Consider the following 55,751-nt stretch of genomic DNA (forward strand, 5'->3'; position numbering starts at 1 on the left):
ACCCTAAGGCGCCACCAACATATCCCTTCCATCCAGATATAATTTTCAAAGAACAAACCCGACCACGCCCCAGTTCCCCAGAACGCCTCAGGCTTCAAACCCTGTCGAAGGAGGACGAAGCTTCTATCAGGTCCGAAACCCTCAAGCAACCCCGCACCCCGTCGGTGAACCGGCTTCTAGACCCACCAACCCACACCGTCAACCACCAAATTTCAACCCGATGACAGCGGTTCGACGTCCACACTGTTCAATGAAATCAAAAGATTGACCTAGAGAGACCGCCAATTCCCATCATACGACCGGGATTTTTCCCAGCCGCATGCAGCCCATGCACATTTGCGATAGCTTCAGGGGAAGCCATGCGGAAGGCGCAGAAACCTAGCCGTTCCAGCCCTTGAACCAGTCGATGAAGCGCGGAATCCCCACGTCCAACGGCGTGGTCGGCGTGAAGCCGGTCAGCGCATGGATCGCCGAAATATCAGCGAAGGTGTCGGTCACATCCGCCGCCGGCCGCGGCCGGTCCTCGATCACCGCGCGCGTCCCGAGGCCTTCCTCGAGCAAAGCGACCAGCTTGCTCACGCTTTCGCTGCGGTTGTTGCCGATGTTCAGCACCCGCGGCGCATCGCCCGGCGGCGGCCGGTCCAGCACGCCCACGATCCCGGCCACGATGTCGTCCACATAGGTGAAGTCGCGCCGCAGACGCCCGCCGTCATAGACGGTGATCGGCTGCCCCGCCTGGATCGCCCGGGCGAAGGAGAAATAGGCCATGTCCGGCCGCCCCCAGGGTCCGTAGACGGTGAAGAAGCGCAAGCCGGTCTGCGGCAGGCCGTAGAGATGGCTATAGGAATGGCTCATCAGCTCGTCCGCCCGCTTGGTCGCGCCATAGAGCGAGACCGGCAGATCCACCCGATCCTCCTCGGCGAAGGGCATCTTCGTATTCCCGCCATAAACGGAGGAGGAGCTGGCATAGACGAAATGCTTGAGGCCGGCGCGATGCCGCGCCGCTTCCAGCATCACGACATGGCCCATGAGATTGGCGGTAACATAGGCGTAAGGGTCGATCATCGAGAAGCGCACGCCCGCTTGCGCCGCGAGATGGACGATGCGGTCGATGCCGGGTTCGGCCGCCATCAATCCCTCCACCGCCACGCGAGCGGCGATGCTGAGCTTCTGAAAGCGAAAGCCCGGCCGCCCCTCAAGCCGCGCCAGCCGCGCCTCCTTCAGCGCCGGGTCGTAATACGCGTTGATCTCGTCAACGCCGAGGACCTCTTCCCCGCGCGCCAGCAGCGCCTCACAGAGGTGGTAGCCGATGAAGCCGGCGGCGCCGGTGACGAGAACAGTCATGGGTCGAAACTCCTGGCCGGAAGGGGCGCCGCATGCACGACCCCTCGTCTTTAGGAAAAGGTTACGGCCGTTTTGTGAAGCCCCTGCGGCGCTATTGCGCGACCCACCCGCCGTCGATGGAGAGCGGCGCGCCGGTGATGGTGGCCGCCCCCTCCGAGCAGAGGAAGACGGCGAGCGCGCCGATCTGCGCCGGGGTGGTGAACTGCTGCAGGGGCTGCTTCTCGCTCACCAGGGCAATCTTCTCCTGCTCGAAGCTGGTGCCGTTCTTCTCCGCCCGGTCGTGCAACTGTTTCTCCACCAGCGGCGTCAGCACCCAGCCGGGGCAGATGGCGTTACAGGTGACGCCGCTATTGGCGAGTTCGATGCACGCTACCTTGGTAAGCCCGACGATCCCGTGCTTGGCCGCGACATAGGCCGCCTTCTGACCGCTCGCGACCAGGCCATGGGCAGAGGCGATGTTGATGATGCGCCCCCAGCCGCGGGCCTTCATGCCGGGTGCCGCTGCCTTGATGCCGTGAAAGGCCGAGGAGAGATTAATCGCGATGATCGCGTCCCATTTGTCCTCGGGGAAATCGACGATCTCGGCGACGAACTGGATACCGGCATTGTTGACCAGGATATCAACGTGGCCGAAGGCGGCCTCGGCCTCCGCCACCATCTGGCGCACGCCTGCAGCGGTGCTCAGATCCGCCCCCGAATAGCCCGCCTTGATCCCGAAATCGGCTTCCAGCGCCAGACGCTCGCGCTCGATCTCCTCCACCTTGCCGAAGCCGTTGAGCATGATACCGGCGCCGGCCTCGGCCATCGCCCGGGCGATGCCGAGGCCTATTCCGCTGGTCGATCCCGTGACCAGCGCCACTTTCCCTGCCAGGCTCATGCCGCGCGTCCTTTCCTGTCGATGCGCGGGAAAGCTTGAACAGGGCGCGGCCCCTGTCCAGTGATGTTTGCAGCTGTCCGATCGGGAGAGACTTCATGGATGCAACACCCCCTGCCCCATCCTCGCGCCCCCAGCGCACCGCCCTCATCCTGCAAGGCGGCGGGGCCCTCGGCGCCTATCAGGGCGGCGTCTTCCAGGCCATGGACGAGGCCGGATACAGGCCCGACTGGATCTGCGGCGTCTCCATCGGCGCCATCAACTCGGCAATTCTCGCGGGCAACGCCCCCGGCGACCGGCTGCGCAAGCTGCGCGCCTTCTGGGAGACGATCACGCCTGAGCGGCTGGCCCTGCCCCTGCCGCAGGGGGACATGCCGCGCGCCTGGGCGAATACCGCCGCCGCCATGGGCGCGGCGCTCCTCGGCCAGCCCGGCTTCTTCGAACCCGCATGGCCCGGCCCCTTTCTCAGCCTGCCCGGCGCACCCCAGGCCACCGCCTTTTACGACACCATGCCGCTCGAAAAGACGCTGCGGGACTTCGTGGATTTCGAACGGCTGAACGGCGGCGAGACGCGCTGCGCCGTCGGCGCCGTCAACGTCGCCACCGGCAACTTCACCTACTTCGACAATCGGCACATGCGGCTCGGCCCAGAGCACATCATGGCGAGCGGCGCCCTGCCGCCCGGCTTCCCCATGATCCGCATCGGCACGGAGCATTACTGGGACGGCGCGCTGGTCTCGAACACGCCGCTCGCCCATCTCCTGATGAACATCGAAAGCTGCAGCGCGCTCGTCTTCCAGGTCGATCTCTTCAGCGCCCGCGGGCCGGTGCCGCGCACGCTGCGCGAAGTGGGCCTGCGGCAGAAAGAGATCGCCTATTCCAGCCGCACCCGCCTGTTGACGGACGTCTTCCAGCGGGAATTCGCGCTCAAAAACCGGCTGCGCACGGTGCTGGACCGGATGCCGGAGGATCGCCTGACGGAGGAAGACCGTGCCGAACGCGCGCGGCTGCACGACCTGCCGCGCCTCTCCATCCTCGAACTCATCTATGAACACGCCCCCTATGAGGGCGAGTCGCGGGATTACGACTTCAGCCGCCGCTCGATGGAGGATCACTGGGCGCGAGGCTACGCGCAGACCTGCCAGACCCTGGCGCAGGCGGACTGGCTGAAAATGCCGGAGGAGGCCGGGCTCGTCAGCCGCGACATCGACCGCGACCTGGGCTGAAGGCGGTCTTACTCCGCCCTCACCGCTCTTGCTCCGGCACGGCGCTCCCTTCTATCTTCCCCCGCATGCACGGGAACAAGACATGAACGATCTCTTCGGCGCCGGCGCGGCCGAGGCCGCCTATTCGGCCAAGGACATCGAGGTTCTCGAAGGGCTGGAACCCGTCCGTCGCCGGCCGGGCATGTATATCGGCGGCACGGACGAGAACGCCTTCCACCATCTCGCGGCCGAAATCCTCGACAATTCGATGGACGAGTCGGTGGCCGGCCATGCGAGCTTCATCGAGATGACGCTCGCCCCCGGCAATGTGCTGACCATCCGGGACAATGGGCGTGGCATCCCGGTCGATCCGCACCCGAAGTTCCGCGACAAGAGCGCGCTCGAGGTCATCCTCACCACGCTGCATTCCGGCGGCAAATTCGCCGGCAAGGCCTATGCGACCTCCGGCGGCCTGCACGGCGTCGGCAGCTCCGTCGTGAACGCGCTCTCCGATCTCTTCGAGGTCGAGGTCGCCCGCGAGAAGCGGCTGTGGAAGCAGTCCTATGTCCAAGGCAAGCCGACGACGACGCTGATCGACGGCGGCGCCGTGCACAACCGCCGCGGCACCACCGTGCGCTTCCGCCCCGATCCCGCGATCTTCGGCCCGAGCCTCACCTTCAGCCCGGCGCGGCTCTACAAGCTGTGCCGCTCCAAGGCCTATCTCTTCCGCGGCGTGGAAATCCGCTGGAGCTGCGATCCCTCCCTCATCCCCGCCGGCTCCGACGTGCCAAGCGAGGCGGTACTGCACTTCCCGGGCGGCCTGCAGGACAGTCTGGAGGAGGAGATCGGCGACGCGACGCGCGTGCTGCCGACGCCCTGGTCGGGCGAGGCTGCCTTCCCCAACGAGGCGGGGCGGGTCGAATGGTCCGCGCTCTGGGTGGAAGGCGGCGGCGGCTTCCTGCACAGCTACTGCAACACCGTGCCGACGCCGCTCGGCGGCACGCATGAGGCGGGGCTGCGCTCCGCCTTGCTGAAAGGCTTACGCGCCTGGGGCGAGCATCGCGGCAACAAGCGCGCGGCGCAGCTCACCGCCGAAGACGTTCTGACGCCCATTGCCGCGAAACTCTCGGTCTTCATCCGCGAGCCGCAATTCCAGGGTCAGACCAAGGAGAAACTGACCAATCCAGATGCGACGCGCCTGGTGGAAGCTGCGCTGCGCGACCGCTTCGATCATTTCCTGGCCGGCGACCCGACCTCGGCCGACAACCTCCTCGCCTTCGCCATCGAACGCGCCGAAGAGCGCATCCGCAGGCGTGAGGAGAAGGACACGCCGCGTAAATCCGCGACGCGCCGCCTGCGCCTGCCCGGCAAGCTGACCGACTGCACGCGGGAGAATGCGGCCGAGACGGAAATCTTCCTCGTCGAAGGCGACAGCGCCGGCGGCTCGGCGAAACAGGCGCGCAACCGTGAAACCCAGGCCGTGCTGCCGCTGCGCGGCAAGATCCTCAACGTCGCCTCCGCCTCCGCCGACAAGCTGCGGCAGAACCAGGAGTTGAAGGACCTCATCGAGGCCATCGGTACCGGCGTCGGGGACAAGTTCGACATCCGCCGCCTGCGCTACGGCCGCATCATCATCATGACGGATGCCGATGTGGACGGCGCGCATATCGCGAGCCTGCTGATGACCTTCTTCTACCGCGAACTGCCGGAGCTAGTGCGCCAAGGCCATATCTACCTCGCCCAGCCGCCGCTCTATCGGCTGACACAGGGCGCGAAATCGGTCTACGCCATGAACGATCAGGAGAAGGACCGGCTGGCCAAATCCGCCTTCAAAGGCAACGGCAAGGTCGAGGTCAGCCGCTTCAAGGGCTTGGGCGAAATGCCGCCGGCAACGCTCAAGGAGACCACGATGGACCCGAAGAAGCGGACGCTCATCAAGGTGATGGCGCCGCCGGAATCCCGCGCCGAGACCAATACGATGGTGGAAAGCCTGATGGGCCGCAGGCCAGAACTGCGCTTTCAATTCATCCAGGAACGCGCCCGTAGCGTGACGGACGCGGATCTCGACGTCTGACCCTCCTCTCTCGTGAAGGAATGACGATGCGCGGTGCCATCCTCTCCGCCCTGCTACTGGCGGCCGGCATCGCCCGGCCGGCCCTCGCTGCCCCGGCCGTCGCGGTCGGGCCGGACTACGACACCACGCATGTGTATGTGGCCCCGGCCGCGGTGGATGCCTTCGTCCATAGCTTCACGACGACCTTCGGCGGCCACTCGACGCCGCAGGCGCTCGTCACCGTCACGCCGACACCGAGCCAGACCTCGTCCCAGCTGCTGATCACGCCTTATGGGCTCGTCTCGCTCTTCAGCTTCCGCACGCCCGTCCCCTATCCCTTCGGTGCAGAGCGGACGGGCTATCTGGTGCGCGACATGGATGCGGCGGTTGCCGCCGCCCGAACTGCCGGGGCCGATGTCATCGTCGCCCCCTTCCGGGACGCGATCGGCCGGGATGCGATCATCGCCTGGCCGGGCGGTGTCACCATGCAGCTCTATTGGCACTTCAAGGCCTCCATCAACCCGCCTCTGGCGGTGGTGCCGGAGAACCGCCTCTACGTCTCGCCGGATGCGGCCGATGCCTTCGTCAAGGATTTCCTCAGTTTCGCGGGCGGGCGTGTGGTTTCGGATGAAGCCGCGGCACCGGGTGCTGCCCTCAGCCGCGACGCGCCTTTCCGGCGCATCCGGCTCGAGACCGGCTTCGGGCCCCTGCTCCTGATGGTCACGAACGGGCAACTGCCCTTCCCCTACGGCCGCGAAACGACGGGTTATGGCGTGCCGGATCTGGCGGCCACGCTGGCCCGCGCCACGGCGAGCGGTGCCACCCTGCTAATCCCGCCGCATGCGGACGGCACCCGCTCCTCCGCCATGGTCGCCTTCCCGGGCGGCTACATCGCCGAAATCCACAGCGCGCCTTGAGGCCATCCTTAGGGCGAAGGAGCCAATGACCCGGCCTCCGGAGAAATCCTTTCCGGTGAAAGTCCGGTCCCCTGATGGTATAAGGGACCACTGCGATGGTCAGGAGCATGATGTGGACGGAGACCAGAACAAGGTAAGCCTCGCCACCGCCAAGGCCCATCTCAGCGCCTTGATTGAGCGTGCTGCAGCGGGAGAGCCCGTCACGATCACCCGTCGCGGTGAGGCTGTGGCTCAGCTTACGGCGGTTGGACGGCAACGGCAGCCCGTCTCCCTTGCTGCCTTGCGCGCGGTGACGGCGGGCATGCCGCCACAAATTGAACCGGCTGACGCTTTCGTTCGTCGCATGCGCGGCAACGACCGTTATTGACCCTCTATCTCGATACCTCGCTCCTCGTGGCGGCGCTGGTATCCGAGGCTGCGACGGATCGCGTCCAATTGTGGCTGGCCGATCAGGATCCGGCCAGCTTGGCAGTCAGCGACTGGGTCACCACTGAATTTTCTTCCGCCTTGTCCATCAAGCTGCGAACCGGGCAATTGCAGCTTACCCATCGCGCCGAAGCTCTGTCTCTGTTCCGGCAATTAGCCAGAGACAGCTTCGCGATCATTCCCATCTCTCGGCGACACTTCGAGCTTGCAGCCGAATTCGCCAACCAATCCGATCTTGGTCTTCGTGCCGGAGACGCCTTGCATCTCGCGATATGCGTGGACCAAGGCGCAACCCTCTGCACCTTGGACAAGCCGCTAAGCGCCGCCTGCTCAGCCGTCGGCCTTCGGACCCTGCTGCTCTGACGGCGGCTCCATCCGGTAGCGGAAGTCGCAATGGCTGGCGCCCTGCATCAGCGTCTGGGTGCGGGTGAGCTTCAGATCCGGGTGGTAGCCTTCGCAGAAGGCGGCATCTCGGTTGCAGGACAGCAGATGCCGATGGCGCCGAGGCCCATGGCCCGATAGGTCTCGGCATAGCGGCAGCGGCGGACGTTGTAGTGAAACTCGGTCTCCGTCGCCCGCAGCACCTCGATCTCGAGCGCGTCGTCCTGCGTCCAGAGATGCTGCAACGCCTGGAAGGTCTTGAGGCTGGTACCGCCGGGCGTGCGCGCCGCGAAATCTTCGGCTGCGGCGATGGCGGCGCGGCGGATGGCACGGTCGAGAATGCCCTGCGCTGCCGCCTCGCCGATGGTCGCGACCATTTCGGCGTAGAGAGGTGCGATCACCCCCGCTTCGATGCGGCGGCGGGCCAGGATGCCGAGATCGTCCGACACTGTCTGAGGGGTCTCGCTCGCCGTCTCAGCCATTTCCACGCTCCTCGAAGATCAGCGGCAGGGAGGCGGCGTGCCGCCCGCGCAGGTCGTCTCCATCCCGCCCGGCAGAACGTAGCGGCCATCGGCGCGGATGCCTGGCGCCGGTTTGGGCTTTGGCTTCGCGTAATGATGGTAGCTCTTGCGCGTCGTGCCGTGGTGCTTCGTGCTGGAATGGGTGGTGCCATGCGCGCTGTGCGTCTTGCCACCATGGCTCGTGCCCGCATGCGTCGTCGTGGAATGCTTCGAGGTCGAACCATGCGCTTTGGACGTGGTCTTGCCCGCCGCGTGCGAGGAACCGTGGTGATAGGTCTTGTGCTGGGATGCGGCGTCAGCGCCACCGGCAAGGCCCCCCGCCATCAGGGTGGTGGCCATCAGAAGACGAAAGATCCGCATCACGCCGTCAGCCGCTCCAGTTTCGCCCAGATCGCCCGTCCCTGCTCGATCACGCCCAGCATGCCGCCCTCCGCTACCGCCGCATCGCCCGCGGCCAGGGTGATCCGTTTCATGTCGTCTCGCACAGTCACCGCCTCCAGCGCATAGAGAAGGGCAAGGTCGCCCTGGCGAAGGTGGATATCTGCCTCCACCCGCCCCGGCACCAGCCGAGCCGCCCGCCGGTCGACCATGACGTTGAGGTCCCGCGTGGGCCCATCGACCAGCTTGCAGTCCACCGCTGCCTCGCCGGGAAACTCGATATCCTCCAGAGGTCCCAGCCGTCGAGGGGGCGCGCCCGCGAAAGTCAGATCAATCCCGGTGCCGCTGAGCAAGGTCAGCCGCCGGTCGATGCTGGGAAAGGCGGAAAAAGGGCCGTCCTGCGCGATCTCGGCCAAGCTGAAGCGCCAATGCCAGTCCGCCGCCGGGCCGCCTGGAAAGAGGCCACGGGCAATCTCCCAGGTCGTGCCGCCGCCGTTGCGCCAGGCCATGGGCTGGAAGCCGGCGGCCGGGACGATGCGCCAGCCGCTCACGCAGCGATCCGGCGGAGCGCCGCGGTGAAGGCATTCCGCGCGGCTTCCTCACGCGGGTGGAAGCCGCCGCGCACCCGCCAGATGCCGCCCACCATCACGTCCCGCACCGGCAGGGCCGCGCCGGTGAAGATCGCCGAATCGAGAATGTCGTCGGCCTCGGCATCCGGCTGGCCGAAGCGCGCGCGGTCCAGCACCACCAGATCGGCCCGGAAGCCTTCAGCGATGACGCCGATCGGTTGGCCCAACGCGGCCGCGCCACCGGCGACCACCGACCGGAACAGGCTGGCGCCCACCGATCCCGCCTCGTCTTCCGCCAGGGACAGGCAGCGCCGGCCATGCACCAGACGCTGGCCGTATTCCAGCAGCCGCATCTCCTCCCAGGGGTTGAGGGTGACGTTGCTGTCCGAGCCAATGCCGAAACGCCCGCCCGAGGTCATGAACTCCGGCAGCGGAAAGACGCCGTCGCCGAGATTGGCCTCGGTGATCGGGCATAGGCCGGCGACCGCGCCGCTCGCCGCGATATCGGCGATCTCGTCCGGCACGACATGGGTTGCGTGGATGAGGCACCAGGAGGGGCCGACCGGCGCCTCTGCCATCAGCAGCTCCACCGGCCGCGCGCCGGTCGCGGCCAGGCAGTCCTCCACCTCCCGCTCCTGCTCGGCGACGTGGATGTGGATCGTCGTGTCTTCCGGCAGGGCGGAGGCGATGTGGCGCACCACCTCCACCGGCACGGCCCGCAGCGAATGCGGCGCGATGCCGGCGCGCAGGCTGGTCGTGTCCCGCCCATGCCAGCGCAGGCTTTCGAGGATGCGGATCAGCCGCTCTTCATCCATGGCGAAACGCCGCTGCGCCGGTTCCAGCGCCGCATCGTCGAACCCGGCGCGCATGTAGAGCACGGGCAGAACGGTCAGGCTGATGCCCGTTTCGGCCGCCGACTGCATGAGGCGGACGGACATTTCGGCCGGGTCGTCATAGGGCGTGCCGTCCGGCGCGTTGTGCAGATAGTGGAACTCGCCGACGCTGGTGTAGCCCGCCTTCAGCATCTCGATGAAGAGGTGGGCGGAGATCGCTGAAAGATCCTCCGGCCCCACGCCATGCGCGGCGCGATACATGGTCTCACGCCAGGTCCAGAAACTGTCGGCCGGGTCGCGGCGCTTTTCAGCCAGGCCCGCCATGGCGCGCTGGAAGGCATGGGAATGGACATTGGCGATGCCCGGCACCACGGGGCCGGCCAGCCGCTCCACCCGATCGCCCGCGATCTCGGCATTCGGGGTGACGGCGCCGATGGTGCCGTCCTCGGCGATGTCGATACGGACGTCTTCGGCCCAGCCCGAGGGCAGCAGGGCGGCGGGGGCAAGCAGGCTGGGCATGGGCAATCTCCCTGGGGCGCGCGGCGCGATGCTTGTTCCTAGAAGATTCGCCCGCGCCACGCACGGGGGCGCGGCGCCGCAAACGCCCTCCAAGCCGAGGGTTAAGCGAGTTTAATCTCAGCGCCGTTGCTCAGGGCCTGAACCGGAAGGTGAAGCGGCGCGGTGTGCCTAGGAGCGGCGAAGCCCTGCGCGCCTCACACCTCGCGAATGACCCACAGCTTGTGCATCGGCGCCCGCACCTCCCAGGTGCCCTTGAAGCCCGGTTCGATCACGAAGGAATCGCCGGGGCCGGCCGTGATGGTTGTTCCGTCATCGCCGGTGACGATGCACTGTCCGGACAGCACGCGGACATATTCCCATTCCGTATAGGCGATGCGCCAGCAGCCGACCGTCGCCTCCCACTCCCCCGCATACTGCTTCGTCGCCGCATCCTCATACAGCACCTGGGTGCGCGTCTCGGGTGCGCCGGAGACGATCTTGTCGGCGGCGACGGGCTCCCACGGCGCATCGGCGGTGGCGGCAAGCTTGGTGATCAGGGGCATGGCGGAACCTCGGATGGAACTCTCCCGCTTGTATCCGCGGCCGAGCCTGCCGTCACCGGGCAAGCCCCGCGACGAAGAGCGTGAGGACGGCGCGGGCATGAGCCTCGTCGCGCGGCAGCCGCCCGTCGAGCATGAGGGTCGCCATGCCATGGACGATGGACCAGGCCGCGGTGGTGGCGGCCAGGGCCTCGGCCGGCGGCGCCAGCCGTGCGACGCGCCGGGCCAGCACGCCATAGGCCGTGTCGTCCGTCGCCTTGGGCGCATAGGTCTCGGTGACAGGGGAGGAGAACATGAGCCGGAAGAGCGCCGGGTTCTCGAAAGCGAAACGGAGATAGCCGAGGCCCTGGCGGATCAGCGCCTCGCCATCCGTCTCGGCGGCATCGGCCGAGCGCAGCAGGTCCTGAAGGTGCGCGAAGCCCTGCTGCTTCACCGCATGCAGCAGCGCCGCCTTGTCGGCGAAGTGGCGGTAGGGGGCCATGGCGGAGACCCCGGCGGCGCGGGCGACGGCGCGCAGCGTCACCTCCTCGCCCGCTTCGGCCAGCATACGCATGGCCTCCTCCACCAGGCGGGCATGAAGATCGGTCTTCGTCATTTCTGTTTACATCGTAAGCATTTGCGTCTATGTTTACGATGTAAATGGAGAACACCGATGACGCAATCCCGCCGCACCGTCGACCTCTCGCCCTACCCCGACCTCGTGATGATCTTGCTCGGCTTTCGTCTGCGCGGCCCGCGGGCGATCGGCACCTTCTTCCACCTCAGCCGCGGCTTCACGGAGATCGCCCGCCATCCGCCCGAAGGGCTGCTCGCCTCCGAGAACTTTCTCTTCGGATGGAACCATCTCGGCATCCGCCAATACTGGCGGGACATGGAATCCCTCACCCACTTCACCCGCAGCAGCCCGCATGCCGGCTGGTGGGGCCGCTATGCCAAGGATCATGGCGGCGCCGGCTTCTGGCACGAGGTCTACTGCGCGCGCGGTGGGGTGGAGGCGCTCTACCTCGGCATGCCGGAGGAAGGCTTCGGCCTCGGCCGCTTCGCACCGGCAGCCGCGCCGCACGGCCCGCTCAAATCGAGTGCGGGGCGCATCGCGGCCGACCGGACGCAGCGCGCCGAACGGCTGGACGTTCCAGCGGTGTGACGACAAAACCGTTTTTTGGCCGTTACGTCGTGCGGGCGTAGCGGCGCGTTGATCGCGCACTAGTTTTACGTTTCACCGCAAATGTTCAGCGTTTTGGCACCCTCCCCCGCGTTGCCTTGACGAACATCACGGAAACGTGAACATAGCCTTACCGGCCCGTATTGAACGCTGCCGGACGCTAGAGTACAGCGGAAGTCAATAATCAGAGCAATTGGGAGGGTGACCTTGCCGAACCAGGCATATGCGAGGGCAGCACGGCCGGCCGCAGGCGGGCACATGCGCAGCGGCGGGGCAAAGGCACGATGAGCCTCCTGCAGCTGTCGAACATCGGCAAGTCGTATGGCGCCGTCCAGGCGCTGAGCCATGTCAATTTTACCGTCGCCCCGGGTGAGATCGTCGGTCTCATGGGCGACAATGGCGCCGGCAAGTCGACCCTCGTGAAGATCATCGCCGGCGTCTTCCCGCCGAGCGAAGGCACCATCCATTTCGCTGACCAGCCGGTGCACTTCCATGCCCCCGTCGATGCGCGCAACGTCGGCATCGAAGTGGTCCATCAGGATCTCGCGCTCGCCGACAATCTTTCAGCCGCCGCCAATATCTTTCTCGGCCGCGAAGTGCATCGCAGCATCGGCCCCTTCCGCTTTCTCGACCATGCGGCGATGGAAAAGCGCTCGGCCGAACTCTTCCGCGAGTTGAAGAGCGAAACCCGCCCGGCCGAACTGGTGCGCCGCATGTCGGGTGGCCAGCGCCAAGCCGTCGCCATCGCGCGCACCCGCCTCGCGGATGCCAAGCTCATCCTGATGGACGAGCCGACGGCCGCGATCAGCGTGCGGCAGATCGCCGAAGTGCTCGCCCTCATCGGGCGTCTGCGCGACCAGGGCATTGCCGTCATCCTCATCAGCCACCGCATGCCGGACGTGTTCGAGATTTGCGATCGCGTCGTCGTCATGCGCCGTGGCCGCGTCGTCGCGAACAAGTCCATCGCCTCCACCTCTCCGCAGGAAGTGACGGGCCTCATCACCGGCGCCGTGGAGATGGCCTGACGATGCCGCGCCCCTGCCTCTTTTTGCTGAACCCGTCAGCCCGTCCTTCGGAAGGTTCCGCCTGTCATGAGTGACTTTGCCAACGTCACGCGCGTGCCCTGGCATTCGCGCGGATTCCTGGCGAGCCAGACCGCCTATGTCAGCCTCGCGCTCGCTCTTCTCATTCTCATCATCGCCCTGATTGCGCCGGCCTTCCTGACCTTCGGCAACCTCTCGAACGTTCTGACGAACTTCTCCTACGTCGGCATCGTGTCGCTGGGCTCGACGCTCGTCATCATCACCGCCGGCATCGACCTGTCGGTGGGCTCCACCATGGGCCTGTCGGCAATCGTCACCGCCCTGCTCTTCCAGGCGCTCGGCACCACCGGCCTTGCCCATGTGCCCGGCGCGGTCATGGCAGTCTCCGTCATCGGCGGCATGATCATCGGCGGCTTCATTGGCCTGATCAACGGCCTGCTCATCGCGCGCGTCGGCCTCACGCCCTTCGTCACCACGCTCGGCATGCTCAGCATCGTGCGCGGCCTCTGCTACGCCATCACGGCGGGCCAGGGCGTCAACATCAACGGTGCGGACAGCGATCTTTTCTTCCGGCTGACGGATGGCACGGTGCTCGGCCTGCCCGTGCCGCTGATCTATCTCGTCCTGCTCGCGCTTCTGATGTCCTTGATGCTGCATCACACGGCGCGCGGCCGCCACGTCTTCGCGATCGGCGGCAACGAGCGGGCAGCAGCATTGACCGGCGTGCCGGTGATGCCGATCAAGGTCGGTGTCTACGTCATCTCGGGGCTGACGGCCGCTTTCGCCGGCATTCTCATCGCCGGCTGGCTGGGCTCGGTACCGGCCAATCTCGCGGACGGCTACGAACTCCGCATCATCGCCGCCTCGGTCATCGGCGGCGCCAACCTTCTCGGCGGTGTCGGCGGCCCGCTCGGCGCGATCGTCGGCTCGGCACTGATCGAGGTCATCCGCAACGGCCTCGTTCTCGCTCACGTCAACACCTATTGGCAAGGCACCTTCGTCGGCGCGATCATCATCGCCGCCGTCTTCGTCGACCGCCTGAGAAGCCGACGCCTCGGCCAATAATTCTGTCGTAATAATAAACGGGGAATACCAAGATGAAGACATGGCTCTGCTCCACGGCTCTTTGCGCCGCCGTGGCCCTTTCCGGCGTGGCGTTCTCCGGCATTGCGCCGGCGCACGCCGCCGACAAGACCTACAACTTCGCGATCGTGCCGAAGTCGCTGAACAACCCGTATTTCGACCTGTCGCGGGATGGGTGCATGGCCGAGGCCAAGAAGCTCGGCAACGTGAAGTGCACCTATATCGGCCCGGTCAACCAGGATGCGGCGGCTGAAGTGCAGACGATCCAGGATCTGATCACCCGCGGCATCGACGGCATCGCGATCTCGGTCGCCGACGCCGGCTCCGTCCAGCGCGTCATCGCGCAGGGCCGCGCTGCGGGCATTCCGATCATCACCTTCGACGCCGATGCGCCGAACTCCAAGCGCCAGGCCTATGTCGGCACCAACAACCTGCAGCTCGGCCAGTATCTCGCCGAGCAGCTGATCAAGGCGCACCCGACGGCCGGCACCTACGCGATGATCTCGGGCGGCCCGGCGGCGGAAAACCTCAACGAGCGCCTCAAGGGCGTGCGTGAGGTTCTGAGCAAGGCCGGCTGGAAGGAAATCAGCGGCTCGCCCACCTTCTGCAATGACGACAGCGCGCTCGGCATTCAGCAGATGGCGGACCTGATCACCGGCAACCCGAACCTCTCGGCGATCGTCGCGGTCGGCGGTTGGCCGCTCTTCACCGAAAACGCCTATGACGCCTTCTACACCAAGCACAAGGACGCCATCGACAGCGGCAAGCTGACGATCGTCTCGGCCGACACGCTGCCGGCCGAACTCAACCTGCTGAAGAAGGGCGAAGTCGCGGCCCTCGTCGGGCAGCAGCCCTACGCCATGGGCGCCAAGGCGATGGACATCCTGCTGCAGCTGAAGCAGGGCAAGACCGTCGATCCGATCCAGTATGTCGGCCTCGACGTCGTGACCAAGGACAATGTCGACCAGTTCATGAAGTAAGCCGGACGCACCGGCTGCATCGCGCCGCCCCGGGGGAAACCCCGTGGGCGGCGTTTTCGTTCTGGGAGGACGGCAGGCGCCGCTCTGGAAATCTGGCTGTCCCCCACCCTATCTTCTTCATCGAACACAAGAGCGGGAGGCGGTGCCATGGCCACCGGCTGGGCCCCGGACGGGGCGGTGCAGGAGCAGATCGACGACACGGTGACGGATGCGGTGGCACGCGCTCGCGCCCGGATGCCGCGCGGTGAGAGCGAACCCTTCTGCGCCGAATGCGGCGAGCCCATCCCTGAGGCGCGGCGCCGCGCGGTGCCTGGCGTGCGGCTCTGCATCGACTGCCAGCAGGAGCTGGACCGCAAGCCCGTCCCAGGCGGCATGAACCGCCGGGCGAGCAAGGACAGCCTACTGAAGTAATCCGCCTACCTCTTCTGGCGGAACCCCGGGGCGTAATGCTGAAGCCCCGCCCTCGGCAGGATGCCCGATCGGCTCACTGTCGGGACGAGGGGCGCTTCCGCTAGCCTCCTCCTCAAGGCTTCCTATCAGAAAGTCGCGGACCAGACCTGCACGCCCCGGCGATCGGCCGGACGGTGGCAAGCCCGGTGCGCGGCGCGTTGTGTCAGGTGAACCCGCGGCCCCGCTGCCGGGCCAGGATGAAAGACAGCATCATGAGCGTTTGCTTCGCCTATGTGACCGACGAACGAGGCTACGACCTCGCGACCCTGTCGGCGCTGTCGTTGGGCCTCTCGCAGCCCCGGCCCTGCCATATCCGCATCTTCTGCCATAAGTTCATGCCGAAGCCGGGTGGCCGCTTCCAGCGCGCGGCGCAGCGTCTCGGCATCGTCCTGTCCTTCGCGCCCATCGAAGATGCGGCGGCCGAACAGCACCAAACCCACGGCCACGTGACGACGCCAACGCTGCTCAAGCTCCGCGCCGTCGAAAATCTCGTGAGCACGTATGACCGTGTCGTCTTCCTCGACAACGACGTCCTGGTCTTCGAGGATTTGAAGATCGGGGCGATCGACTTCGGCCGCCACCCGATTGCCGCCGTCGCCGACATGGACCTGTCGGAGACCGGCGTGCTGCGCCATGCGGACCCGAGTGAGCCCGCGCATGTCGGCCAGTATTTCAACGCCGGGTTCATGATTTTCGACAAGGCGAACTGGCGGCATGCCTTCCTCGGCGCCTACGAGGCGGCGCTCGACGCCCACGACCATGGCTGCACCTACAAGATCGACTGCACCTCGATCGATCAATGTGCGCTCAACACGGTGTTCGAGGAGAATTGGCTGGAACTGCCGGCGCGCTACAACATGCAGGCGGGCGCCAAGTTCACCCCGAGCTGGAAGACCGCCTCGGTCCGCCACTACTGCGGGCCGCGCAAATACGTGCCGCTGTCGCTCTTCCGCAGCGATCTGCGGGACGTGCGCTACCTCAACACCATCCATCGCCTGCTGGGGCGGCCGACGTCGCGCTTCGGGCTCGTGTACGAAGGCTTCAATGCCCTCAACCGCCTGCGCAAGCACCGCAGCGACCAGCCGATCCGCACCTTGCTGCAGACGCTGGACGAGCGGCTCCACGCCAGACGGGCGGTGCCGCAGGCGCGCCGCGCCCGGGTCCCGGCCATCGCCTCCTGAGGCGGTCGGCCCGGATGGGGTGAGGCGGCGCCCCCGCAGGCGGCCGCCTCACCCGACCTTTTCTCTTCAGCCGAGAATGCCGGGCAGATCGAGCCCCTTTTCGCGCGCGCAGTCGATGGCGATCTCGTAGCCCGCATCGGCGTGGCGCATCACCCCGGTTGCCGGGTCATTCCACAGCACGCGCTTGAGGCGCCGCGCCGCATCCTCGGTGCCGTCGGCGACGATCACCACGCCGGAATGCTGCGAGAAGCCCATGCCCACGCCGCCGCCGTGATGCAGAGACACCCAGGTCGCGCCTGAGGCGGTGTTGAGGAGAGCGTTCAGCAGCGGCCAGTCGGAGACGGCGTCCGAGCCATCCTTCATGGCCTCCGTCTCGCGGTTCGGGCTCGCGACCGAGCCCGAATCGAGATGGTCGCGCCCGATGACGACCGGCGCCTTCAGCTCGCCCTTCGCCACCATCTCGTTGAAGGCGAGGCCGAGGCGATGCCGGTCCCCCAGGCCCACCCAGCAGATGCGCGCAGGCAGGCCCTGGAAGGCGATGCGTTCGCGCGCCATGTCCAGCCAGTTGTGGAGATGCGCGTTGTCCGGCAGTAGTTCCTTCACCTTCTGGTCGGTCTTGTAGATGTCCTCGGGGTCACCAGAGAGCGCCGCCCAGCGGAAGGGGCCGATGCCGCGGCAGAAGAGCGGGCGGATATAGGCCGGCACGAAGCCCGGAAAGTCGAAGGCGTCGGCCACGCCCTCGTCCTTCGCCACCTGGCGGATGTTGTTGCCGTAGTCGAGGACGGGAATGCCCATTTTCCAGAAGTCGAGCATCGCGCGCACATGGGCGGCCATGCTGGCGCGGGAGGCCGCGATCACCGCCTGCGGGTCACGCTCGCGGCGCTCCTCCCATTCCGCGACCGTCCAGCCCATCGGCAGATAGCCGTTCAGCGGATCATGCGCGGAGGTTTGATCGGTCACCGCATCGGGCTTGACGCCGCGGCGCACGAGTTCCGCGAATACCTCGGCGGCATTGCCGAGCAGCCCGACCGAGACCGGCTTGCCCGTGGTCTTGGCGCGTTCGATGATCTCCAGCGCCTCGTCCAGCGTCTTGGCCTGGCAATCGAGGTAGCGGGTGCGCAGCCGCATGTCGATGCGCGTCGCCTGGCATTCCACGGCAAGGCAGGAGAAGCCGGCCATCACGGCGGCCAGCGGCTGCGCGCCGCCCATGCCGCCCAGGCCGCCCGTCAGAATCCAGCGGCCCTTGGCATCGCCATCGTAGTGCTGGCGGGCGACTTCCACGAAGGTTTCGTAGGTGCCCTGCACGATGCCCTGCGTGCCGATATAGATCCAGGAGCCCGCCGTCATCTGGCCGTACATCATGAGCCCTTTGCGGTCGAGCTCATGGAAATGCTGCCAGTTCGCCCAGTGGGGCACCAGGTTTGAGTTGGCAATCAGAACGCGCGGCGCGTCTTTGTGCGTCTGGAACACGCCGACGGGCTTCCCCGACTGCACGAGCAGCGTCTGGTCTTCGTCCAGCGTGCGGAGGGCGGCGACGATGCGGTCGAAGCTCTCCCAGTCGCGCGCGGCGCGACCGATACCGCCATAAACGACCAGCTCTTCCGGCCGCTCGGCGACGCCGGCATCGAGGTTGTTCATGAGCATGCGCAAAGGCGCTTCGGTGAGCCAGGATTTGGCGGAAAGCTCCGTGCCCTGCGGCGCCTGGATCTTGCGGGAATTGTCGAGGCGGGTCATGCGGCGATCTCCAGCGAAGGAAGAACGAAGGCGGCTGCGTCAATCACGGCGCCCGAGCGGATCAGCGCGGTCGCTGCCTCCATGTCGGGCGCGAAATGGCGGTCCTCCTCCAGCATCGGCACCGACGCACGCAGCAGCGCGCGCACCGCTTCCAACGGCTGGCTGGAGGGCATCGGCGCATGGAAGTCACAGCCCTGGGCCGAGGCCAGCAGCTCGATGCCGAGGATGTGGGCGAGGTTCGCCGCCATGCCCGTCAGGCGGCGCGCGCCATGGGCGGCCATGGAGACGTGGTCTTCCTGATTGGCCGATGTCGGGATGCTGTCCACGCTCGCCGGATGCGCCATCTGCTTGTTTTCGGAGACGAGGGCGGCCGCCGTCACCTGCGGGATCATGAAGCCCGAGTTGAGGCCGGGGCGCGGGGTCAGGAAGGCCGGCAGGCCGGACAGCGCCGGGTCGATCAGCATGGCGAGCCGGCGTTCGGCGATGGAGCCGATCTCGCACAGCGCCATGGCGATCATGTCGGCGGCGAAGGCCACGGGCTCGGCGTGGAAATTGCCGCCCGACAGCACTTCCCCCTCTTCCGCGAAGACCAGCGGATTGTCGGAGACGCCATTGGCCTCGGTGCCCAGCGTCACTGCCGCCTGGCGCAACAGGTCCAGCGCGGCCCCCATCACCTGGGGCTGGCAGCGCAGGCAGTACGGGTCCTGCACCCGCTCGTCCCCTTCGACATGGGAGGCGCGGATGACGCTGCCGGCCATCAGGCCGCGCAGCGCGTCGGCGACGTCGATCTGCCCCTTGTGGCGGCGCAGCCGATGAATGCGGGGGTCGAAGGGCGTGTCCGATCCTTTCGCCGCATCGGTGGAGAGCGCACCGGTGACGAGCGCCGATTGCAGCAGGCGCTCGGCCTCGAACAGCCCGGCCAGGGCATAGGCGGTGGAGAACTGCGTGCCGTTGAGCAGCGCCAGACCCTCCTTCGGGCCGAGGGTGACGGGGGCGAGGCCCGCTTGCGCCAGTGCCGCCTCGGCCGGCATCCGCACGCCCCGGTAGACGATCTCGCCGACGCCGATCATCGTCGCCGTCATGTGCGACAGCGGGGCGAGATCGCCCGAGGCGCCGACCGAACCCTGCGCCGGCACGACGGGCACCAGATCCTGCGCCAGCATCGCTTCGAGCAGCGCGACCGTCGCCGGCCGCACGCCGGAGGCGCCTTGCGCCAGGCTCGCGAGCTTCAGCGCCATCATCAGCCGGGCGACGGGTGCCGGCATCGGCTCACCCACGCCGGCGGCATGGGACAGGACGATGTTGCGTTGGAGCTTTTCGAGGTCCGCCGTGTCGATGCGGATGCTGGCCAGCCGGCCGAAGCCGGTATTGATGCCGTAGATCGGCTCGCCCTTTTCGAGAATCTTTTCGACGGCCTCGGCACTCGCGGCGATTGCCGCCGCCGCGCCGGGATCGAGGGCGAGACCCGCCGTCCCTTCCCGATAGATGCGGCGCCAATCGGCGAGCGGTACCGCTCCAGGCTGCAAAACCAGTGTCATGGGCCTGCCCTCGATCTGAATATGTCTAGACATATACGATCCATTCCCTCGACCTGTCGAGAGCTTAAACGACGGTGGGCACGGCCTCCCGGCTGTGGCCGAAGCGGCTCGTGAACCGATGGCGGTCGGCCGGATAGGTCAGCCGCACCTCGGTGATCAAATCGCCGCCCCGCCAGGTCCGGCGGTCGAGCGTCAGGCAGGGCGCGCCGCGGGCGATGCCGAGATGACGGGCGAGGATCGCATCGGCCGCGCGTGCACCGATGACGTGCTCGGCCTCGCTCCAGGCGACGTGCCGCAGCAGCCAGGTCCCAGGCGGAACGGCGGCGAAATCGGCCGCCTCCGCCTCCGGCACGGCGCCGAGGGCGATGCGCCGCTCTTCCAGCGCCAGGGGGTCTCCCTCGCGCTCGTGCAGCGTCGTCAGCAGCAGCATGGGCCCCGCCGCCGAGGGTTCCACCGCCCGGCGCAGCAGCCGATGACGGTAGCTGAGGCCGAGGCGCGCCGATTCCTCGGCGAGGTCCGCGATCTCCATCACCGCGCGTTCGCCGGCCGGCGCCGCCACCACGGTGCCCGCCCGGCGGCGGCGGGTGACGAGGCCTGCGGCCGCCATCGCAGCGATCGCCTTGTTCACCGTCATGCGGGCACAGCCGTAGTCCGCCATCAGGGCATGCTCGGCCGGAATCGGGTGGCCGGGCTTCCATTCCCCCGAGAGGATGCGCGCCTCCAGATCGGCGCGGATGCGGTCCGAGAGGTTCAATCGAGCGCGCCCAGGGATTCCGGCAGCACCTGGCCACCGTCGATCACCAGGGTCTGTCCGGTCACGTAGCCGGCTTCCTCCGTCGCGAAAAAGAGCGCCGCATTGGCGATGTCTTCCACCGAGCCCAGGCGCTTGAGGGGAATGGAGGCGGCCATCTCCGCCATATAGGTCTCGCCCATGGCGATCAGCCCTTCGGTCGCGATATTGCCGGGGAGAACGGCGTTGATGGTGATGCCTTTCGCCGCCAGTTCGATCGCCGCGGTGCGCACGAAGCCGAGTTGGCCCGCCTTGCTCGCCCCGTAATGCGACCAGCCTGGAAAGCCGGTGATCGGCCCGGTGATGGAGGAGGTGACGATGATGCGCCCCCGGCCCGTGCGGCTCAGCGCCGGCAGACAGGCCTGCACCGACAGGAAGGTGCTGCGCAGATTGCTGCCCATCACCCCATCGAACTCGGCGACCGTCATCTCCTCCAACCGGGCGGAGGGGAAGATGCCGGCATTGGCGCAAAGGATGTCGATGCCGCCGAAATGATCATGGGCTGCCGCCGCCATGGCGCGCGCACCCTCTTCGGTGGCGAGGTCAGCCGACACCGAGACGGCACGGCCTCCGGTGACGGCGATGTCCTCGGCAACGAGCTTGGCGGCATGCGCATCGCGCCCGACGACGACCACGTGGCAGCCGGCCTCGGCGAAGCGCTTGGCCATGCCACGGCCGATGCCCTTGCTGCCTCCCGTTACCACGGCAACCCGGCCGGCGAGCGATGCGAACATGCCTCTTCCCTTCATTCCGCTGATGAGGCCGCATCATCCCGACAGCAGGGCGCCGCCGTCAATGTGCCGATGTGAAACGGCTCAGAGCAGCGGCGCGCGATGCACCGGGCGCACCCATTCATGCAGATGCGGCCACAGTGCCTGATCCGGCACCTGGGCGAGGTCCTTCTCCACCCCGCCCACGATCTTGGCGGCAGCCTGCTGGGACAGGCGATGGCGGATGGCGTTCATGCTGTCCGCAGGTGCCACCAGAACGAGATCGTCATACAGCGCCACCTCCTCGTTCAGCTGTGCCGCGACCAGAGCCGGGAGTTTCGCCTTGTCCCGCTCATGCGCGTCATGCGCGGCTCCGGGGTGACCCGCCTCGGGCCGCACCCGGCTGAAGGAATGGAGCGTGTTATCTTCCTGCGTCGGCCGCACGAAGCGAACGCGTTCGCCGTCGGCAATGACGAAGAGCAGCCTGCGATGGAGAGCCATGACCCGAGCCTTTGTCTGGACGATCGTCCCAGGCTGGAGGGCGATGGCCGGTCCCGCATTGATCGGCGTCAAAGCTACAGGGGGTGGCCGGCCGCCCGCCGGCGGCTTAGCCTGCGCCTTCCTCAACGGGAGATCGATCATGACGGCTGAGACCCCTGCCCTGCCTGCCGCCGACGCCCCGCCGCGCACCAAACCCAGCAACTATCCCGAGCCCTTCGCCGCCCTCATGGCGGGGCGCGTCAAGCGGCCGCTCGGCGATCTCTTCGGCCTGAAGACCTTCGGCGTGAACCTCACCCGCCTCGCCCCCGGCAGCCTCTCGGCCCTGCACCACAGCCACTCGCATCAGGACGAATTCATCTACGTTCTGGAAGGACACCCGGTGCTCGTCACCGATGCGGGCGAGACGGAACTCGCCCCCGGCATGGTCGCGGGCTTTCCGGCCGGTGGCACAGCGCATCATCTCGAAAACCGCTCCGCGGCCGATTGTGTCATCCTCGAATTCGGCGATCGCACCATGGGCGACGAGGTGTCCTACCCGGCCGACGATCTCGCGACCGTTGCAGATCCGAACGGCAAGCGGGTTTTCGTTCACAAGGACGGGACGCCCTACTGACGCGGGCGAAACTGCCTATCTCCAAGGTCTCAGTCGCGTGAGGGTAGGAGAGCATGGCCAAGATCGCACCGCGCCGGCGCAAGACCGCGCATCGGGAAACGCCCGCCGGCGCCGGGCGCCCCGTCTGGTCCGGCTCGCTCCGGCTCGCGCTCGTCACCGTACAGGTGCAGCTCTTCTCGGCCATCAAGACCGGCGCCCGCCTCTCCTTCCATCAGATCGACGAGAAGTCCGGCAAGCGCATTCGCTATGAGAAGGTGGCGCCCGGCATCGGCGCCATCGACAGCAGCCGCATCATGAGGGGCTACGAGGTCTCGAAGGGCAACTACATCCTGCTGACCGACGAGGAACTCGACTCCGTCAAGATCGAGGCGCGCCGCACCATCGACCTCGTGCAATTCGTCGATCATTGCGAGGTCGACCCCATTTACTTTGACCGGCCCTATTACGTGCTGCCGGATGGCGAGCTGGCGGAAGAGGGCTATGCCATTCTGCGCGATGCGCTGCGCCGCACCGGCAAGATGGGCCTCGGCCAATTCGTCATGCGGGGGCGCGAATATGTGGCCGCCCTGAAACCCTGCGGCGAGGGGCTGATGCTGGAAACGCTGCGCTTTTCGGACGAAGTGCGGTCGGCCGCTCCGCTCTTCGCCGATATCGGCGACGAGCATGGCGATGCCGAGCTGCTGGACTTGGCCGAGGAGCTGATCGCCCGCAAGACAGCCAAGTTCAAGATCGACACCTTCCACGACCGCTACACGGAATCCCTGCGCGAGTTGATCGAGGCCAAGGCCAAGACCGGCAAGCCGATCGCGGTGGACGAGGAGAAGGCGGAAGGTCAGGCGAGCGGCAAGGTGATCGACCTCGTCGCCGCCCTCAAGCGCAGCCTCGCGGCACAGGAAGGACCTTCGGCCGCTAACGATGCAGCCCCGCGCGGCGCGAAATCCACCTCCCCGGCACGTGGCGGCAAGACCGCGAAGCCTGCCGCCAAACCCGCGCGCACCCGGCGCAAGGCGGGCTGAGCCCCCCTTAGCGAAAGATCGTGTGGTCCAGGTTCTGGATCAGGATTTTCGTGTCGTCCGTCAGCACGATGAGGTCGCCACCCGCGACCACGCCTTCGGCCGCGATCGGGTTGCCCGCATAGCCGCCGAAGGCCAGCACGTCGGTCGCCTTGAGATCGGCAATGATGACGTCTCCGCCAGCATGACCGTTGATAAAGCCGTAGACGTCCGCGCCGCCGCTGCTGCCCTGCACGCTCGCGACCCCGGCGCCCCCGATGAAGGTATCCGCCCCCGTCCCCAGCGCCACGAGATCGGAGCCGGTTCCCGCGAAGATCTGCTGGTCGCCGCTGCCCGTGGTGCCATCGATGGTGGTGGCGCCGCTGCCCGCGACGATCAGCCCATCCTGGCTGCCATTGGTGAGGATGAGGGTGCTTCCGGTGCCACCCACCATGGTGGAGGCGCCGGTGCCACCGACCAGGGTGGTAGCCCCCGACCCGCCATAGAGTTCGCTGGTGGCGGAGCCGCCTTCGAGGAAGGTGGGTGCGCTGCCGGTGCCGCCGAAGAGCGTGCTGTCGCCCGTGCCGCCCAAGACGGAGACCGAGCCGGTCCCACCCACGAAATAGAGATCGGCGGTCGCGCCGGAAACGACGGTCGGGTCGCTGCCTCCGGTCACCGTCACCGCATCGCTGCCGGCCGTGATCGTGTCCGCGCCCAGCACCGAGAGGGATTCGGAGGTCGCGGTGGAGACGTCGACGAAATGCACTCCGTTGTCGATCAAGGTGCCCCCGGCTAGCAAGGTGACCCCGCTGGTCAGACCGCCGGACTGAATGAGCAATTCGCCGCCGCTGCTGACCACCGCACCGGCCGCGGTGCCGCCGGCGGAGACGATCTCGGTGCCATTGGCGGAGATGACCGTCCCCATCGTCGTGCCGCCGGAGGAGACGACGACCTCCCCGGGGACGACGATTTGAGCGCCCTCGCTAAAGGCGATCAGCGTCTGCACCGTGGCGCCCGACAGCAGGCCACCCGCCTGCACCGCCGCTGTGCCACCGGAGACCACCTGGCCCAGCGCCGTGCCGCCCGCCAGGATTTCCTGCCCGCTCGTCTGGATGGTGCCGCCGCTCGCGATGCCGCCGGCGGTCACCGTCATCGTGCCGCGGACATTGGCGCCGAACGCCGTGCCGGCCACCGCCAACGCGCCGAGTTCGGTGCTGCCGGCCGCCATGGCGAGGGTGGCGCCGGCACTCACCACGCCACCCGAGACGATGCTGCCCGAGAGCGCGGAGAGCGCGGCACCCTCGCCCAGCGAGGTGAAGATCGCCTTGCCCCCGGAGGCGACGACGACCGACCCGCCCGAGGCGACGACCGAATTCAAGGCAGCACCTGCGGCGCCGACGGCGAGAAGACCGCCGGACATGACCTCATCTTCGACCGAGAGACCGGAAGAGAGGACGGAGAGCGTGCCACCTGCGCTCACCACGGTGCTGCTCGCAATGCCGGAGCTGGAGACGGTTTCGAGACCGCCGCTGCTCAGCACGGAGGCGGAGGTGCGCCCGCCGGAGAAGACCGTCACCGTGCCGCTGGAAGAGACGATGCTGCCCGAGACCGTGGCCCCGGCCGACACGATCGCGCTACCCCCGGCAAGGACGGTGGTGCCCACCGCCTGGCCGCCGGAGGAGACGACGAGGCTGCCGCCGGAGGAGACCTGGGTTCCCTGCCACAGCCCATTGCCGGCGGAGAGGCTGGCGCTCGCGCCCGACAGGATCTGCGCGCCCTGCTCCGTGCCGCCCGCCGACAGGACCACGCTGCCGCCGGCGCTGAGGCGCGTACCGCTCACGACGCCGCCGGCATAGACATATTGGGTCGCGCCGGAGAGGAGGGTCGTGCCCTGGGCGACGCCGCCCGAGCCCACGTCCTGATAGCCGCCGCTCGAGACCCGGTCGCCGGTTGCAACGCCGCCGGAGGAGAGGAATTCCGTCCCTCCGCTCGAGACCAGGGTGGAGACGGCGGAGGCGCCGTAGACCGTCATCTGGCCGCTATCCTTCAGCGTGGTAGCACTGGCCACGCCGCCGCTGCTGACATAGAGCCGCCCACTCGTCACTGTCGCGCCAAGGCTGGTGCCGGCCACGTCGAGTTCGGGCTTGCCTAGCCCCCCGCCGGAGACGGTGGTGTTCACGGCCGTGCCGCCAGAGCGGACGAGGATTTGGCCGGTATTGGTGACCAGCAGCACGGAGCCGCCGAGCGCGCTCCCATTACTCAGGACACCGCCACTCGACACGAAGACGTCGCCGCGGCTCACCACGATGTCCGAGGCCTGACCGCCGGAGGCGACCGTGAGCACCACGCCCTGGATGGCCACTCCAATGGAACTGCTGATGGTGAGACCGGCCGCGCTGCCATAGACGGTGATGGCGCCGCTGGTGAGCGTGCCGTCGCCCGTGATCAGGCCGCCCTGGCTCACGACCGCGGAGGTGTAGAGCCCGCTGCCGCCGACGATGGTGCCGCCGGACAGCAGCTCCGTGCCGCCGCTGGAGACGATCGTGGCGCTGGCCGTACCGCCGCTATAGACGCGCAGCGTGCCGCCGTTCCTCACCTGGGCATCGGTGGCGGTGCCCGAGCTGAACACCTCCTCCGATCCGCCCTGGCTCACCAGGGTCGAGACGGCGATGCCGCCGGAGCCCATCACTTCGCGGCCGCCATTCGACAGCACGGTGTTGTAGGAGGTGCCGCCGGAGCGGATGAGTTCCAGCCCGCCGGAAGAGACGGTCAGCCCCGTGGTATAGCCGCCGGCAGAGACGATGAGCGTATTGCCGCTGGTCACGCTACCGCCGCTCTGGGACTGGCCGGTGCTGATGATGGTCTCGGTCATGTCCCGTGTTCCTGGCGTGAAGAGAGGCGGTGCGATCAGTGCGATAGAGAGGCTAACGAATTCGTTAGCAGATTGCACTCAATGCAGCGAGGGCCATATCGCTCTCATCGCCTGCCATCAACGTGATGACCGCGCATCGCCGGAGAGTCCCGCCATGGCGCGCAGCGCCGCTTCCCTCGACCGCTACAACGAAAAGCGCCGCTTTTCGGAAACGCCCGAGCCGCCGGGAAAGCGCAGTAGGCGGCGCACGACCCAGGGCCTCAGCTTCGTCGTACAGAAACACGATGCGACGCGGCTGCATTACGATTTCCGGCTGGAGCTGGATGGCGTGCTGCTGAGCTGGGCCGTGACCAAGGGGCCGAGCCTCAACCCCGCCGACAAGCGCCTCGCCGTCCGCACCGAGGATCATCCTCTGGAATATGGCGGGTTCGAGGGCATCATCCCCAAAGGCAATTACGGCGCCGGCACGGTGATGCTGTGGGACCGCGGCACCTGGGAGCCGATCGGCGATCCGCATGAGGAATTGGCGAAGGGCAAGATCGCCTTCAACCTGCATGGCGAGAAGATGCGCGGCCGTTGGGCCTTGGTGCTCATGCGGAAGGCCAGCGAAAAGCGGGAGAACTGGCTGCTCATCAAGGAGCGCGACGACGAGGCGTCCGAAACGCGGGACCTGCCCGACGAAGTGCCGGATAGCGTGGCGAGCGGGCGGGATCTGGCAGCGATCGCCGCGGCCGGCGGCATCTGGCGCAGCGCCCCCCGCGGCGGCGCCGATCCGAAGACGGCGCGGGCCGCCAAGAGCCATCGCTGCCCGGCCTTTATCCCGCCCGAACTCGCGACGCTGGTGGAGGCGCCACCGGCCGGGGAGGACTGGCTCTTCGAAGTGAAGTTCGACGGCTACCGGATCGAGATCGCGGCGAGCGGCGCGGAGGTGCGGACCTATAGCCGCTCCGGCCTCGACTGGACCGAGCGTTTCCCCGGCCTCGTCGCCGCCGCCAAGTCGCTCGATCTCGACGGGGTTCTGATGGATGGCGAAGCGGTGGTGATGGACGCCGAGGGCCGCAGCGACTTCGGACTGTTGCAGCACGCGCTCGAATCCGGCCAGGGCCGCATCGTCTACATGGCCTTCGACCTGCTGCAGGAAGCCGGGCGGGACTGGCGCAAGAAACCGCTTGCCGCGCGCAAGGCGCGGCTCCGGGAAATCCTGGCCCCGGCGGAGCGGGACGGCGTGCTGCATGTGAGCGACCACATCGCTGGGGAAGGCACGGCGCTGCTCGCCATGGCGCAGGAGCGCGGGCTCGAAGGAATCATGGCGAAGCGGGCCGACCGGCCCTATCGCTCCGGCCGCAGCGAGGCATGGCAGAAGATCAAGGTGGCGCAGGCCCAGGAATTCGTCATTCTCGGCTATCGGCCGTCGGACAAGCAGCGCCCTTTCTCCTCGCTGCTCCTCGGTCTGAGGGAGGGCGACGGCTTCCGCTACGTGGGCCGGGTCGGTTCCGGCTTTTCCGAAGAGACGCTGAGCCGTCTGGCGGGCGAGTTCCGCCGCCGCGCCACCAAGCAGCCGGCCGCGGACGCCATCCCGGCGGAGGTGCGGCGCGAGGCGCATTGGGTGAAGCCGGAACTCGTCGCGGAAATCGCCTTTGGCGGCTGGACACGGGAGGGCTTCGTGAGACAGGGGCGATTCATGGGCCTGCGCGAAGACAAGCCGGCACAGGACGTGACGCGGGAGGAGCCGGCCGCGTCAGGCGCGGCGCCGAAGTCTGCCGCCAAATCCCCCAAGGACTCACCCGCGAAATCCAGGGCGAAGCCCAAGCCGGGCGGCGACCCCGCCGCCGATCTCCTCGGCGTCACGCTCACCCACCCGGAGAAGGTGCTATTCCCAGACTGCGGCGTCACGAAGCAGGAACTTGCCGCCTATCTCGCGGCGGCCGCGCCCCGCATCCTCGGTGTCGCCGCGGACCGCTATGTCAGCCTCGTACGATGCCCGGACGGGATCGAGGCGGAAGGCTTCTTCCAGCGCCATCCGAGCCGCGGGATGGACCCGGCCTGGCAACATGCCCGCGTCACCACCACCCATGGATCGGAAGAGTATCTCTACTTCACCGAGGGACGAGCCCTGCCCGCGGCCGCGCAACTCGGCGTGATCGAATTCCACATCTGGGGCAGCGACCGCGCGCATCTCGAACAGCCGGATCGGATCGTCTTCGATCTCGACCCTGACGAGGGCCTGCCCTTCACCACCGTGAAAGACGCCGCTTTCCTTATGCGGGACGTGTTGGAAGCGCTCGGGCTGCGCAGCCTGCCGCTGCTCAGCGGCGGCAAGGGCATTCACGTCGTCGTCCCGATCCGTCCCGAGCATGATTGGCCCGCGATCAAGGCCTTCGCCGGCAATCTGTCCCGCCGCGTCGCGGCCGAAAGGCCGGAGGCTTATGTCGCGACCATGAGCAAGGCGAAGCGCCACGGCCGCGTCTTCATCGACCATTTTCGCAACGAGCGCGGGGCGACGGCCATTGCCCCTTTTTCGCCCCGGGCGCGCCCCGGGGCGCCGGTCGCCTGGCCGGTCACCTGGGAGGATCTGCCCGGCGTGAAGGCCGCGAACCAGATCCGCCTGCGGGAGGCGATCAGCCTGCTGCGCGAAGCCACGGCCTGGGACGGCAAGGCCGCAGCACCGCAGCGCCTGACGCGTGCAATGCTGGCCGCCGCCGCTGGAGACACGCCCTAAGCGCATCATGCCCGGCCTGGCCGGCCGCGCTTCATGCCGGGCATCTACCCCTCTGGGCGCCCCCACCCGGTCGACCCCCGCGACAAGCCCGGGGATGACGTGGATGTCAGGAAGACCACAGAGTCTCGATACCGGCGCCAAGCCTCAGCCGCGCTTGCGCACGAATTCCGTGCGCAGCACCAGACCCTTGATCGTCTCGTGCCGGCAGTCGATCTCCTCAGGGTCCTCGGTCAGCCGGATAGACCGGATGACGGTGCCCTGCTTCAGCGTCTGGTTGGCGCCTTTGACCTTGAGGTCCTTGATCAGAACGACCTGATCGCCGTCGGCGAGTACGTTGCCGGCGGCATCCGCCACCCGCAGGCGGCCCGGCGCGGCAGCAGCGGCGGCCACCTCGGAGGCGGGGCGCCACTCGCCCGTCGCTTCATCATAAACGTAATCATCATTGCCTGCGGCATCTGGAAGCATCGGCCCATCCCTTCGTCTGGCGCCGCTTCTCTCCCGGGCGGGCGCCGCGAGCAAGGGCGATCAGACGAGTTCCTGCCTCGGCAGGCTGATATGGAGTTCGGTGGGCGGCACGTTCATCAGGCGCTCGGCCCCGAGCTGCTTCAGATGCCCTTCCAGCAGCCGCTCGCGCAGCGTGTCCATCAACGGGTCGATGACGACGGGCGCGGTGATGGACAGGCAGACGTGATCTGGCTCCTGCTTCGTCGCGAGCGCCACCGTCCCCTGCGCGTCATGCGTCGCGTCCAGCACCGGCGGCAGTACCACGGCGAGTGCCAAGGCCAGAGTGATCGCCTGGTCGAGATTGATCATCAGCTTGGCTTCGCAGGCGGCCATACGCACCTCGTGGGTTCGCCCGCCGGCGACCTCGACCAGGCCGGAGACCACCTCGCGGATGAGATCGTCGATCGAGACCTTGATCATCTCGCCGGAGGCGTAGACCACGCGATAGGCTGCGGCCATGGCCTGAACGTGCTCTTCCAGAAAGCGGATTTCGCCCCGGCGGTCCCGCGGCAGCATCCGCTTCTGGACGTTCATCAGGCTCACGATGATTTGCAGGTTGTTCTTCACACGGTGGTGAAGCTCTCGGACAAGCCCGTCGCGGTCATCACTCGTGGTCGTCGCCTGCGATCGCGTCGCGCCCATACTCTTGTCTGCTCCACTCGTCGCCTGGTCACGACCCATAAGGATTTTTCTGTCATCGCCGAATTGGCGGCCTCTGTCCAACCGCCAGCGAAGGCTCATATCGGGGTACAGCGCGGAACTGCCAGGGGCGGCGGGACGACGCCATGCGCGCCGCGTGATCAATCTGCGGCGAGAAGACGCGCGACACAGAAGCTTGATGATGCCGCCGGTGGGGGTTACTGCCATGCATGAGGTCCGACTGTCCGGCCAAGGGATGCTTCGGGCCGCCTGCCAGTCTCTTCTACGGATGACGCTTCCCGGATGACGCAGATGCATAATACGACCCAGATCGCCGCTCACCTTCCCTATCTGCGGCGCTTCGCCCGGGCCCTGACGGGCAGCCAGGCGGCCGGAGATGCCTATGCGGCGGCGGCGCTGGAGACGATCTCGATCGAGCCCGATGCGCTGCCCGCCGACCTCGACCTCAATGCGGCCCTGTACAAGGTCTTCCTCACCATCTGGGGGTCGGTGCCGGCCAATCGCCGGCATCATGCGCCGGCGCTCGCCGACGCGACGCCCGCCGAAGGCCACGACATAGAGCAGATCACCCCCCTGCCCCGCGTCTGCTTCCTGCTGCATACGATGGAAGGCTTCTCGTCGGACGTGATCGCGAAGCTCGTCGATCGCCCGGTGGGCGAGGTGCGCCGCCTCATCGACGAGGCGGAGAAGGAAATCGCCGCGCAGCTCCATGCGGACGTGCTGATCATCGAGGACGAGACCATCATCTCCATGGATCTCGAAGCCCTGGTGAGCGATCTCGGCCATCACGTGGTGGGGGTCGCGCGCACGCGGACGGAAGCGATGGCGCTGGCCAGCCGCACCAAGCCCGGCCTCATCATGGCGGACATCCAGTTGGCCGACGGCAGCTCGGGCCTCGATGCGGTGGCGGACATTCTGGCGGGTGTGGAAGTGCCGGTGGTCTTCATCACCGCCTATCCGCAGCGGCTCTTGACCGGCGACAGGCCCGAGCCCTCCTTCCTCATCACCAAGCCCTTCCAGCATGAGGTGGTGAAGGCGGTGATCAGCCAGGCGCTGTTCTTCGATCAGCGCGCCCGGCTTGGCCGCAAGAGCGGCTCCCGTTTTGGCGCGGTCTCGGCGAACTGATCCGACGGTTTAGCCCGTCTGACGCGAGGGGAATCACGGTAGAATTGTAATGCCCGGGGTTGGCTAGCCGTACCCCTAGCCGGGCACCTACCTAGTGAGGCGGCCTGGCTTAAGGAACGTCACGTAAAAATCGTCATGCCCGGGCTTGGCCAGCCGCGCTTGACCCGGGCACCGACCCGCGGCATGAAGCCGCGGGTGACGATGAAAGAGGCGCGCTGCCTACACTCGAGATGCTCCCGTTCCGGCACAAAAAAACCCGGGCCAGCGATGGCCCGGGTTTTTCGTCTGGTCGGCGGCGGCCTCAGCCCTTGAGGATGGTGCGGCCGGCGTAACGCGCCGAAGAACCGAGAGCATTCTCGATCCGGATCAGCTGGTTGTACTTCGCCACCCGATCCGTGCGCGCCAACGAGCCGGTCTTGATCTGGCCGGCATTCGTCGCGACCGCGAGATCGGCGATGGTCGCATCCTCGGTCTCGCCCGAGCGGTGGCTGATGATGCTGGTGAAACCCGCGCGATGCGCGATCTCGACCGCTTCCAGCGTCTCCGTCAGCGTGCCGATCTGGTTGACCTTCACCAGGATGGAGTTGCCGGTCTTCTCGGCGATGCCACGGCGCAGGCGCGCGGGGTTGGTGACGAAGAGATCGTCGCCCACCAGTTGCACCTTGGCGCCGAGCTTTTCGGTCAGCAGCTTCCAGCCCGCCCAGTCGTCCTCGGCGCAGCCGTCCTCGATCGAGAAGATCGGATACTTGGCGACCAGCGCTTCCAGATAGCCGACCATGCCGGCGGAATCGAAGGTCTTGCCCTCGCCTTCCATCTTGTACTGGCCGTCCTTGAAGAACTCGGTGGAGGCGCAGTCGAGCGCGAACATGATGTCTTCGCCAGGGCGGTAGCCGGCCTTCTCGCAAGCCTTGGAGACGAAGTCGAGCGCCTCTTCGGCCGAGCCGATGTTCGGCGCGAAGCCGCCCTCGTCGCCCACGTTGGTGTTGTGGCCCGCGTCGTGCAGCGCCTTCTTCAGCGTGTGGAAGATTTCGGAGCCGATGCGCACGGCATCCGCGATGCCGGTGGCGCCCACCGGCATGATCATGAATTCCTGGATGTCGATCGGATTGTCGGCATGCTGGCCGCCATTGATGATGTTCATCATCGGCACCGGCAGGGTGCGGGCATCGACACCGCCGAGATAGCGGTAGAGCGGCAGGTCGTATTCGATGGCCGCGGCCTTGGCGACGGCGAGCGAGACGGCGAGCATGGCATTGGCGCCGAGCCGGCCCTTGTTCGGCGTGCCGTCGAGGTCGATCATCAGATCGTCGATCTTCACCTGCTCGGAGGCTTCGAGCCCGGCCAGCGCCTCGAAAATCTCGCCTTCGACATTCGCCACCGCCTGGGTCACGCCCTTGCCGCCGAAGCGCGCCTTGTCGCCGTCGCGCAGCTCCACCGCCTCATGCGCGCCGGTCGAGGCGCCGGAGGGAACGGCGGCGCGGCCCATGGCGCCGCTTTCGAGAATGACGTCGACTTCGACCGTGGGGTTGCCACGGCTGTCGAGAATCTGGCGGGCGACGATGTCGGCAATGGCGGACATGGCTGTTCCTTCCGGGGTGGCGTTTGGCCACGGCGTAGAACCGCCGTCAGCGGAAGGCAAGGCCTCCGCGCGGCACAAACGCTTTCAAATTAAACTTTTGCTCAAACAGTCACTTCGTCCCAAACAAACGGTCGCCGGCATCGCCGAGACCGGGGCGGATATAGGCATGTTCGTCCAGCTCCCGGTCGAGCGCCGCGGTATAGACCGGCACGTCCGGATGTTCGTCCAGCATCACGCGCACGCCTTCCGGCGCCGCGAGCAGCGAGACGAAGCGCACCTGCGTCGCGCCCGCCCGCTTGATCACCCGCACCGCCGCCGCCGCGGAATGGCCGGTGGCCAGCATCGGATCGACGGCGATGACCAGCCGCTCCTGCACGTCCTCGGGCAGCTTGGTGAAATATTCCACCGGCCGCTTCGTCACCGGGTCACGATAGAGCCCGATATGGCCGACGCGGGCGGAGGGCACGAGGTCCAGCAGACCATCCAGCAGACCGTCGCCGGCGCGCAAAACGGAGACGAAGCAGAGCTTCTTGCCGGCGAGGAGCGGCGCCATCATCGGCTCCAGCGGCGTTTCGATCGGCACCATCTGCAGGGGCAGGTCGCGCATCACCTCATAGCCCAGCAGCAGGCTGATCTCCTTCAGGAGATGGCGGAACTCCTTGGTCGACTTCTCCCGCCTCCGCATCAGCGTCAGCTTGTGCTGAACCAGGGGGTGGTCGACGATGGTGAGATTGGGGAAGGCGGGCATGACGCCGGAACTCGCTTCTTCTGCAGGGTCAGTCACTCGTCCGTCATGATGCCGTCACCGCCCGGCGGCGGCAACGGCCACCGCCGCAAGATCAGCGCGGCGGCGCGTCCGCCGGCTTGCCGTGGAACAGGTCGCGCAGGAAGCCCGGCGCCAGCATGGACAGCGGGTTCACGTGCACGGCCGGATTATCGACCGAGCCCACCAGCTGATACTTGGCCGCGAAGACGCCGCCGCCCTTGTCCGGGCTGAACAGCTTGCCGATCACCGGGATATGGCCAAGCAGGGAATTGAAGAAATAGGCCGGCACGATGGTGCCCTGGATGTCGATGGCATTGCGCGGCAGATCGACGGTGCCGTCGGCGGTCAGCCCGAGGGAGGCGCTATAGGCCCGCGCCTGCGCGATGGTCAGCACGCGGCTCTCCAGCCGGAAGGGCATCACCATCGTGCTGAAGAACAGCCCCGGCCCATGCAGCAGGTCGACCACGCCGTAGAGCGTCATCGCCTGCAGCGCCTTCGCGACCGTCGGCGCGTTGCCGAGGGTGAACTTGTCCATCTCCACGGTGCCCACCAGCGGGTGCGTCGGCCGCTGGTCGTCGTAGCGCGCGCTGATGCTGAGGGCACCGCCATTGATCATGTCGTAGGCGTCCGTCGCGCGCAGCAGGCCGCCGAGATCGGCGCTGGTCAGCCTCACCTGCCGGCCGCCCGCGCCGTCGGGCACGATCGTCAGATGCGTCACCGCACCCGAGGGCACGACGCGCACGGTGACGTCCGCGCTGCGCACCACCGTGCCGTCATTCACTACCTGGCCACGCAGCCCCTCGATCGCGCGCGGGCTGCCGCCGGCAAGCTGGCCGAAGAGCACGCGGTCGAGAGAAACGGTCGCGCGCCAGGGCGGATGCGGGGCGAATTCGTCCTTGGAGGAGATCTGGGACAGCGCGTTGTTGGCGGGGCGTGCGCTGGGCTTCGGCTTGGGGCCGAAGACGGCGGACAGGTCCAGCGCCTTGCCCTGCACGTTGATGACGTACGGGTCTCCCTTTGCGGCCGGCAGGCCGACGCTGCCGGAGAGATCGGTGAGGCCGAGCCGCAGCCGTTCGATGTCGATGGCCGAAAGCTGGTCCTGGGTGAAGCGTGGCTGGACGGAGACGTCGATGCCGGTGCCCTGCAGGGTCACGGGGTCGAAAGCGATGATCCGGTCGCCCTGGAGGGCGAGGTGGATCGTGCCCTCGGCATTGCCCGCGCCGCCATCCCAGGCAATGGTCGGGACCCGGAGATGGGAGGCCGGCAAGGCGAGCCGCACGGTGATGTCCGTCCGGCCGCCGCGCTGCGCCGCAACCGTCACCGTTGCATCGGCGGTGCCGGTGAGGAATCCGGCCGTCGGAACCCCGGCGGCGGCGAGTTGCGCCGGATCAGCCGTCGCCTGCGCCTGAAGATTGGCCACCACCCCGGTCGGCGGTCCGTCCGAGAAATCGACGTCGAGGCCAAGCGTGGTGGGGATGCCGGACAGGGCGGCACTGCCCGCGAGGTGGAGCTTCGCCATGGTCGCGTCGACCGTGATCTTGCCCTGCGCGAGATCCCGCCCGAGCAGCAGCTTGGACAAAGCGAGATCGGCCACCGTCACATGCGTCGTCATGCCGATCTGCGCCGCCGTCACCCGTGCGTCGAGCGGCAGGCTCAGTTGCACCTGCGCGTCGAAACTGCCGCGCGTCACGGTCAGCGGCACCGGCAGGCCGCGCAGCAGGTGCAGGCGCGGATGGTTGATCAGGGCGACGGCATCGGCAACCGGGCCGCCGACATTGACGGTGATGGTGCCGATCTGGTCGCGTTCGTTGAGCCCGGTGATGACCATCTGGCTGTTGGAGACGGTAAGGTTGCCCTGCCGCGCATTGTCGACGCGGATGCCGACGGCATCCGGCCCCTGCAGTTCGATCGCGCCCTGAACCTCCGTGAGCGGGGGCACGGGCGGCAGCCAGGCCACCGTCAAATTCTGCGCCGGCACGGAGCCTGTTGCAGAAAATATTTCGATATCAGAGAGATCGATATTGCTTCTCAGACCGAGATTGAACGATCCGGCCTGCAGCTGGCCGCCATGGACCTGCGCCTTGATCCAGTTGCGCGCGCCATCGGCGAAGCCCGGCGGCCAGTAGGAGAGCAGGTCGTCGGAGGCCACGTGATCGATGCCGAGGCCGAGGCTGGCGACGATGGTCCGCGCCTCCCAGGTGGCACCACCGCTCAGCGTCACGGTCGGCGGCGGCGCGGCGCTGACCGCGCCGAAAAGAATGCGGGAGCCGGAATCGATCGCGAGATGTCCCTCGTCACCGGAGAGGTTCACGGCGAGGGCAGACACCGGCACCGCCGAGCCATCGATGCGGAGATGGCCGTCGCTTGCCGTCAGCGCGGCCTTCGCCGTCTCGATCGTCGCGGTGGGACCCGCGGTCAGCTCGACCGCCGCCTGCAGAGGCATGTCCGGCACCGGCAGTGCCGCCTGGGCGCCGATCGCCGCCAGCATGCCGGCCGGGTTGTCGAGCCGCGCCGCGAGCGCAAGATGCACCTGCCCGGCCGGGGTGACGGCGCCGCGCAGGCTCAGGCTCGGCCGTTCCTCCGCGGTCGCCTGCGGCAGGGCGCCGGCGCGGGAGGCGAGAACGCCCGTCGTCTGCAGGCTCAGCCCGCCGCCATCCCCGCGCGCGGCGACCAGCGTCAGGTCGCCGAGCTGCAGGGCGCGGACGGTGAGATCGACCCCCGCTGCGGGCTGCGGCGTCGCGGCACCGGGGGCAGGTTCGAGAACGAGGCTCGCCCCGGTGACGGTGATGCGCCGTAATTCCGCGAGGCCGGCCAGTCGCACGCGTTCCAGATGGCGGTCGTCCTGCGGTGGCTGGCGCAGCACGTCGATCGCATCGCGCGCCGTCGCCCGGAGGTCCCAGCCGGCAGAGCCCAGATCCCGCGCATCCGGCCCGGCCTCCTCGGTCGCTGCGGCACGCTGCATCGTGATGTGGAGACCGTCGAGCGAGATGGTGCGGGGGGCTACGGTGCCGCGCACCGCCCAGGCCGCGGAGAGATCGACCGCCGCCTCGTCCAGCGTGAGGCTGCGGTGATGGCGCAGGTCGGTGACGGAGACATGGGCGGCCATCACCTGCACCGGCTGGTCCGGCCCATGCGTGTAGCCGCGCCAGGCGATGGAGAGATGGCCGACCGAGACCCGGTACTCGGGGGCCGCGGCCTGGGCGATGCGGCCGAGGCGCGGCAGCATCCAGGACAGATCGACGGGCCCCTGCGCCGCGCGCCAGGCGAGCAGGCTGCCGCCGAAGATCAGCATCAGCATCACGCCTTCGACGAGGAGAATCGTCGCCTGCAGTGGCCAACGCCACCAACGGCCGCGATGGCGCCCCCGGGGCGGCGGCGGGGTGGCCGGCTGAGCTGGCGGCGGTGGCGGCTCCGGCCGTGCCTCTTGACCCTCGGCCCCGCTCATGCCCAGCCTCGCGGGCCATGAGCACCGAGGACACGACCTTTCGCTGGCCCGCGCCGGCCGACCCGGCAGCCGCCGAAGCCTTCGTCGCGCGCCTGAAGGCCGAGGTGCCGGAGGCGGCGGCGCTGCCCGCCGCCATGCTGGCCGCGATCGGCGGCAACAGCAGCTATCTTGCGGATCTCGCCCGGCAGGAAGCGGCGACCTTGCAGCAGGTGGCGCAGGAAGGCCCTGGTGCGGCGGTGGAAGCCGCCTTCCGAGACCTCGGCGGCGCCGCGCCCACGGCGCCGCGCGATCGGGTTTCCGCAGCACTCCGCCAGGCCAAGCGCCGGGTCGCCCTCGCCATCGCCCTGGCCGATATCGGTGGGGTCTGGGGCCTCGGCCGCGTCACGGCCGCGCTCTCCCGCCTGGCCGAGGAGACCTTGCAGCTCGCTCTGCGACATCTTCTGCTCCAGGAGCACGGCCGCGGCCGCATCGCGCTCACCGCTCCGGCGGAAGACCCCATCCAGGGCAGCGGCCTCTTCGTCCTGGCGCTCGGCAAGCTGGGTGGCCGCGAGCTGAACTATTCGAGCGATATCGACCTCATCCTTCTCTACGAGCCGGCAGCCATTGCCTCTCCGCAAGAGACTATAGGTGCGACCTACACGCGCCTAGCCAGGGAACTGGTCAAACTGATGGAAGCGCGGGAGGTGGGTGGCTACGTCTTTCGGGTCGACCTGCGCCTGCGCCCCGATCCATCAGCCATGCCGCTCGCCATCTCCGTGCCCACGGCGATGACCTATTACGAGACCATGGGTCGCAATTGGGAGCGCGCGGCCTTCATCAAGGCGCGGCCGGTGGCGGGAGACCTCGCCCTCGGCCAGAGCTTCCTCGACGGCCTGCGCCCCTTCGTCTGGCGGCGGCATCTCGATTTCGCGGCGATCGCCGACATCCACGCGATGAAGCGCATGATGGACGCGCATCGCGGCGGCCCGATTCCCTCCGGCCCCGATGCCGTCGGCCGCCTGCTCGCCCACAACCTCAAGGTCGGGCGCGGCGGCATTCGCGAGATCGAATTCCTCGCCCAGTCCCAGCAGCTCGTCTGGGGCGGGCGGCAGCCGATCCTGCGCGTCGGCGCGACTCTGCGGGCGCTCCGCCTGCTCACCCGGCTCCGCCACATGGACAGCACCACGGCCGCGACGCTAACGCGGGCCTACCGGCTGCTGCGCCAAGTGGAGCACCGGCTGCAGATGGTGGCGGACCGGCAGACCCACGCCCTGCCCACCACGCGCGAGGGCATGGCCGCCCTTGCCACCTTCATGGGCTACGAAAGCGCCACGGCCTTCGCCGAAGCGCTGCTCGCCGAACTGCTCGCGGTGCAGAGCCTCTACGATTCCTTCTTCGAGCAGGAGGACGAAGACCATTACGAGGCCGAGGCCATCGCCGTCGGGCCGGGCGGCACCCCGGTGCCGGAGACGACGCTGAGCCGCCTCGCCGCCCTCGGCTACGCCGACGGGCCGCATGTCGTGGAAACCATCCGGCGCTGGCTGTGCGGCCGGCCGCGCGCCCTGCGCTCGGAACGCGCCCGCAGCCTCCTCGAACACCTGCTGCCGCCGATCCTGCGGGCGATTGCCGCCCAGCCGCAGCCGGACCAGACCTTCGCTCGCTTCGACCACTTCATCTCCGGCCTGCCCGCCGGCATCCAGCTCTTCTCCCTCTTCACCCGCAATCCGGCGCTGATCGACCGTATCGCCCTGCTGCTGGGGGCGGCTCCGGGCCTCGCCGACCATCTCGTCAACCATCCCGGTTCGCTCGAAGGCCTGCTCGGCTCTGAAGCCGCCCGCGCCGACCCGGTGCGCGCGCTGCATGCCCAGATGGTCGATGCCGGCAGCCTGGAAGACGTGATCGGCATCACCCGTCATTTCGTCAGCGAGGAGCAGTTCCGCATCGGCGTCGCAACGCTCGAAGGGCGGATGGACGTGGATGCCGCGGGCCTCGCCCGCACGGCGCTGGCCGATGCCGCTCTCTCCGTCATTCTCGATGCGGTGGCGAAGCAGCAGGCCGAGCGCTACGGCTGGCTGCGCGGCGCCGTCTTCGCCGTGCTCCTGCTCGGCAAGGGCGGCAGCCGGGAGATGATGCCGGGGTCCGACCTCGACCTCATGCTGATCTACGACTGCGCCGAAGATGCCGAGACCAGCGAGGGGCCGAAGCCCCTCGCCCCCAGCCAGTGGTTCGCGCGCCTGGTCAATGCCTTCACCAGCGCGTTGACCGTGCAGGGCGTGGAAGGTCCGCTGTTCAAGGTGGACATGCGGCTGCGCCCCTCGGGCAACCAGGGGCCCGTGGCGGTCGCGCTCCCCTCCTTCCGCAAATACCACGCCGAACTCTCCTGGACCTGGGAGCAGATGGCGCTGACCCGCGCCCGCGTCGTCACCGGCAGTGCGGACTTCCTGCCCGTGGTGGAAGCCGCGCTGCATGAGGCGCTCGGCCCCCGCCGCGGCCCGGAGGCACTCCGCGCCGATGCGCTGGACATGCGGCGGCGCATCCTGCGCGAACTGCCACCGCAAGGGCCCTGGGACGTGAAGCTGATGCCCGGCGGCACGATGGAGGTGGAGTTCACGGCGCAGATCCTGCAGCTCGTCCATCTGTCCGAGCGGCCGGAGCTGCGCGACACGACGACGGCGCAGGCGCTGCGCAACCTCGCCTTCGGCGGCTTCATCACGGAAGAGGAGGCGGCCGCGCTGATTGCCGCCGATCATCTCTGGCGCACCATCCAGAGCATGCTGCGCCTGACCGTCGGCGCCACGAAGAAGACCGAGCTACCGGAAGCGAGCGCGCGCCTGCTGCTGGCGGCGACGGGAGACGCTGATCTTCCCGGGCTCCGCGCCCGTATGGAGCACACGGCCGCTCTGGTCCGCGCGAGCTTCATCCGGCATATCGGCGATCCAGCGCGGCCGACACCGCCCCAGCCAGAATAAAGGAGCCTGCCCATGAGCTTGAGCGAAGGCGACATCGCCCCCGATTTCTCCATGCCGGCCACCGGTGGCCGCACGGTCAGCCTGAAGGACTATGCCGGCAAGCCACTGGTTCTCTACTTCTACCCGAAGGCGGACACCTCCGGCTGCACCAAAGAGGCCTGCGCCTTCCAGGAAGCGCTGCCGCAGCTCGGCCATCTCGGGCTCGACGTCATCGGCGTCTCGCGTGACCCGATGAAGGCGCTCGAGAAATTCGCCGAGAAATACGGCCTCACCTTCCCGCTCGCTTCCGACGAAGGGGCCGTCACCGAGGCCTATGGCACCTGGGTCGAGAAGAGCATGTATGGCCGCAAATACATGGGCATCGAGCGCGCGACCTTCCTGATCGGCCGCGATGGCAAGCTTGCGAAGGTTTGGCACAAAGTGTCGGTCACCGGCCATGCGGCCGAGGTGCTCAAAGCCGCCCAGGCGCTCGGCTGAGGACGCGCTCGATGATCACCGTCATGGGCATCTTCGCCGCCGATCTCGTCTTCCACACGCCGAAGCTGCCTGCCTGGGGCGAGACTGTGATGGGCCGCAGCTTCGGCATCGGCCCCGGCGGCAAGGGGTCCAACCAGGCGATCGCCACCGCCCGGCTGGGCGCGCCGGTGGAATTCCTCGCCAAGATCGGGCGGGACGATTTCGGCGCCATGGCGCGCGGCATCTATGCGCGCGAAGGGGTCGGCACCCGCTTCCTGCATGAAAGCGCCGATCAGTCCACCGGCTCGGCCGCCATCATCATCGATGCCGAAGCCGGGGAGAACGCGATCATCGTCGTACCCGGCGCAGCGGCGGCGCTGACGACGGCGGAGATCGACGCGGCCGCTCCGGCCATCGGCGCCTCGGCCGTCTTCCTCACCCAGCTCGAAACCCCGCTGCCCCTCGCCGTGCATGCGCTGCGCGTGGCCCGTGCCGCGGGCGCGACGACGATCCTGAACCCGGCGCCGGCCGCGGCCCTCTCCGACGAAGTGCTGGGCCTGGTCGACATCCTGACGCCGAACGAAACCGAGGCCGCGATGCTCTCCGGCCTGCCGGTCACCAATCAGGCCGAGGCCGAAGCCGCCGCCGATGCGCTGATCGCGCGCGGCGCCGGCGCCGTCATCGTCACGCTCGGGGACAAGGGCGCGCTCTTGCGGAAGGATGGGCAGACCGTCCTGGCGCCCGTGGTCAAGGCGGGTCCGGTCGTCGACACGACGGGCGCCGGCGACAGCTTCAATGCCGGCATTGCGGTCGCCCTGTCGGAAGGCAAGAGGCTGCCGGAGGCGCTGACCTTCGCCTGCGCCGTCGCCGGGCTGAAGGTGACCAAGGCCGGGGCCGGGGCCGGCATGCCGATGCGCGCCGAGGTCGACGCGCTTCTGGCGGGATAGGCGGCCTCCCCGCTTCGATTGAAGCGCCTGAAAATCGTCATGCCCGGCCACCGAGCCGGGCATCTACCGGCCTGGGCGCCCGGACGGTGTTTGGGCGCCCACATGGGTGGGTCCCCGGGTCAAGCCCGGGGACGACGATTTTAAAAGCGATTCAATCAAGCCCTGAACCGTTTTAAGAGGCTTCTCGTCAAAGCAGGCTGCGGAACAGCCAGAAGAGCCCGCCGGAGAGGATGATCGCGACCGGCAGGGTCATCACCCAAGCGGAGAGCAGCCGTACGACCGTGCTGCGCTGCAGGCCGGAACCGTTGGCGAGCATGGTGCCGGCGACGCCGCTCGACAGGATGTGGGTGGTGGAGACCGGCAGGCCCCAGGCCTCCGCCATGCCGATGGTGCCGGCAGCGACGATTTCCGAGGAGGCGCCCTGGGCATAGGACAGATGGGTCTTGCCGATGCGCTCACCCACCGTCTGCACGATACGCTTCCAGCCGACCATGGTGCCGAGACCGAGGGCCACCGCGACCGAAACCTTCACCCAGACCGGGATGTAGCGGGTGCCGTGGTCCAGAAGGGCGCGGTAATGCTTCAGCGCCGTCCATTCCTCGGCGCTGAAGGCCGCCTTCTCCTTGATGAGCTTGGCGATCGCCGCATCGGTCAAATACATGTCGTTGCGGACGTTGTTGGCCTGCGCCGCCGGCACTGCGGACAGGGCGCCGTAGCTCTGCACCTGGCTGGCGATGGTATGGGCGAGGACGCCGAGCGAGCCATAGACCTGGGCATCCGAGACTTTGGCGCGGTTGAGCGCATCACCCACCCGCTGGCGCGCGACCTCGGCCGTCAGGCTCTTCGCCTCGGCCGCCGCATGGCTCTCGAAGACCTGGGCCGCATGCAGGCTGGTGGAGACGAAGGTCGGCGTGCTGTCCTGCGCCATGGTGCGGTTCAGCGCGAAGGCGGTGGGCGCGACGCCGATGAGGATGAGCATGATCAGGCCCATGCCCTTCTGACCGTCGTTGCCGCCATGGGCGAAGGACACGCTGGTGCAGGTGAGCATGAGAATGGCGCGGATCCAGAGCGGCGGCGGCTGGTTCCCCTTCGGCTCCTCGTAGAGCTTGTGGCTGCGGATGACCCGCTTCATCACGAGGAGCAGGAGGGCGGCCAGCACGAAACCCGCGACGGGCGAGAAGAGCAGCCCCTTGAGCACGCCGATGGCCGCCCCCCATTGCACCCCCGCGGCCGCATGGCCGGCCGGCGCCATCAGCTGATTGGCGATGCCGATGCCGAGCACCGAGCCGATCAGCGCATGGGAGGAGGAATTGGGGATGCCGAAATACCAGGTAGCGAGGTTCCAGGTGATGGCCGCCAGCAGCAGCGCGAAGATCATCGCGAAGCCGGCGCCGGAGCCTACGTTCAGCACCAGATCATTGGGCAGCAGGCTGACGATGCTGTAAGCGACGGCGCCCGATGAGGTCAGCACGCCCAGGAAGTTCCAGAGGCCGGACCAGATGACCGCCACCACCGGCGGCAGGCTATGGGTGTAGATGACGGTCGCCACCGCATTGGCCGTGTCGTGGAAGCCGTTCACGAACTCGAAGCCGAGCGCAATCAGCAGGGCGATACCGAGCAGGAGGAAGGCGCCGATCGCGAGCGGCGACTGGCCGGCGCGGTCCATGTCCGCGACGAGGCCGTAGACACCGTAGCCGAGGCCGCAGACCAGCAGCAGGATGAAAGCCGAAATCGTCGTCCATTGGCGGCCGCCGGAGGGCCGCGGACGATCGAGCGGAGAAACGCGGGTCGCTGAACTGGACATCGTTCTTTCCGGAAAATGGCCTTCCCGGCTAGCGGGCAGATCGTTTCATATCCAGGAAAGGTTTGATGACAGTCCGCCGCCCTGAGGCGGCGCCTGGCCTCAGCGGTCGAGCAGGGCGCGCAATTCTTCGAGACCGGAGAGCAGGTCCCCCATGGCGCGGCGCAGACGGGCCGCCTCCTGCTCGGCCGCGGAGGGACCGGCATTCGCCGGCAGCGGCGGCTGCGCGGCGGAGCGCGGGATGAAACGCAGCGGCAGACGGGGGGCGATCACCTCTGCACGACCCGGCGCGTCCGGTTCTTGATGCAGCAGCGCCTCGGCCTCGTTCTCCGCATCGCCCTCCTGATCGTCCTGGAGGGGCGGCGGAATGTCGTCGGCCAGCCGTCCGCCGCCTTCGCGCAGCAGGCGCTGCACGCCCTTGATGGTATAGCCCTGGGTATAGAGCAGGTGGGAGATCCGGCGCAGCAGGGCCACGTCGTCCGGCCGGTAGTAGCGGCGCCCGCCCCCACGCTTCAGCGGACGGACCTGCGCGAACTTGGTTTCCCAGAAGCGCAGCACGTGCTGCGGAATGTGAAGATCGTCCGCTACCTCACTGATCGTGCGGAAAGCGGTCGGCGCCTTCTTCAGCCGTGCGGGCGTGGAGGCCTCATCCTCCTCATGCGGCGCGGGGCCGCGGCTCAAGGGAAGAACGCTCATGCGTCGTCACCTTCCTCGTCCACGGCTTCGCCATTGACGACGCCCTTGAGCACCTGGCTCGGCCGGAAGACGAGCACGCGGCGCGGCAGGATCGGAACCTCCACGCCGGTCTTCGGATTACGGCCGATGCGGCGGCCTTTCTGGCGCACAGAAAAGGTGCCGAAACCACTGATTTTAACGGATTCCCCGGCTTCCAACGCGGCGGAGATACGCTCCAGCACCGCTTCCAGCAGGTCAGCCGACTCGTTCCGCGACAGGCCCACCTGTGCGTAGATCGTCTCGGCCAGCTGCGCGCGGGTCACGGTGCTCATGAGCCAACGGTAGCATCGCTGGCCGCTGAGTCAACGAATCCTTCATCCTCAAGGCTTTGGCGCGCGGATGTTTTCCGTGTGGCGAAGATGCGGCGATTAGAGCCTGACGAGCGCCGAGCCCCAAACCAGGCCGCCACCCAGCGCCTCCATCAGCACGAGCTGCCCGCGCTGGATGCGCCCGTCGCTCATCGCCTCGGCCAAAGCCAGGGGGATGGAGGCGGCAGAGGTATTGGCATGCCGGTCGACGGTGATCACCACCCGCTCCGGCGGCAGGCCGAGCTTGCGGCCCGTGCCCTCGATGATGCGGACATTGGCCTGGTGCGGCACCAGCCAGTCCACCGCTTCGCGCGACAGGCCGTTGGCGGCAAGCGCTTCGTCCACCGCTTCGGCCAGGCGCTGCACGGCATGGCGGAAGACTTCCCGCCCCTGCATGCGCAGCTTGCCCGGCAGCGGCAGGCCGGCGGCATCGGTGACGCCGACGGCGCCATCGACGTAGAGGATGTCGCCGAGCGTGCCCTGGGCGTGGATGTGGGTGGAGAGCACGCCCTGGGTCCCGTCCCCCTCTTCGGCCCGCAGGAAAACGGCGCCCGCGCCGTCCCCGAACAGCACGCAGGTGCCGCGATCGCCATAGTCGAGGATGCGAGAGAAGACCTCGGAGCCGATGACCAGCGCGCCGCGGGCGCGGCCGGCACGAATCATCTCGTCGGCGATGGACAGGGCGTAGATGAAGCCGGCGCAGGCGGCCGAGACGTCGAAGCCGAAGCCCCGCTCGATGCCGAGCGCTGCCTGCACGCGCACCGCGACCGAGGGGAAGGCCTGGTCCGGCGTGCTGGTGCCGACGATGATGCAGTCGACGTCGGCCGGGGTCGCCCCCGCCATCTCCAGGGCACGGCGCGCCGCCTGGGTCGCCATGAAGGTCGTCGTCTCCTGGCCTTCGGCGCGGTAGCGCTGGCCGATGCCGGTACGCTCCCGTATCCAGGCGTCCGAGGTATCGACGAGGGTCGCCATCTCGTCGTTGGTGACGACACGCCCGGGCAGGTAGCCGCCGGCGCCGGCGAGAACGGAACGAATCAGGCGTGTCATGGGCGGTTATTTCGCTTCTGCGAGCGGCGGGGTGAGGCCGGCCGGAAGGGCCGTCTGCGGCTCGGCCAGGCTCAGCCGCTCGCGCTCGGCGATCTTGCTCAGGCCTTCGGCGATACCGGCGGTGAAGCCCTGGCTCACCATGTTCATGGCAACGTCCACGGCATGGGCGAAGCCCAGCGCATCCGTGCCGCCGTGGGACTTTACGACGACGCCGTTGAGGCCGACCATCACGGCGCCGTTGTAGCGGCGCGGGTCGAGCCATTCACGCAGCCGGTCGAGGCCGGTGCGGGCGAGAAGATAGGCGAGCTTGGCCATCAGGCTGCTGGTGAAGACCTGGCGCAGCAGGCCGCCCATCAGCTTCAGCGCCCCCTCCCCGGTCTTCAGGGCCACGTTGCCGGTGAAGCCGTCGGTCACGATCACGTCCGTGGTGCCGGCCGCGATGTCATGCCCTTCGACGAAGCCCTGGAAGCGCGCGCCCATGTGGCTCGCCCGCAGCGTATCGGCGGCATGGCGCAGCCGGTCGTCGCCCTTCAGCTCCTCGGAGCCGACATTGAGCAGACCGATGGTGGGTTCCGGGATGCCGAGCACGGTGCGGGCGAACATCTCGCCCATCACTGCGAATTCCACGAGGTTGCGGGTGTCGCAGACGACGTTGGCGCCGAGATCGAGCATGACGACGTCGCCGCGCGCCGAAGGCACGGTCGCCGCCATGGCCGGCCGGTCGATACCGGCGAGCGTCTTGATCACGATCTTGGCGAGGGCGAGCAGCGCGCCGGAATTGCCGGCCGAGACCACGCCTGCCGCCTCGCCATTTGCCACGGCGTCGATCGCGAGGCGCATGGAGGATTGGCGCATCCGCAGCGCGACCGTTGGCTTCATGTCCCCGGTGACGATCTCGGCGGCATGGCGGACGGTGCAGACGGCGCGTGCGCGCGGATGGGCAGCGAGCAGCGGCTGGAGCCGCGCCTCGTCGCCCACCAAAAGAAAACGGCCGCCGGGATGCCGTTCGGCGGCCAGGGCAAGGCCCGCGACGACCATGCCCGGCGCGTCGTCCCCTCCCATGGCGTCAATGGCCAAGGCGAAGTGTTCGGTCTTGGCCACGTCGCTCATGCTGGTCGGGGAAGACAGGTCACCGGGCCGGGCCGATTGAGGCCGGGCCGCGTCAGGCGCGGACAGCACCCTTGAGCGCCTTGCCAGCGCCGACGACCTCACGGCCGTCATAATGGCCGCAATGGCTGCAGACGTGGTGGGGGCGCTTCAGCTCGCCGCAGTTGCCGCATTCGGCATAGCTCGGGGCGCTCAGCGCATGGTGGCTGCGGCGCATTCCACGGCGGGACGGCGAAGTCTTTCTCTTGGGAACGGCCATGGCCAGAACCCCTTTCGTGTTACGTGACTTGACCCATGGTCGCGAAGACCCGGCCAAACGATCTGTTGGCGTGAGGCGGCGCACTTACCAGAGTGCCCCCCCTGCGGCAAGCACGGCCGACACGGAGCTGACACAACTCTTTCATGCCCGCCGCTCGGGTCCCTTCAATTCGGCCGGGAGAGCTTCTTCAGCACGGCGAAGGGATTAGCCTCCTCCTCGACACTCTCCGTGAATTCCACGCCGGGTTTGCGCGGATAGGGTGCCAGCGCGAGGGCGTATTCCTCGACCACGGCCTCGCCGAGATCGAGCACGCCATCCGTGTAGACCACCTCGTCCGGGCCATCGTCATAGTCGAAGGGTGCCTCCAGCATCTCCTCCGGGCTCGGCTCGTGGTCCACGAATCGGATGGTGAAGTCGATATCCGTAGGCTCCGTGAAGTCGTCCAGCGAGACGACGCAGGTGCGCACCGCCCGGGCGTGCAGCCGGCCATGGGCGAGGAAGGCATTGCCGCTCTGGCGGGTGATGCGGAAGGTGGCGGAGAGGCTGACGAGTTCGGGCAAGCCGAGACGGGCGGCGACGGCCGCGCATTCCTCGGGCGTCGCCTCGATCTCGCGGGTGATTTCATTCCCGCCGATCTGCGCGGCCGGCAGGGGGCGGGAGAATTCAGCTTTCATGGCACGGCTCTTACGGCATGGCGCGCGGGCCGGCGCCTTCTGGGTGCGGCCCGACGCGCCGGATCGGAACAAGGAATACGTCATACCCCCATGCGGCACGAGTTGACAGCGGGTCGGGAGCATGAGACCCACCGCGCTTATGGCCGGGCTCCACGAGAGGCCGGCCGAACCGCCGGAAGGCCCACCGCGCCGGGGGCCTTGGGCGGAAAAGACGAAGGAATTGCGCCGCGTGTCTGAAACAGCTCCGCTGAGAACTTCGCTTGGAATGCGCCGCGCCGCGGCGATCGCCTGCCTGGTCATCGGCCTGCCGCTCGCCGGATGCAGCTTCTTCCAGGCCCAGTCGACCACGCGCGGCGACCCGATCGACAACGTGGCGATCAAGCAGCTCGTGCCCGGCACCACCACCCAGGCGGATGCGACGGCGCTGCTCGGCTCACCGACCACGGTCGAAACCTTCAACGACAATGCCTGGGTCTATATCAGCCAGATCACCCGTCCACAGGTCGGCCGCCTGCCGGCGGTGCTGGAGCAGCGCGTCGTCGTGCTGAACTTCAACCAGGGCGGCGTTCTGGAAAAGGTGAAGGTCTACGACAAGGCGGACGGCAAGAACGTCAGCATGGCGCCGGGCACCACCAAGTCCCCGGGCTCCTCCGCCTCCGTGCTGCAGCAGCTCTTCGGCAATATCGGCCGCTTCAACGGCGCGGGTTCGGACCAGAACTCCCTCGGCGGCGGCGCACCGGGCGGCTGATCGCCGCCCTCCACTCCTCCCTCACCTGCTCAACCTCCCCCTGCCCCCAGCTCGCCTCTCGCGGGGGACGCCGTTCACGCAGGCAGTGGCCGCGGCGCGGGGTCTCGCGCGATCGCCAGGTGTGCCTTTCGACCCTGCCAAAGACTTCTCTCATCCGAAACGATTTTCTAAAGATCGGGCAGCTGTCGTCGAAGTTGCAGGCAGGTTGAGGCCTTGCGCGAAAGCGGCGCCCTCTGTCATCGGATGCCGTTTGCGTGATGGACGCAGGGGCCTATGCGCAGTAATAGTTGTGCCGTAATCACTACTGATGCACTAGGATTAGTTTGGCATGCCCCTCGTCCAGACCGGCGCAGATCATGTCGAGCCGTTAGGGCCCGAAGCGCCGTCCCCGGCGACACCGGGCGAGACTTCGCAAGATTCGTTCCGGGAAGCCATCCTGAAGCGGGAGATTGCCCGCCTCACCCGCGAGCGCAATCGGCTGGCCGACACGGCAGACGCGCTGCGCGCCGAGCTCGCCCTGTTTCGCCCGAAAAAGGCCCCCATCCCCGCAGCACCGCTCGCGCCGGACAATCCTGAGCTTCTTCGACTGCAGCGCATCATCGCGGCCAAGGATGCGCTGATCCGCAGCTTGTTCGGTTCGACATCCTGGAAGCTAACGGCGCCGCTGCGCGCTCTATCGGCAGCCCTCGGCCGCGGCGCCACGCCGAGCCTGGAACAGGCCCTTGCGGCGACGCTCGCCGTCGACGAGACGAGCCCGGCGGCCGTCATCCCACCGCCCCCTGGCTCACCCGCAGCCGCCGATGCCCCCCTCCGCCTGGCGGCGAAGGTGCATGAGCCACCGAAGCGCCGCGGCCGCGGCGTCGTGCTCATCGTGGCCGACTACCTGCCTTTGTTCGACCAGCAGAGCGGCGGTCTGCGCCTCAAGACCCTGATGGGCCTGATCCTGGACCTCGGCTGGGAGGTCGTCTTCTGCTCCTTCCTTGGCGTCGAAGACCAGCCCGGCATTCTGGCGACGGCCGAGGGGCGCAAGCGCTACGAGACGGCGCTGCGCGCCATGGGCATCCGTGTTCTGGTCTATGGCCAGGAGGCGACGCGCGACTATCTCCGCCAGAACGGACGCGAGGTGCGGCATGCCTTGATCAGCGCACCCATCGTCGCGATCGACTTCATCCCGCTCGTGCGCCTGCATTGCCCCTGGGCCCGCATCCTCTACGACATGCTGGATTTCCACTATCTGCGCATGAGCCGCGAAGCGACGCTGGCCGGCGATCCCGCCCTGCAGGCGGCCGCGGATGAGACGCTGGCCATGGAGCGGGCCTGCATCGGCGGCGCCGATCTGACGCTCGCGGTGACGGCGGAGGAGAAGGCCGCCGTGCTGCCCCACGCGCCGAACGCGGTCGTCGAAGTTCTGCCCAATGTCTTCGACATGCCGACGGAGGAGGCACCTGGCCCCGAGGGCCGGCGTGACCTGCTCTTCGTCGGTGGTTTCTGGCACAAGCCGAACGGCGATGCCGTGCGCTGGTTCGTGCAGGAGATCTGGCCCCTGCTGCATCGGGAGATGCCTGATCTGGTCTTCCGCGTGGTCGGCGCGAATGCGGATGAGGACATCCTTGCCCTGCATGGGCAGCGAAACGTCGAAATCCTCGGCTTCGTGCCTGACCTCGCGCCGCTGCAGCGCCGCTCCCGCGTTTTCGTGGCGCCGCTTCGTTACGGGGCGGGGATGAAGGGCAAGGTGGGGCAGAGCCTGGCCCATGGCCTGCCGGTGGTCGCCACCCAGATTGGCGCCGAAGGCATGGCGCTGGAAGACGGCGTGCATCTTCTCGTGGCCGAGTCTCCCGCTGATTTCGCGGCGCAGGTGCTGCGTTTGCTGCGGGACGACGACCTCTGGCGCAGCCTTCAGCGCGAGGGCCGGGACCTGATCGCCCGCACACTCTCCGCGGATGTCGTCCGCAGCAAGCTGGACGCGCTGCTGCATGACTGAGGTCCTCGTCGCCGGCGTCTACCTCGCCGACCGGCCGAACACCGCGGCGCACATCGTCTACGAATGTGCGGGCGCGCGCCGGGTGCGAGCCACCCAGCGCTGGGTCGCTCTTGCGCCGAGCGGCACCGGCGACTGCGACCTGCCGGGCACGGTCGCCATTCAGCGGGAGCGGACCCCGAAATTCCTGCTGCTCAACGCGCTCACGACGGATGCCGCGCGCTTCGACTGGATCTTGCTGATGGATGACGACGTCGAATTGCCGCCGGGCTTCCTCGACCGTTTCATCGCCGTCGCCGAAGCCTGCGACTTCGCGCTCTGCCAGCCCGCCCGCACCGCCGACAGCTACATCGACCATCCGATCGTCATGGAGAATCCCGGTGTCTCCGCCCGGCGCACCCGTTTCGTGGAAATCGGCCCCGTCACCGCCATCCGGCGGGATGCGGCGGCGCTGATCCTGCCCGTGCCGGAAGACTGCGGTATGGGCTGGGGGCTCGACTATGTCTGGCCCCAGGTCATGGAAGAGGCCGGTCTCAAGATGGGGGTCGTGGATGCGACGCCCATCGCCCATCGCATGCGCCGGCAGGTGAGCGGCTACGGCTACGACGATGCGGCGCGCGCCATGTTCCTGCTGATGGCGCGCCACCGCCATCTGACCCGCGAGGACGCCTTCCAGGTGCTCGACGTCCATGTCTGACCGCAAGCCCCTGCCCACCGCGCCCGAGATTTCGGCGATTCTCACCACCTACAACCGGGCGCATCTGCTGCCGCAGGTCTTGGCGGGGCTCGAAGCGCAGACCCTCTCGCCCGACCGTTTCGAGATCGTCGTCGTCGACGACGGCTCGACGGACGAAACCCAGGCCGTGCTGCAGGCCTGGGAAGGCCGGCTGCCGATGCGCGTGCTGCGCCAGGCACAGAGCGGGCTCGCCGCCGCCAAGAACCTCGGCATCTTCGCCTGCCGCGCTCCCTTCATCGTCTTTCTGGACGATGACGACGTGGCGGGCCCGGATCTGCTCGTCGGCCATCTCGCCGCGCATCTGCGCTACCCGGATTTCAATCTGGCCGTCCTCGGCCATACCGATCTCGCCCCCGAGATCACGGACCTGCCGGTGATGCGGCACGTGACCGGAGCGGGCAGTCAGCTCTTCTCCTATGGCTGGATGCAGCCGGGGCAGATGCTGAGCTATCGCGAGTTCTGGGGCGGCCGCAGTTCCTGCAAGCGCGCGCTGCTCTTCGAACACGGGATCTTCAACCCCGTCTTCCGTTTCGGCTGTGAGGACATCGAGCTGGCTTGGCGCCTGTCGAAGGTGGGGCTGCGCGTGGTTTACGAACCCGTCGCACGCGCCACGATGATCCGGGGGTTGAGCTTTCGCGACTTCTGCAACCGGGCCCGCCGGCAGGGCCGCTCGCAATGGGTCTTCGCCAGCCTGCACCCCACGCCGGAGGTGCGGGACTATTGCGAGATCGACCGTGCCCTCGCCCTCTGGCCTCAGATGGCCGCGGATCTCGCTGGAGTGCTGCGCTGGGTCGAGGGGCTGGATGGGATGATGCAGGCGCGCGCTTTGTCTGCCGCCCCGCTTTCCGCCGCCACGCAGTCGGAGCTGGACGAGGCCTATGCCACCGCCTTCTTCCTGTGCCGGGCGCAGGGCATTGCAGAGGCGGCAGCCCTGCCCCTGCCCTTCACCCGTCCGGAAGACCTGCCGACCGAGCGGATGGATTTCCTCGACTGGGGCGTGGCGCCCCGTGCCGGAACGCGGGCGAGCGCCAGGGCGTGACCGAGAGACGCCGCGCGGAAGCCACGCTGTGGCTTTGCCTGATCGTGGCTTTGTTCGTGCAAGCCTATGCCGGCCTCGGGCTGCGCGGCCTCTATGCCGACGGCGCCTTCTTCGCGACCCATCTGGCGGCGGCCCGGGATTTCGTGATCATCCAGACGGGCCGCCCCTTCGCCGAGATGCTGACGCAATGGCCGGTGCTGGTGGCCATGCGGCTCGGCGCCACCGCCCCGCATGCCGTGGCCCTCGCCTTCAGCCTTGCGAGCAACCTCGTACCCGGCCTCCTCATCCTCGCCTGCCTGGCAGCCCTGGCGCCCGGGGACCGCGCCCTCTTCGTCCTGCCGGCCTTTGTCTATCTCGGTGGCATCCTCAGCGCCCAATTCGCGAGTGTGGGAGAAGGCCTGGCCGCAACCGCGTATCTCTGGCTGCTCTTGACCGCCGCCGTCAGCGGGCCCCTGACCCTAGGCCGCGGCCTGCTGCTGGCCGTGCTGGCTTTGGGATGCAGCGACCTGCATGAGGAGATGCTCTTTCTCTGCCCTGTCCTGCTCGCAGGGTGCACCCTGCGTGCGCGCCGGGAACGACAGCTGGCGGCTTGGCTGCCCCTCGGCGCCGTCGCCTTGTGTGCGGTCGCCGGCACTGTTGTAGGGATCACGCTTGCACTCCATCCTGTCGATCCGGGGGAGCGCAGCGACTTCATCCAAAGCTTCCTCAACCTCGAATGGCTCTATACACCCTGGGCGGGTGTCAATCTCGGCAGCGTGCTGACCTGCACGGCCACACTCTTTCTCCTGATTGCACTTCTGTGTCCGAGTTGGGGACGCCCCCTGCAACGGATCTTTCTACCGCTTTCACTGGGGACCGGACTCGCGGCTTTCGCCTTCCCAGCCCTGGTCGCGCCAGCGGCGCAATTCGCCGCCCGCAACAATGCGGCGCTTCTCTCCCTGCCCCTCGGCATCCTCTTTCTCGTAGCCAAAGCGCGGCCGCAGGTGCGATCGGCGCTGACCGCGCCGGCGGTTCTCGGACTTGTGGCGAGCCTCGGCCTCGGTGTCAGCCTGTGGCATCTGGCCGCGACGCGGGACTGGATCGTCTATCGGGATGTCGTCGCACAGGTGCTCGAGAATGCGCGGGGAATCGTCCCGTCCACTGCGGTCACGCAAGACAAGAGCGCTCGGGAGCAGCGCCTTCTCGAGAGCATGAGCTGGCCTTGGACGAATCCCGATCTCAGCATCGTCCTGCTGCCGCGCCGCCTGATCACGTCGATTCTCGCCAATCCGGCGCACCATGCCGGCTGGGAGCCTTATGATCTGAAGAACCCCGCCAGCCTGCCCGCCATCCCAGGTATCACGTACCGCTATCTTCTGCCTTGAGGTTCCAGCGATGGGAGACGGGGCTATAGGGTCCCGTCGTCTTTCGGCAACCTCCCGCCACCCGCGATAGCGGTAACGTTGTGCCACACCCAATCAGCCATTTTGCGGAAAGGCTCGAAGCGGAAGGTGACGACATGCGAACCTGGCGGGACGCATACGGCGCGAACCAGCAAGTCTCCTCTGTATAAAGGCGTGGGTTTGCCATCAATCGCACTGTGCCAGCCGTCCGTCGCCTGATCGGTGACCACGAACCATCCCCCGCCGCTGCCCGCCGAGACGGCGTATCGGCTCTCGTCGTTGCCTTCGGCAAGAAGTTCGAATGTGCTGACGCTCCCCGAGCAAGCACCGGCCACAAGCGATCGATCTGTTGGCGACAGCATGAGAGTCCGACGAAAATCTACGGTTGCTGCAAGGCTGTGGTCGCGTGACGAATCACCGGACCAGAAAGCCACATCCGTCGGCGTCAGGACGCGGGGAAGCGCTCGCGGATTATGCCAGGCGACCATGCCATCGCCATAGATGTCCGCCGTAAATCCCAGGGATTTCAGCGTCTTTGATACGTCCGTGAAGGGGAATGATATGACGTAACGGGCACCCATGAGGTTGAAGACAGGGCTGTCGTAAGATCGAGCCCAAGGAGTGAATGGACGCTCGGATTGACGTCCCTGAGAGGTGCCAAAGACCTGATCATAGCGCGAGTACACAAACGGATTGTACCCCTGCGTCGCTGATATTTTAAAAGCCGAGGGGGCGTTTGACCAATAGTAGTTGACAATATTCTGCTCAATGCGCGCGCTCGGCTGGCCCGGGATGGTCAAGGCGGCGCGCAAGGTTTCGGCCAAGCGCGAATGATCGGGGAAAATATCTGCAAAGCGCGGGTTTCCTGCATTTAGTGAACTGCCTGCCAAAGTATGCGTGCGAAGATCGGCAACCCACGCTAAGCACAGGGCAACGCAGAAAGGCGCCACCTGCCGTTGACGTGGCACGAGAGCAAACCCAAGGACTAAGCCAGCGACCGCGAGGGCGAGACAAAAATGCGTGGCGTTGAACGCGCTCCACACATAGGGCGACGGTCCGATCACCGAAATCAGCAGCAAGGCAGCCGCCACACAAAGAAACAAATAAGACGCCCGGCGACTGAGCATTGGGCTAAGCGCGTCGAAACCAACGGCTGAAAACAATGCTATGTACAGATTCAAGACGTAGAACGCATCGACAGGTCGGCGGAACAACCGCACGCCAGGGATGACGTCATAGTAGAGATGATAGACCGGCGTCGTCAGACCCAAGCCATAGAGGACGAGAAATGCTGCTTGGGTCAGGAGCAGAACGGCTGAGAGTTTCATGAGACGCGTGCTGCCCCAGCATGCACGACGCACGAGATGCCCGAGGCCGATCAGCACGAGCGGAACGGCCAGGATGCCCCCATAGATCGTGCCTTCGGACTTGCTGATCGTGCCACTGTAGTCGCCCCAGTCGCCGTGCCAGTATTCAGGGCGCAGCAGCGTCATGAAAAGGCGCCAAGGCGCGGAATCGTCCCGACTTGCCTCAATGGCAAGAGCCGCCCTCTGCGTTTCAGGCAGGAAGCTGAGCATGGCAACCACTTGCCAGCCGCAGATGAGAAGCGTGACGGTCGCGGCGACTACTAGACCGATTGCGAACCGCCCCATTCCATTACGGTCTGTCGCCAGACGGTAGACGAGACATACGAGAATTGTCTCAGCGAGCAGAACGAGGGCGATGTAGGTGTCCTGAAGCAGGTGAACACCAAGGACGCCCAGAAACACGCCGAAGAGCACACTGCGGCCAATCGATGGATTGGTCAGAAAGCGAACCGCGCCAAAGCCAACCCAAGGTAAGAAACCATAAGCAATCAGCAGCTGGGCATGCTGCAGCCGCGCAGTCACGCATCCACCGATCATGGCGATCAGACCAGCTATGATGGCAGCCGACAAGGACCGCCCCATCGCGCGGGACAGCAGAAACATGCCGACGCCAGCCAAGGCAAGATGCGCGATCAGAATGCGATCGAACAGGAGGGGGGTTGGCTGGTCAAATAGTGCCATCAGCCCCGTTGAAGACGGCGAGAAGGTCAGTGCCTGTGGATCGGCGATTTGAGGGTAACCGCTATAAACATAGGGATTCCACCAGGGCCATGCGCCATGATGGAGACTGCGCGCAGCAAAAAGCATCGTTGGATAGGCGAAATCAAAAGCGTCGTAAGGGACGATCACCCCACCGCTGAGCCATGGGTGAAAGGCGACGACCCAAAGCATGACCAGCAGGAGGAGGGCGCACACAGTCGCCCGTCGTTCCTCGAAATAGGATTGAAGTTTGGCAGCCATGTTCCGACCTCAGAACCACATCTGATTCGACAAGGCTTTAGACAATCGCCCGACATGGCACCAGCCGAAGGGCGTGCTTCGCAACGACTTTTTGACCACACCGATCGGCGCCACCCAAGGCGCCTCTCTGGCCCAGCCACCGACCCCGCCTCAGAAATGGCTCCAGCCGTGGCGGCCGATGGCCATCGGCGCCCCATCCTGCCCGAGCACGCGGACGGTGGCGGGGCCGCTCACGAAGCGTCCGATGCGGGTG

At 67.4% G+C, this 55,751-nt stretch carries 50 protein-coding genes and 1 pseudogene (1 of these 51 running past the window's edge); 23 read left to right on the plus strand and 28 right to left on the minus strand.

Annotated elements, in window-relative coordinates; genetic code table 11:
- Positions 1–378: 378 nt before the first annotated feature.
- Together ACYQ6W_RS18370 and ACYQ6W_RS18375 are read right to left on the minus strand one after the other, a co-directional pair.
- On the minus strand, positions 379–1,344 hold the full coding sequence (locus ACYQ6W_RS18370) for an NAD-dependent epimerase/dehydratase family protein (RefSeq protein ID WP_459677348.1): 966 nt from the start codon (positions 1,342–1,344) through the stop codon (positions 379–381).
- Between the two features lie 91 nt (positions 1,345–1,435).
- A complete protein-coding gene (locus tag ACYQ6W_RS18375; protein ID WP_459677350.1) occupies positions 1,436–2,221 on the minus strand; it encodes a 3-hydroxybutyrate dehydrogenase in 786 nt (261 codons plus the stop codon).
- Positions 2,222–2,316: 95 nt separating this feature from the next.
- Between ACYQ6W_RS18375 and ACYQ6W_RS18380 the strand changes: the two genes are divergently transcribed.
- The 5 genes from ACYQ6W_RS18380 (at position 2,317) to ACYQ6W_RS18400 (ending at position 7,182) form a co-directional block, all read left to right on the plus strand.
- Positions 2,317–3,444 (plus strand): patatin-like phospholipase family protein, encoded by a 1,128-nt coding sequence (locus ACYQ6W_RS18380; RefSeq protein WP_459677352.1) that lies wholly within the window; start codon positions 2,317–2,319, stop codon positions 3,442–3,444.
- An 82-nt stretch (positions 3,445–3,526) separates the two neighbouring features.
- Positions 3,527–5,497: a DNA topoisomerase IV subunit B gene (parE, locus tag ACYQ6W_RS18385; protein WP_459677354.1), complete on the plus strand. Its 1,971-nt coding sequence runs from the start codon at positions 3,527–3,529 to the stop codon at positions 5,495–5,497.
- Positions 5,498–5,523: 26 nt separating this feature from the next.
- Complete coding sequence (locus tag ACYQ6W_RS18390) at positions 5,524–6,393, plus strand: glyoxalase (RefSeq protein ID WP_459677356.1); 870 nt, start codon at positions 5,524–5,526, stop codon at positions 6,391–6,393.
- Positions 6,394–6,418: 25 nt separating this feature from the next.
- On the plus strand, positions 6,419–6,760 hold the full coding sequence (locus ACYQ6W_RS18395; protein ID WP_459677358.1) for a type II toxin-antitoxin system Phd/YefM family antitoxin: 342 nt from the start codon (positions 6,419–6,421) through the stop codon (positions 6,758–6,760).
- Positions 6,757–7,182: a type II toxin-antitoxin system VapC family toxin gene (locus ACYQ6W_RS18400; protein WP_459677359.1), complete on the plus strand. Its 426-nt coding sequence runs from the start codon at positions 6,757–6,759 to the stop codon at positions 7,180–7,182. Before ACYQ6W_RS18395 ends, ACYQ6W_RS18400 begins: the two co-directional genes overlap by 4 nt.
- Here ACYQ6W_RS18400 and ACYQ6W_RS18405 read toward each other — a convergent pair.
- The 6 genes and pseudogenes from ACYQ6W_RS18405 to ACYQ6W_RS18430 form a co-directional block, all read right to left on the minus strand.
- Positions 7,150–7,682: pseudogene (locus ACYQ6W_RS18405) on the minus strand (L-2-amino-thiazoline-4-carboxylic acid hydrolase). The gene ACYQ6W_RS18400 and the pseudogene ACYQ6W_RS18405 overlap by 33 nt on opposite strands.
- An 18-nt stretch (positions 7,683–7,700) precedes the next feature.
- On the minus strand, positions 7,701–8,060 hold the full coding sequence (locus ACYQ6W_RS18410; RefSeq protein ID WP_459677361.1) for a hypothetical protein: 360 nt from the start codon (positions 8,058–8,060) through the stop codon (positions 7,701–7,703).
- Between the two features lie 20 nt (positions 8,061–8,080).
- The gene (locus ACYQ6W_RS18415) at positions 8,081–8,650 is read right to left on the minus strand and encodes a HutD/Ves family protein (protein ID WP_459677363.1); all 570 of its coding nucleotides are present in this window, start codon (positions 8,648–8,650) and stop codon (positions 8,081–8,083) included.
- Positions 8,647–10,020 carry a formimidoylglutamate deiminase gene (locus tag ACYQ6W_RS18420; protein WP_459677365.1) on the minus strand — a complete coding sequence of 458 codons (1,374 nt, stop codon included), beginning with the start codon at positions 10,018–10,020 and terminating at the stop codon, positions 8,647–8,649. Before ACYQ6W_RS18420 ends, ACYQ6W_RS18415 begins: the two co-directional genes overlap by 4 nt.
- A gap of 194 nt (positions 10,021–10,214) precedes the next feature.
- Positions 10,215–10,562, minus strand: a complete 348-nt coding sequence (locus ACYQ6W_RS18425) for a cupin domain-containing protein (RefSeq protein ID WP_459677367.1) — start codon at positions 10,560–10,562, stop codon at positions 10,215–10,217.
- Between the two features lie 52 nt (positions 10,563–10,614).
- On the minus strand, positions 10,615–11,154 hold the full coding sequence (locus ACYQ6W_RS18430) for a TetR/AcrR family transcriptional regulator (RefSeq protein WP_459677369.1): 540 nt from the start codon (positions 11,152–11,154) through the stop codon (positions 10,615–10,617).
- 57 nt (positions 11,155–11,211) lie between these two features.
- On the opposite strand from ACYQ6W_RS18430, the gene ACYQ6W_RS18435 reads away from it, so the two are divergent.
- From ACYQ6W_RS18435 to ACYQ6W_RS18460, 6 genes are all read left to right on the plus strand, one after another.
- A complete protein-coding gene (locus ACYQ6W_RS18435) occupies positions 11,212–11,703 on the plus strand; it encodes a monooxygenase family protein (protein WP_459677370.1) in 492 nt (163 codons plus the stop codon).
- 302 nt (positions 11,704–12,005) lie between these two features.
- A complete protein-coding gene (locus tag ACYQ6W_RS18440) occupies positions 12,006–12,746 on the plus strand; it encodes an ATP-binding cassette domain-containing protein (protein WP_459677372.1) in 741 nt (246 codons plus the stop codon).
- A 66-nt stretch (positions 12,747–12,812) separates the two neighbouring features.
- Positions 12,813–13,829 carry an ABC transporter permease gene (locus ACYQ6W_RS18445; protein WP_459677374.1) on the plus strand — a complete coding sequence of 339 codons (1,017 nt, stop codon included), beginning with the start codon at positions 12,813–12,815 and terminating at the stop codon, positions 13,827–13,829.
- A 32-nt stretch (positions 13,830–13,861) separates the two neighbouring features.
- A complete protein-coding gene (locus tag ACYQ6W_RS18450) occupies positions 13,862–14,827 on the plus strand; it encodes a sugar-binding protein (RefSeq protein WP_459677376.1) in 966 nt (321 codons plus the stop codon).
- Between the two features lie 147 nt (positions 14,828–14,974).
- Positions 14,975–15,238 carry a DksA/TraR family C4-type zinc finger protein gene (locus ACYQ6W_RS18455; protein WP_459677378.1) on the plus strand — a complete coding sequence of 88 codons (264 nt, stop codon included), beginning with the start codon at positions 14,975–14,977 and terminating at the stop codon, positions 15,236–15,238.
- 251 nt (positions 15,239–15,489) lie between these two features.
- Positions 15,490–16,458, plus strand: coding sequence for a glycosyltransferase family 8 protein (locus tag ACYQ6W_RS18460; protein WP_459677380.1), 969 nt, complete (start codon positions 15,490–15,492; stop codon positions 16,456–16,458).
- 66 nt (positions 16,459–16,524) lie between these two features.
- On the opposite strand, the gene hutU is transcribed toward ACYQ6W_RS18460, so the two are convergent.
- The 5 genes from hutU to ACYQ6W_RS18485 form a co-directional block, all read right to left on the minus strand.
- Positions 16,525–18,192: a urocanate hydratase gene (gene hutU / locus ACYQ6W_RS18465; protein WP_459677382.1), complete on the minus strand. Its 1,668-nt coding sequence runs from the start codon at positions 18,190–18,192 to the stop codon at positions 16,525–16,527.
- Complete coding sequence (gene hutH, locus ACYQ6W_RS18470; protein ID WP_459677383.1) at positions 18,189–19,730, minus strand: histidine ammonia-lyase; 1,542 nt, start codon at positions 19,728–19,730, stop codon at positions 18,189–18,191. Before hutH ends, hutU begins: the two co-directional genes overlap by 4 nt.
- Before the next feature lie 64 nt (positions 19,731–19,794).
- A complete protein-coding gene (locus ACYQ6W_RS18475; RefSeq protein ID WP_459677385.1) occupies positions 19,795–20,484 on the minus strand; it encodes a UTRA domain-containing protein in 690 nt (229 codons plus the stop codon).
- Complete coding sequence (fabG, locus tag ACYQ6W_RS18480; protein ID WP_459677386.1) at positions 20,481–21,254, minus strand: 3-oxoacyl-ACP reductase FabG; 774 nt, start codon at positions 21,252–21,254, stop codon at positions 20,481–20,483. Before fabG ends, ACYQ6W_RS18475 begins: the two co-directional genes overlap by 4 nt.
- 81 nt (positions 21,255–21,335) lie before the next feature.
- Positions 21,336–21,731, minus strand: coding sequence for a baeRF12 domain-containing protein (locus tag ACYQ6W_RS18485; RefSeq protein WP_459677388.1), 396 nt, complete (start codon positions 21,729–21,731; stop codon positions 21,336–21,338).
- Positions 21,732–21,870: 139 nt separating this feature from the next.
- Between ACYQ6W_RS18485 and ACYQ6W_RS18490 the strand changes: the two genes are divergently transcribed.
- Both ACYQ6W_RS18490 and ku read left to right on the plus strand, forming a co-directional pair.
- A complete protein-coding gene (locus tag ACYQ6W_RS18490; RefSeq protein WP_459677390.1) occupies positions 21,871–22,344 on the plus strand; it encodes a cupin domain-containing protein in 474 nt (157 codons plus the stop codon).
- A 53-nt stretch (positions 22,345–22,397) separates the two neighbouring features.
- Entirely contained in the window at positions 22,398–23,360 is a 963-nt protein-coding gene (gene ku, locus ACYQ6W_RS18495) for a non-homologous end joining protein Ku (RefSeq protein WP_459677392.1), read from the plus strand.
- A gap of 7 nt (positions 23,361–23,367) precedes the next feature.
- Here ku and ACYQ6W_RS18500 read toward each other — a convergent pair whose 3' ends face one another.
- Positions 23,368–26,208, minus strand: coding sequence for an AIDA repeat-containing protein (locus ACYQ6W_RS18500; RefSeq protein WP_459677394.1), 2,841 nt, complete (start codon positions 26,206–26,208; stop codon positions 23,368–23,370).
- A 154-nt stretch (positions 26,209–26,362) separates the two neighbouring features.
- Between ACYQ6W_RS18500 and ligD the strand changes: the two genes are divergently transcribed.
- Positions 26,363–28,927 (plus strand): DNA ligase D, encoded by a 2,565-nt coding sequence (gene ligD, locus ACYQ6W_RS18505; RefSeq protein ID WP_459677396.1) that lies wholly within the window; start codon positions 26,363–26,365, stop codon positions 28,925–28,927.
- 144 nt (positions 28,928–29,071) lie between these two features.
- Here ligD and ACYQ6W_RS18510 read toward each other — a convergent pair whose 3' ends face one another.
- Entirely contained in the window at positions 29,072–29,392 is a 321-nt protein-coding gene (locus ACYQ6W_RS18510; protein ID WP_459677398.1) for an alkylphosphonate utilization protein, read from the minus strand.
- A gap of 60 nt (positions 29,393–29,452) precedes the next feature.
- The gene (locus tag ACYQ6W_RS18515) at positions 29,453–30,073 is read right to left on the minus strand and encodes a histidine kinase dimerization/phosphoacceptor domain -containing protein (RefSeq protein ID WP_459677400.1); all 621 of its coding nucleotides are present in this window, start codon (positions 30,071–30,073) and stop codon (positions 29,453–29,455) included.
- Positions 30,074–30,382: 309 nt separating this feature from the next.
- Between ACYQ6W_RS18515 and ACYQ6W_RS18520 the strand changes: the two genes are divergently transcribed.
- Complete coding sequence (locus ACYQ6W_RS18520; RefSeq protein WP_459677402.1) at positions 30,383–31,216, plus strand: response regulator; 834 nt, start codon at positions 30,383–30,385, stop codon at positions 31,214–31,216.
- Positions 31,217–31,517: 301 nt separating this feature from the next.
- Here ACYQ6W_RS18520 and eno read toward each other — a convergent pair whose 3' ends face one another.
- From eno to ACYQ6W_RS18535, 3 genes are all read right to left on the minus strand, one after another.
- The gene (gene eno, locus ACYQ6W_RS18525; protein ID WP_459677404.1) at positions 31,518–32,795 is read right to left on the minus strand and encodes a phosphopyruvate hydratase; all 1,278 of its coding nucleotides are present in this window, start codon (positions 32,793–32,795) and stop codon (positions 31,518–31,520) included.
- Between the two features lie 109 nt (positions 32,796–32,904).
- Positions 32,905–33,543 carry a uracil phosphoribosyltransferase gene (upp, locus tag ACYQ6W_RS18530; RefSeq protein ID WP_459677531.1) on the minus strand — a complete coding sequence of 213 codons (639 nt, stop codon included), beginning with the start codon at positions 33,541–33,543 and terminating at the stop codon, positions 32,905–32,907.
- Between the two features lie 91 nt (positions 33,544–33,634).
- Positions 33,635–37,006 (minus strand): YhdP family protein, encoded by a 3,372-nt coding sequence (locus ACYQ6W_RS18535; RefSeq protein WP_459677406.1) that lies wholly within the window; start codon positions 37,004–37,006, stop codon positions 33,635–33,637.
- 17 nt (positions 37,007–37,023) lie between these two features.
- On the opposite strand from ACYQ6W_RS18535, the gene ACYQ6W_RS18540 reads away from it, so the two are divergent.
- From ACYQ6W_RS18540 to rbsK, 3 genes are read left to right on the plus strand one after another with little or no spacing between them, the layout of a single operon-like run.
- Complete coding sequence (locus ACYQ6W_RS18540; protein WP_459677408.1) at positions 37,024–39,954, plus strand: bifunctional [glutamine synthetase] adenylyltransferase/[glutamine synthetase]-adenylyl-L-tyrosine phosphorylase; 2,931 nt, start codon at positions 37,024–37,026, stop codon at positions 39,952–39,954.
- Positions 39,955–39,966: 12 nt separating this feature from the next.
- On the plus strand, positions 39,967–40,431 hold the full coding sequence (locus ACYQ6W_RS18545) for a peroxiredoxin (RefSeq protein ID WP_459677410.1): 465 nt from the start codon (positions 39,967–39,969) through the stop codon (positions 40,429–40,431).
- 11 nt (positions 40,432–40,442) lie between these two features.
- The gene (gene rbsK, locus ACYQ6W_RS18550) at positions 40,443–41,357 is read left to right on the plus strand and encodes a ribokinase (protein ID WP_459677412.1); all 915 of its coding nucleotides are present in this window, start codon (positions 40,443–40,445) and stop codon (positions 41,355–41,357) included.
- 187 nt (positions 41,358–41,544) lie between these two features.
- On the opposite strand, the gene ACYQ6W_RS18555 is transcribed toward rbsK, so the two are convergent.
- The 7 genes from ACYQ6W_RS18555 to ACYQ6W_RS18585 all read right to left on the minus strand — a co-directional run bounded on the left by ACYQ6W_RS18555 (position 41,545) and on the right by ACYQ6W_RS18585 (position 47,288).
- Positions 41,545–43,161 (minus strand): inorganic phosphate transporter, encoded by a 1,617-nt coding sequence (locus ACYQ6W_RS18555; RefSeq protein WP_459677414.1) that lies wholly within the window; start codon positions 43,159–43,161, stop codon positions 41,545–41,547.
- 99 nt (positions 43,162–43,260) lie between these two features.
- A complete protein-coding gene (locus ACYQ6W_RS18560; RefSeq protein WP_459677415.1) occupies positions 43,261–43,854 on the minus strand; it encodes a MerR family transcriptional regulator in 594 nt (197 codons plus the stop codon).
- The gene (locus ACYQ6W_RS18565; RefSeq protein WP_459677417.1) at positions 43,851–44,165 is read right to left on the minus strand and encodes an integration host factor subunit alpha; all 315 of its coding nucleotides are present in this window, start codon (positions 44,163–44,165) and stop codon (positions 43,851–43,853) included. The genes ACYQ6W_RS18560 and ACYQ6W_RS18565 overlap by 4 nt, the downstream gene beginning before the upstream one ends.
- A gap of 96 nt (positions 44,166–44,261) precedes the next feature.
- Positions 44,262–45,248, minus strand: coding sequence for a beta-ketoacyl-ACP synthase III (locus ACYQ6W_RS18570; RefSeq protein WP_459677418.1), 987 nt, complete (start codon positions 45,246–45,248; stop codon positions 44,262–44,264).
- A 6-nt stretch (positions 45,249–45,254) separates the two neighbouring features.
- Positions 45,255–46,358: a phosphate acyltransferase PlsX gene (gene plsX / locus ACYQ6W_RS18575; RefSeq protein WP_459677419.1), complete on the minus strand. Its 1,104-nt coding sequence runs from the start codon at positions 46,356–46,358 to the stop codon at positions 45,255–45,257.
- Positions 46,359–46,410: 52 nt separating this feature from the next.
- Positions 46,411–46,614: a 50S ribosomal protein L32 gene (gene rpmF / locus ACYQ6W_RS18580; protein ID WP_459677421.1), complete on the minus strand. Its 204-nt coding sequence runs from the start codon at positions 46,612–46,614 to the stop codon at positions 46,411–46,413.
- 164 nt (positions 46,615–46,778) lie between these two features.
- Positions 46,779–47,288, minus strand: coding sequence for a YceD family protein (locus ACYQ6W_RS18585; RefSeq protein ID WP_459677423.1), 510 nt, complete (start codon positions 47,286–47,288; stop codon positions 46,779–46,781).
- A gap of 229 nt (positions 47,289–47,517) precedes the next feature.
- On the opposite strand from ACYQ6W_RS18585, the gene ACYQ6W_RS18590 reads away from it, so the two are divergent.
- The 5 genes from ACYQ6W_RS18590 to ACYQ6W_RS18610 all read left to right on the plus strand — a co-directional run bounded on the left by ACYQ6W_RS18590 (position 47,518) and on the right by ACYQ6W_RS18610 (position 53,153).
- On the plus strand, positions 47,518–48,036 hold the full coding sequence (locus tag ACYQ6W_RS18590) for an outer membrane protein assembly factor BamE (protein WP_459677425.1): 519 nt from the start codon (positions 47,518–47,520) through the stop codon (positions 48,034–48,036).
- Positions 48,037–48,364: 328 nt separating this feature from the next.
- Positions 48,365–50,017: a glycosyltransferase gene (locus tag ACYQ6W_RS18595; RefSeq protein ID WP_459677426.1), complete on the plus strand. Its 1,653-nt coding sequence runs from the start codon at positions 48,365–48,367 to the stop codon at positions 50,015–50,017.
- Positions 50,010–50,711, plus strand: coding sequence for a hypothetical protein (locus ACYQ6W_RS18600; RefSeq protein WP_459677428.1), 702 nt, complete (start codon positions 50,010–50,012; stop codon positions 50,709–50,711). Before ACYQ6W_RS18595 ends, ACYQ6W_RS18600 begins: the two co-directional genes overlap by 8 nt.
- Complete coding sequence (locus tag ACYQ6W_RS18605; RefSeq protein WP_459677430.1) at positions 50,704–51,789, plus strand: glycosyltransferase family 2 protein; 1,086 nt, start codon at positions 50,704–50,706, stop codon at positions 51,787–51,789. Before ACYQ6W_RS18600 ends, ACYQ6W_RS18605 begins: the two co-directional genes overlap by 8 nt.
- Complete coding sequence (locus tag ACYQ6W_RS18610; RefSeq protein WP_459677431.1) at positions 51,786–53,153, plus strand: hypothetical protein; 1,368 nt, start codon at positions 51,786–51,788, stop codon at positions 53,151–53,153. Before ACYQ6W_RS18605 ends, ACYQ6W_RS18610 begins: the two co-directional genes overlap by 4 nt.
- 23 nt (positions 53,154–53,176) lie before the next feature.
- Here ACYQ6W_RS18610 and ACYQ6W_RS18615 read toward each other — a convergent pair whose 3' ends face one another.
- The gene (locus tag ACYQ6W_RS18615) at positions 53,177–55,498 is read right to left on the minus strand and encodes a hypothetical protein (protein WP_459677432.1); all 2,322 of its coding nucleotides are present in this window, start codon (positions 55,496–55,498) and stop codon (positions 53,177–53,179) included.
- Positions 55,499–55,648: 150 nt separating this feature from the next.
- On the minus strand, positions 55,649–55,751 hold the 3' portion of the coding sequence (gene thiL, locus ACYQ6W_RS18620) for a thiamine-phosphate kinase (RefSeq protein ID WP_459677433.1). The gene runs 869 nt beyond the window's last position; only the last 103 of its 972 coding nucleotides appear in the window; its start codon lies off the right edge, out of view; its stop codon occupies positions 55,649–55,651.

The sequence above is a fragment of the Acidisoma sp. 7E03 genome (genome assembly GCF_054665075.1).

Coding starts and splice junctions, on each gene's coding strand:
- ACYQ6W_RS18370 (WP_459677348.1), bottom strand. CDS start 1,344: ATGACTGTTCTCGTCACCGGCGCCGCCGGCTTCATCGGCTACCACCTC.
- ACYQ6W_RS18375 (WP_459677350.1), bottom strand. CDS start 2,221: ATGAGCCTGGCAGGGAAAGTGGCGCTGGTCACGGGATCGACCAGCGGA.
- ACYQ6W_RS18380 (WP_459677352.1), top strand. CDS start 2,317: ATGGATGCAACACCCCCTGCCCCATCCTCGCGCCCCCAGCGCACCGCC.
- parE (WP_459677354.1), top strand. CDS start 3,527: ATGAACGATCTCTTCGGCGCCGGCGCGGCCGAGGCCGCCTATTCGGCC.
- ACYQ6W_RS18390 (WP_459677356.1), top strand. CDS start 5,524: ATGCGCGGTGCCATCCTCTCCGCCCTGCTACTGGCGGCCGGCATCGCC.
- ACYQ6W_RS18395 (WP_459677358.1), top strand. CDS start 6,419: ATGACCCGGCCTCCGGAGAAATCCTTTCCGGTGAAAGTCCGGTCCCCT.
- ACYQ6W_RS18410 (WP_459677361.1), bottom strand. CDS start 8,060: ATGGCCACCACCCTGATGGCGGGGGGCCTTGCCGGTGGCGCTGACGCC.
- ACYQ6W_RS18420 (WP_459677365.1), bottom strand. CDS start 10,020: ATGCCCAGCCTGCTTGCCCCCGCCGCCCTGCTGCCCTCGGGCTGGGCC.
- ACYQ6W_RS18425 (WP_459677367.1), bottom strand. CDS start 10,562: ATGCCCCTGATCACCAAGCTTGCCGCCACCGCCGATGCGCCGTGGGAG.
- ACYQ6W_RS18430 (WP_459677369.1), bottom strand. CDS start 11,154: ATGACGAAGACCGATCTTCATGCCCGCCTGGTGGAGGAGGCCATGCGT.
- ACYQ6W_RS18435 (WP_459677370.1), top strand. CDS start 11,212: ATGACGCAATCCCGCCGCACCGTCGACCTCTCGCCCTACCCCGACCTC.
- ACYQ6W_RS18440 (WP_459677372.1), top strand. CDS start 12,006: ATGAGCCTCCTGCAGCTGTCGAACATCGGCAAGTCGTATGGCGCCGTC.
- ACYQ6W_RS18445 (WP_459677374.1), top strand. CDS start 12,813: ATGAGTGACTTTGCCAACGTCACGCGCGTGCCCTGGCATTCGCGCGGA.
- ACYQ6W_RS18450 (WP_459677376.1), top strand. CDS start 13,862: ATGAAGACATGGCTCTGCTCCACGGCTCTTTGCGCCGCCGTGGCCCTT.
- ACYQ6W_RS18455 (WP_459677378.1), top strand. CDS start 14,975: ATGGCCACCGGCTGGGCCCCGGACGGGGCGGTGCAGGAGCAGATCGAC.
- ACYQ6W_RS18460 (WP_459677380.1), top strand. CDS start 15,490: ATGAGCGTTTGCTTCGCCTATGTGACCGACGAACGAGGCTACGACCTC.
- hutU (WP_459677382.1), bottom strand. CDS start 18,192: ATGACCCGCCTCGACAATTCCCGCAAGATCCAGGCGCCGCAGGGCACG.
- hutH (WP_459677383.1), bottom strand. CDS start 19,730: ATGACACTGGTTTTGCAGCCTGGAGCGGTACCGCTCGCCGATTGGCGC.
- fabG (WP_459677386.1), bottom strand. CDS start 21,254: ATGTTCGCATCGCTCGCCGGCCGGGTTGCCGTGGTAACGGGAGGCAGC.
- ACYQ6W_RS18485 (WP_459677388.1), bottom strand. CDS start 21,731: ATGGCTCTCCATCGCAGGCTGCTCTTCGTCATTGCCGACGGCGAACGC.
- ACYQ6W_RS18490 (WP_459677390.1), top strand. CDS start 21,871: ATGACGGCTGAGACCCCTGCCCTGCCTGCCGCCGACGCCCCGCCGCGC.
- ku (WP_459677392.1), top strand. CDS start 22,398: ATGGCCAAGATCGCACCGCGCCGGCGCAAGACCGCGCATCGGGAAACG.
- ACYQ6W_RS18500 (WP_459677394.1), bottom strand. CDS start 26,208: ATGACCGAGACCATCATCAGCACCGGCCAGTCCCAGAGCGGCGGTAGC.
- ligD (WP_459677396.1), top strand. CDS start 26,363: ATGGCGCGCAGCGCCGCTTCCCTCGACCGCTACAACGAAAAGCGCCGC.
- ACYQ6W_RS18510 (WP_459677398.1), bottom strand. CDS start 29,392: ATGCTTCCAGATGCCGCAGGCAATGATGATTACGTTTATGATGAAGCG.
- ACYQ6W_RS18515 (WP_459677400.1), bottom strand. CDS start 30,073: ATGGGCGCGACGCGATCGCAGGCGACGACCACGAGTGATGACCGCGAC.
- ACYQ6W_RS18520 (WP_459677402.1), top strand. CDS start 30,383: ATGCATAATACGACCCAGATCGCCGCTCACCTTCCCTATCTGCGGCGC.
- eno (WP_459677404.1), bottom strand. CDS start 32,795: ATGTCCGCCATTGCCGACATCGTCGCCCGCCAGATTCTCGACAGCCGT.
- upp (WP_459677531.1), bottom strand. CDS start 33,543: ATGCCCGCCTTCCCCAATCTCACCATCGTCGACCACCCCCTGGTTCAG.
- ACYQ6W_RS18535 (WP_459677406.1), bottom strand. CDS start 37,006: ATGAGCGGGGCCGAGGGTCAAGAGGCACGGCCGGAGCCGCCACCGCCG.
- ACYQ6W_RS18540 (WP_459677408.1), top strand. CDS start 37,024: ATGAGCACCGAGGACACGACCTTTCGCTGGCCCGCGCCGGCCGACCCG.
- ACYQ6W_RS18545 (WP_459677410.1), top strand. CDS start 39,967: ATGAGCTTGAGCGAAGGCGACATCGCCCCCGATTTCTCCATGCCGGCC.
- rbsK (WP_459677412.1), top strand. CDS start 40,443: ATGATCACCGTCATGGGCATCTTCGCCGCCGATCTCGTCTTCCACACG.
- ACYQ6W_RS18555 (WP_459677414.1), bottom strand. CDS start 43,161: ATGTCCAGTTCAGCGACCCGCGTTTCTCCGCTCGATCGTCCGCGGCCC.
- ACYQ6W_RS18560 (WP_459677415.1), bottom strand. CDS start 43,854: ATGAGCGTTCTTCCCTTGAGCCGCGGCCCCGCGCCGCATGAGGAGGAT.
- ACYQ6W_RS18565 (WP_459677417.1), bottom strand. CDS start 44,165: ATGAGCACCGTGACCCGCGCGCAGCTGGCCGAGACGATCTACGCACAG.
- ACYQ6W_RS18570 (WP_459677418.1), bottom strand. CDS start 45,248: ATGACACGCCTGATTCGTTCCGTTCTCGCCGGCGCCGGCGGCTACCTG.
- plsX (WP_459677419.1), bottom strand. CDS start 46,358: ATGAGCGACGTGGCCAAGACCGAACACTTCGCCTTGGCCATTGACGCC.
- rpmF (WP_459677421.1), bottom strand. CDS start 46,614: ATGGCCGTTCCCAAGAGAAAGACTTCGCCGTCCCGCCGTGGAATGCGC.
- ACYQ6W_RS18585 (WP_459677423.1), bottom strand. CDS start 47,288: ATGAAAGCTGAATTCTCCCGCCCCCTGCCGGCCGCGCAGATCGGCGGG.
- ACYQ6W_RS18595 (WP_459677426.1), top strand. CDS start 48,365: ATGCCCCTCGTCCAGACCGGCGCAGATCATGTCGAGCCGTTAGGGCCC.
- ACYQ6W_RS18600 (WP_459677428.1), top strand. CDS start 50,010: ATGACTGAGGTCCTCGTCGCCGGCGTCTACCTCGCCGACCGGCCGAAC.
- ACYQ6W_RS18605 (WP_459677430.1), top strand. CDS start 50,704: ATGTCTGACCGCAAGCCCCTGCCCACCGCGCCCGAGATTTCGGCGATT.
- ACYQ6W_RS18615 (WP_459677432.1), bottom strand. CDS start 55,498: ATGGCTGCCAAACTTCAATCCTATTTCGAGGAACGACGGGCGACTGTG.